Source organism: Nocardioides marmoriginsengisoli (genome assembly GCF_003725695.1).
Classification (GTDB): domain Bacteria; phylum Actinomycetota; class Actinomycetes; order Propionibacteriales; family Nocardioidaceae; genus Marmoricola; species Marmoricola marmoriginsengisoli.
This window is the reverse complement of sequence record NZ_RJSE01000009.1, coordinates 341035-398705: the sequence shown is the minus strand read 5'-3', so window position 1 is coordinate 398705 and position 57671 is coordinate 341035. Positions and strand designations below refer to the sequence as shown.

Annotated in this window: 50 protein-coding genes (2 of these 50 only partly in view); 32 read left to right on the top strand and 18 right to left on the bottom strand. The window is 70.0% G+C overall.

What is annotated here, in order from left to right; all coding sequences use genetic code 11:
* From EFK50_RS20475 to EFK50_RS20390, 18 genes are all read left to right on the top strand, one after another.
* A protein-coding gene (locus tag EFK50_RS20475) for a DUF4345 family protein (protein ID WP_123229436.1) crosses the window boundary here: on the top strand, positions 1-138 show its final stretch. The gene continues 231 nt to the left of window position 1, outside the view; the window shows 138 of its 369 coding nt (coding positions 232-369); its start codon lies off the left edge, out of view; it ends in the stop codon at positions 136-138.
* Positions 139-224: 86 nt separating this feature from the next.
* A complete protein-coding gene (locus EFK50_RS20470; RefSeq protein ID WP_123229610.1) occupies positions 225-1211 on the top strand; it encodes an RNA polymerase subunit sigma-70 in 987 nt (328 codons plus the stop codon).
* A 52-nt stretch (positions 1212-1263) separates the two neighbouring features.
* Complete coding sequence (locus EFK50_RS20465; protein WP_123229435.1) at positions 1264-1665, top strand: DUF6069 family protein; 402 nt, start codon at positions 1264-1266, stop codon at positions 1663-1665.
* 69 nt (positions 1666-1734) lie between these two features.
* Positions 1735-3378 carry an FAD-dependent oxidoreductase gene (locus EFK50_RS20460; protein WP_123229434.1) on the top strand — a complete coding sequence of 548 codons (1644 nt, stop codon included), beginning with the start codon at positions 1735-1737 and terminating at the stop codon, positions 3376-3378.
* A 45-nt stretch (positions 3379-3423) separates the two neighbouring features.
* Positions 3424-5361 (top strand): acetoacetate--CoA ligase, encoded by a 1938-nt coding sequence (locus EFK50_RS20455; protein WP_123229433.1) that lies wholly within the window; start codon positions 3424-3426, stop codon positions 5359-5361.
* A 133-nt stretch (positions 5362-5494) separates the two neighbouring features.
* Entirely contained in the window at positions 5495-6466 is a 972-nt protein-coding gene (locus EFK50_RS20450) for a transporter substrate-binding domain-containing protein (RefSeq protein ID WP_183407941.1), read from the top strand.
* A gap of 80 nt (positions 6467-6546) precedes the next feature.
* Positions 6547-7482, top strand: coding sequence for an amino acid ABC transporter permease (locus EFK50_RS20445; RefSeq protein ID WP_123229431.1), 936 nt, complete (start codon positions 6547-6549; stop codon positions 7480-7482).
* On the top strand, positions 7479-8297 hold the full coding sequence (locus tag EFK50_RS20440; RefSeq protein ID WP_281274066.1) for an amino acid ABC transporter ATP-binding protein: 819 nt from the start codon (positions 7479-7481) through the stop codon (positions 8295-8297). The genes EFK50_RS20445 and EFK50_RS20440 overlap by 4 nt, the downstream gene beginning before the upstream one ends.
* Positions 8298-8325: 28 nt before the next feature.
* A complete protein-coding gene (locus EFK50_RS20435; RefSeq protein ID WP_123229430.1) occupies positions 8326-8628 on the top strand; it encodes an NIPSNAP family protein in 303 nt (100 codons plus the stop codon).
* Positions 8629-8692: 64 nt separating this feature from the next.
* On the top strand, positions 8693-9472 hold the full coding sequence (locus EFK50_RS20430) for an IclR family transcriptional regulator (RefSeq protein ID WP_123229429.1): 780 nt from the start codon (positions 8693-8695) through the stop codon (positions 9470-9472).
* A 143-nt stretch (positions 9473-9615) separates the two neighbouring features.
* Positions 9616-11634 (top strand): oxidoreductase, encoded by a 2019-nt coding sequence (locus tag EFK50_RS20425; RefSeq protein ID WP_123229428.1) that lies wholly within the window; start codon positions 9616-9618, stop codon positions 11632-11634.
* Positions 11631-12680: an LLM class flavin-dependent oxidoreductase gene (locus EFK50_RS20420; protein WP_123229427.1), complete on the top strand. Its 1050-nt coding sequence runs from the start codon at positions 11631-11633 to the stop codon at positions 12678-12680. The genes EFK50_RS20425 and EFK50_RS20420 overlap by 4 nt, the downstream gene beginning before the upstream one ends.
* Before the next feature lie 2 nt (positions 12681-12682).
* Positions 12683-13864 carry a MalY/PatB family protein gene (locus EFK50_RS20415; protein WP_221177494.1) on the top strand — a complete coding sequence of 394 codons (1182 nt, stop codon included), beginning with the start codon at positions 12683-12685 and terminating at the stop codon, positions 13862-13864.
* Positions 13857-15146, top strand: a complete 1290-nt coding sequence (locus EFK50_RS20410) for an NAD(P)/FAD-dependent oxidoreductase (RefSeq protein ID WP_183407940.1) — start codon at positions 13857-13859, stop codon at positions 15144-15146. Before EFK50_RS20415 ends, EFK50_RS20410 begins: the two co-directional genes overlap by 8 nt.
* Positions 15146-15931: a VOC family protein gene (locus EFK50_RS20405; RefSeq protein WP_148046248.1), complete on the top strand. Its 786-nt coding sequence runs from the start codon at positions 15146-15148 to the stop codon at positions 15929-15931. The genes EFK50_RS20410 and EFK50_RS20405 overlap by 1 nt, the downstream gene beginning before the upstream one ends.
* Positions 15932-15941: 10 nt before the next feature.
* Entirely contained in the window at positions 15942-16361 is a 420-nt protein-coding gene (locus EFK50_RS20400) for an OsmC family protein (protein ID WP_123229423.1), read from the top strand.
* Positions 16362-16391: 30 nt separating this feature from the next.
* The gene (locus EFK50_RS20395) at positions 16392-18719 is read left to right on the top strand and encodes a molybdopterin-dependent oxidoreductase (protein WP_123229422.1); all 2328 of its coding nucleotides are present in this window, start codon (positions 16392-16394) and stop codon (positions 18717-18719) included.
* 277 nt (positions 18720-18996) lie between these two features.
* On the top strand, positions 18997-21036 hold the full coding sequence (locus tag EFK50_RS20390; RefSeq protein WP_123229421.1) for an MBG domain-containing protein: 2040 nt from the start codon (positions 18997-18999) through the stop codon (positions 21034-21036).
* A 75-nt stretch (positions 21037-21111) separates the two neighbouring features.
* Here the strand turns inward: EFK50_RS20390 and EFK50_RS20385 are convergent, their stop codons facing one another.
* Positions 21112-22050, bottom strand: a complete 939-nt coding sequence (locus tag EFK50_RS20385; RefSeq protein ID WP_221177493.1) for a MerR family transcriptional regulator — start codon at positions 22048-22050, stop codon at positions 21112-21114.
* Positions 22051-22088: 38 nt separating this feature from the next.
* On the opposite strand from EFK50_RS20385, the gene EFK50_RS20380 reads away from it, so the two are divergent.
* Positions 22089-22397, top strand: a complete 309-nt coding sequence (locus EFK50_RS20380; RefSeq protein WP_123229420.1) for a hypothetical protein — start codon at positions 22089-22091, stop codon at positions 22395-22397.
* Between the two features lie 265 nt (positions 22398-22662).
* Here EFK50_RS20380 and EFK50_RS20375 read toward each other — a convergent pair whose 3' ends face one another.
* Entirely contained in the window at positions 22663-23508 is an 846-nt protein-coding gene (locus EFK50_RS20375) for a hypothetical protein (protein WP_123229419.1), read from the bottom strand.
* Positions 23509-23946: 438 nt separating this feature from the next.
* Between EFK50_RS20375 and EFK50_RS20370 the strand changes: the two genes are divergently transcribed.
* Both EFK50_RS20370 and EFK50_RS20365 read left to right on the top strand, forming a co-directional pair.
* On the top strand, positions 23947-25146 hold the full coding sequence (locus tag EFK50_RS20370; RefSeq protein WP_123229418.1) for a hypothetical protein: 1200 nt from the start codon (positions 23947-23949) through the stop codon (positions 25144-25146).
* Between the two features lie 156 nt (positions 25147-25302).
* Positions 25303-25746 (top strand): hypothetical protein, encoded by a 444-nt coding sequence (locus EFK50_RS20365; RefSeq protein ID WP_148046247.1) that lies wholly within the window; start codon positions 25303-25305, stop codon positions 25744-25746.
* A gap of 13 nt (positions 25747-25759) precedes the next feature.
* On the opposite strand, the gene EFK50_RS20360 is transcribed toward EFK50_RS20365, so the two are convergent.
* From EFK50_RS20360 to EFK50_RS20350, 3 genes are all read right to left on the bottom strand, one after another.
* Positions 25760-26281 (bottom strand): hypothetical protein, encoded by a 522-nt coding sequence (locus EFK50_RS20360; protein ID WP_123229416.1) that lies wholly within the window; start codon positions 26279-26281, stop codon positions 25760-25762.
* 545 nt (positions 26282-26826) lie between these two features.
* Positions 26827-27921 carry an XRE family transcriptional regulator gene (locus EFK50_RS20355; protein ID WP_123229415.1) on the bottom strand — a complete coding sequence of 365 codons (1095 nt, stop codon included), beginning with the start codon at positions 27919-27921 and terminating at the stop codon, positions 26827-26829.
* On the bottom strand, positions 27918-28229 hold the full coding sequence (locus EFK50_RS20350) for a hypothetical protein (RefSeq protein WP_148046246.1): 312 nt from the start codon (positions 28227-28229) through the stop codon (positions 27918-27920). Before EFK50_RS20350 ends, EFK50_RS20355 begins: the two co-directional genes overlap by 4 nt.
* 198 nt (positions 28230-28427) lie before the next feature.
* Between EFK50_RS20350 and EFK50_RS20345 the strand changes: the two genes are divergently transcribed.
* The 3 genes from EFK50_RS20345 to EFK50_RS20335 are packed head-to-tail and all read left to right on the top strand — an operon-like array spanning position 28428 to position 30428.
* Positions 28428-28709, top strand: coding sequence for a multiubiquitin domain-containing protein (locus EFK50_RS20345; protein WP_123229413.1), 282 nt, complete (start codon positions 28428-28430; stop codon positions 28707-28709).
* Positions 28684-30018 (top strand): ThiF family adenylyltransferase, encoded by a 1335-nt coding sequence (locus EFK50_RS20340; protein WP_123229412.1) that lies wholly within the window; start codon positions 28684-28686, stop codon positions 30016-30018. Before EFK50_RS20345 ends, EFK50_RS20340 begins: the two co-directional genes overlap by 26 nt.
* Before the next feature lie 5 nt (positions 30019-30023).
* Positions 30024-30428: a ubiquitination-like system serine protease family protein gene (locus EFK50_RS20335; RefSeq protein ID WP_246004269.1), complete on the top strand. Its 405-nt coding sequence runs from the start codon at positions 30024-30026 to the stop codon at positions 30426-30428.
* Positions 30429-30746: 318 nt separating this feature from the next.
* On the opposite strand, the gene EFK50_RS20330 is transcribed toward EFK50_RS20335, so the two are convergent.
* The 4 genes from EFK50_RS20330 to EFK50_RS20315 all read right to left on the bottom strand — a co-directional run bounded on the left by EFK50_RS20330 (position 30747) and on the right by EFK50_RS20315 (position 34724).
* Positions 30747-31823 carry an endonuclease/exonuclease/phosphatase family protein gene (locus tag EFK50_RS20330; RefSeq protein ID WP_148046245.1) on the bottom strand — a complete coding sequence of 359 codons (1077 nt, stop codon included), beginning with the start codon at positions 31821-31823 and terminating at the stop codon, positions 30747-30749.
* Between the two features lie 61 nt (positions 31824-31884).
* Positions 31885-32988, bottom strand: a complete 1104-nt coding sequence (gene nicT, locus EFK50_RS20325; RefSeq protein WP_246004253.1) for a Nickel transporter NicT — start codon at positions 32986-32988, stop codon at positions 31885-31887.
* A 64-nt stretch (positions 32989-33052) separates the two neighbouring features.
* Positions 33053-34390, bottom strand: coding sequence for a cytochrome P450 (locus EFK50_RS20320; protein ID WP_221177492.1), 1338 nt, complete (start codon positions 34388-34390; stop codon positions 33053-33055).
* Complete coding sequence (locus tag EFK50_RS20315) at positions 34377-34724, bottom strand: hypothetical protein (protein WP_123229409.1); 348 nt, start codon at positions 34722-34724, stop codon at positions 34377-34379. The genes EFK50_RS20320 and EFK50_RS20315 overlap by 14 nt, the downstream gene beginning before the upstream one ends.
* Positions 34725-34981: 257 nt before the next feature.
* On the opposite strand from EFK50_RS20315, the gene EFK50_RS20310 reads away from it, so the two are divergent.
* From EFK50_RS20310 to EFK50_RS20300, 3 genes are all read left to right on the top strand, one after another.
* Positions 34982-40786, top strand: coding sequence for a DUF7507 domain-containing protein (locus EFK50_RS20310; RefSeq protein WP_123229408.1), 5805 nt, complete (start codon positions 34982-34984; stop codon positions 40784-40786).
* 137 nt (positions 40787-40923) lie between these two features.
* Positions 40924-42210, top strand: coding sequence for a sensor histidine kinase (locus EFK50_RS20305; RefSeq protein ID WP_123229407.1), 1287 nt, complete (start codon positions 40924-40926; stop codon positions 42208-42210).
* Positions 42207-42908 carry a response regulator transcription factor gene (locus EFK50_RS20300; protein ID WP_123229605.1) on the top strand — a complete coding sequence of 234 codons (702 nt, stop codon included), beginning with the start codon at positions 42207-42209 and terminating at the stop codon, positions 42906-42908. The genes EFK50_RS20305 and EFK50_RS20300 overlap by 4 nt, the downstream gene beginning before the upstream one ends.
* A gap of 135 nt (positions 42909-43043) precedes the next feature.
* Here the strand turns inward: EFK50_RS20300 and EFK50_RS20295 are convergent, their stop codons facing one another.
* Both EFK50_RS20295 and EFK50_RS20290 read right to left on the bottom strand, forming a co-directional pair.
* Positions 43044-44570 carry a glycerol-3-phosphate dehydrogenase/oxidase gene (locus EFK50_RS20295; RefSeq protein ID WP_123229406.1) on the bottom strand — a complete coding sequence of 509 codons (1527 nt, stop codon included), beginning with the start codon at positions 44568-44570 and terminating at the stop codon, positions 43044-43046.
* The gene (locus EFK50_RS20290) at positions 44567-45145 is read right to left on the bottom strand and encodes a TetR/AcrR family transcriptional regulator (protein ID WP_123229405.1); all 579 of its coding nucleotides are present in this window, start codon (positions 45143-45145) and stop codon (positions 44567-44569) included. Before EFK50_RS20290 ends, EFK50_RS20295 begins: the two co-directional genes overlap by 4 nt.
* A gap of 52 nt (positions 45146-45197) precedes the next feature.
* Between EFK50_RS20290 and EFK50_RS20285 the strand changes: the two genes are divergently transcribed.
* A complete protein-coding gene (locus EFK50_RS20285) occupies positions 45198-46802 on the top strand; it encodes an FAD-binding oxidoreductase (RefSeq protein WP_246004252.1) in 1605 nt (534 codons plus the stop codon).
* Positions 46803-46975: 173 nt separating this feature from the next.
* Here EFK50_RS20285 and EFK50_RS20280 read toward each other — a convergent pair whose 3' ends face one another.
* The 5 genes from EFK50_RS20280 to EFK50_RS20260 all read right to left on the bottom strand — a co-directional run bounded on the left by EFK50_RS20280 (position 46976) and on the right by EFK50_RS20260 (position 51843).
* The gene (locus EFK50_RS20280) at positions 46976-47752 is read right to left on the bottom strand and encodes an FkbM family methyltransferase (RefSeq protein ID WP_123229404.1); all 777 of its coding nucleotides are present in this window, start codon (positions 47750-47752) and stop codon (positions 46976-46978) included.
* A 61-nt stretch (positions 47753-47813) separates the two neighbouring features.
* Positions 47814-48584, bottom strand: coding sequence for a pirin family protein (locus EFK50_RS20275; protein ID WP_123229403.1), 771 nt, complete (start codon positions 48582-48584; stop codon positions 47814-47816).
* A gap of 108 nt (positions 48585-48692) precedes the next feature.
* A complete protein-coding gene (locus tag EFK50_RS20270) occupies positions 48693-50588 on the bottom strand; it encodes a YhgE/Pip family protein (protein WP_123229402.1) in 1896 nt (631 codons plus the stop codon).
* On the bottom strand, positions 50585-51283 hold the full coding sequence (locus tag EFK50_RS20265; RefSeq protein ID WP_123229401.1) for an ABC transporter ATP-binding protein: 699 nt from the start codon (positions 51281-51283) through the stop codon (positions 50585-50587). Before EFK50_RS20265 ends, EFK50_RS20270 begins: the two co-directional genes overlap by 4 nt.
* A complete protein-coding gene (locus EFK50_RS20260; RefSeq protein WP_183407939.1) occupies positions 51280-51843 on the bottom strand; it encodes a 2'-5' RNA ligase family protein in 564 nt (187 codons plus the stop codon). The genes EFK50_RS20265 and EFK50_RS20260 overlap by 4 nt, the downstream gene beginning before the upstream one ends.
* Positions 51844-51882: 39 nt before the next feature.
* On the opposite strand from EFK50_RS20260, the gene EFK50_RS20255 reads away from it, so the two are divergent.
* Complete coding sequence (locus EFK50_RS20255) at positions 51883-52809, top strand: cation diffusion facilitator family transporter (RefSeq protein WP_123229399.1); 927 nt, start codon at positions 51883-51885, stop codon at positions 52807-52809.
* 75 nt (positions 52810-52884) lie between these two features.
* Complete coding sequence (locus tag EFK50_RS20250) at positions 52885-53859, top strand: DUF2157 domain-containing protein (protein WP_148046244.1); 975 nt, start codon at positions 52885-52887, stop codon at positions 53857-53859.
* 1 nt (position 53860) lies between these two features.
* On the opposite strand, the gene EFK50_RS20245 is transcribed toward EFK50_RS20250, so the two are convergent.
* Both EFK50_RS20245 and EFK50_RS20240 read right to left on the bottom strand, forming a co-directional pair.
* Positions 53861-55861, bottom strand: coding sequence for an NADPH-dependent 2,4-dienoyl-CoA reductase (locus tag EFK50_RS20245; protein WP_123229397.1), 2001 nt, complete (start codon positions 55859-55861; stop codon positions 53861-53863).
* A complete protein-coding gene (locus EFK50_RS20240) occupies positions 55858-56388 on the bottom strand; it encodes a PadR family transcriptional regulator (protein WP_123229396.1) in 531 nt (176 codons plus the stop codon). The genes EFK50_RS20245 and EFK50_RS20240 overlap by 4 nt, the downstream gene beginning before the upstream one ends.
* Before the next feature lie 105 nt (positions 56389-56493).
* Between EFK50_RS20240 and EFK50_RS20235 the strand changes: the two genes are divergently transcribed.
* Both EFK50_RS20235 and EFK50_RS20230 read left to right on the top strand, forming a co-directional pair.
* Positions 56494-56964: a DUF4396 domain-containing protein gene (locus EFK50_RS20235; RefSeq protein ID WP_123229395.1), complete on the top strand. Its 471-nt coding sequence runs from the start codon at positions 56494-56496 to the stop codon at positions 56962-56964.
* Between the two features lie 57 nt (positions 56965-57021).
* A protein-coding gene (locus tag EFK50_RS20230; RefSeq protein WP_123229394.1) for an ABC transporter substrate-binding protein crosses the window boundary here: on the top strand, positions 57022-57671 show its 5' portion. The gene runs 202 nt beyond the window's last position; 650 of the gene's 852 nt are visible here — the first part of the coding sequence; the start codon lies at positions 57022-57024; its stop codon lies beyond the right edge, outside the window.

Sequence of the window (57671 nt, the reverse complement as noted above, 5' to 3'; positions counted from 1 at the left end):
GTCGGGGTGGCGCTGCTCGGGATGGCGGCCGGTCGGCTGGTGTCCCGGCTCGTCGACACGTCGGTGCGGTTCTACCCGATCTGGTTCTACTTCGGCGTCGAGGCGATTGCGGGCGGGGTGCTCCTGCTCGTCGCCTGAGCGTCGTACGGGCTCCGGTGATGAGTTCTCGCGCCCGCAGCCGTCATACGTGTGACAGGACACGATGAGACGGAAGGATGACGGTGATGAGCGTGCAGACGCGGGTGGAGGAGCTGGGCATGAGCGAGGTGGACGAGGCGGAGTTCTCGGCGATGGCGGAGCGGCACCGGCGGGAGCTGCACGTGCACTGCTACCGGATGCTCGGATCGTTCGAGGACGCCGAGGACACCGTGCAGGAGACGTACCTCCGGGCGTGGCGGCGGCGGGAGACCTTCGAGGGTCGGTCGACGTTCCGGGCCTGGCTCTACCGGATCGCCACCAATGCCTGCCTGGACCTGCTCGACCAGCGCCGCCCGAAGGCCGCGACCGGAGGCGAGGTGCTGTGGTTGCAGCCCTACCCGGACCGGTTGCTCGACGAGCTGCCGGCCGGTGACGCCGACGAGCCCGAGGCGCTCGCGGTCGCGCAGGAGACGATCGAGCTGGCGTACCTGGTGGCCGTCCAGCACCTCGCCCCGCGTCCGCGCGCCGCCCTGATCCTGCGGGACGTCGTCGGCTGGCCGGCGAAGGACGTCGCCGAGCTGCTCGGTGATTCGGTGAACTCGGTGAACAGCGCGCTGCAGCGAGCCCGCGCCGGGATGCGCGAGCACCTGCCCGCCGAGCGTCAGGACTGGACCGACGGTGACCAGGACGTCGAGACCCGTGAGCTCGTACGCCGCTACACCGACGCCAGCGTGGCCACCGATATCGGTGAGCTGGCGGCGATGGTGCGCGACGACGTCCGCACCTCGATGCCGCCCACACCCGGCCTGTACGTCGGCCGCGAGGTGGTCGTCGACTACTGGGTCGAGAGCGGTTTCGAGGGGATGACCGGACTCCGCACCGTCGGTACGTCGGTGAACCGGCAGCCCGCGATCGGCTTCTACCAGTGGTCGGACCAGGAGGCTGCGTACCTGCCGCTGACGATCGACGTCCTGCGGATCGCGGGCGGGGCGATCGCCGAGATCACCACCTTCCACGCCGACCGGTTCTCGAGCCTCGGGCTGCCGGAGCGGCTGCCGGCGGGCGGCGAGTAGTCCGGTGCGGAGCAACGGTGCCCGCGGACTCCGTGGGCGGATCGGTCCCGCCATGCCCGAGCGTCACGAGACCCGACGTCTTGTCGGGACCGGCGTCGGTGCTGTGCTCGCTGCGGTAGCCGCGACCACGGTCGCGGCTGCACTGGCGCGTGCCGTCGGCGTCGACTTCGCGATCGCCGACGGCGACGAGACGATCCCGGTCTCCGGGATCGCGGTGGTGACCGGCGTCTTCTCGGTCATCGGCCTGCTCCTCGCCGCCGCGTTCCGACGGTGGAGCTCCCGCCCCGCTCGGCGATTCACCGTGTCGGCGGTATCGCTGACCGCGGTCTCGCTGGTGCCGCCGTTTCTGGTCGGGGCAGGTGCGGCCACCGCGATGTCCCTGGTCGGGCTGCACCTCCTGGCCGCGGCGGTGATGATCCCGAGCCTGGCGAGGAGCCTCGCCCGGGTTGGCTGACGCGTCGTCGAGTCAGGCGAACTCAAAGCATCTGTGGAAACCGTTTCCATATCGGTCTACGATGACGGGATGACGCAACCTCGACGGACCGTGATCGTGGGCGGAGTGGCAGGAGGGATGTCGGCGGCGACCAGGTTGCGCCGACTCAACGAGGGCGACGAGATCGTCGTGCTCGAGCGCGGGCCGCACGTCTCCTTCGCCAATTGCGGCCTGCCCTACCTGGTGGGCGGCGTGATCGAGGACGAGGGCGACGTCCTCCTGCAGACGCCGGGCTCGCTCGCCGCGCGCTTCGGACTCGACGTCCGGGTCGAGCACGAGGTCGTCGGTGTCGACGCCGGGCAGCGCACCGTCACCGTTCGCGACCTCGCCACCCGGACGGATTTCGACCTGGCCTACGACAACCTGGTGCTGAGCACCGGTGCCGCGCCGGTCCGACCCGACCTGCCGGGGATCGATCGGGCGCTCACCTGCCGCGACCTCGACGACGTCGCCCGGATCATCGCGTCGATCGACTCCGGGGCGAGGACGGCCGCCGTCATCGGGGCCGGGTTCATCGGGCTCGAGGTCACCGAGAACCTCGTCCGCCGCGGCCTCGCGGTCACCCTCCTCGAAGCGGCTCCGCAGGTGCTCGGGCCGGTCGACGTCGAGATGGCGGCGCCCGTCGAGGAGCGGCTCCGTGCCGCCGGGGTCACGGTCCTGACCGGGGTCCGAGTGGTGTCGGTCAGCGACGACGCCGTCGTGCTCGCCGACGGCACCCGCGTCGCTGCCGACCTGGTCCTGCTCAGTGCGGGCGTCCGCCCGGAGAGCTCGCTGGCCGTCTCGGCCGGGGTGGAGGTCTCCGCGACCGGCGCGATCTACGTCGACGACGGCCAGCGCACCAACGTCGCGAACATCTATGCCGTGGGGGATGCCGTCGCGAAGCGATCGCCGTACGGGCTGCGCGAGGTGCCGCTGGCCAACACCGCGAACCTCCAGGGCAGGCGGGTCGCCGACGTGCTGAGCGGGCACGAACCGCAGGGGCGGATGACCCGGGGCACCGCCATCGTCGAGGTGCTCGGGACCGTGGTCGCGATGACCGGGGACAGCGAGCGGGTCTGCCGGCTCCGCGGTGACGAGATCCGGGTACTGCACTCGCACCCGTTCGACCACGCCGGCTACTACCCGGGTGCCGAGCAGATGGCGCTGAAGCTGGTCGTCGACGCCGCCAGTGACGCCATCCTCGGAGCCCAGGCGGTCGGCGGCGCCGGGGTCGACAAGCGGATCGACGTGATCTCCACGGCGATGGCCGCCGGGATCCGGGCCAGCGACCTCGCCGGGCTCGAGCTCGCCTACGCGCCCCAGTTCGGCTCGGCCAAGGACCCGGTCAACATGCTCGGCTACATGGCCGAGAACCTCCGCGACGGCCGCAGCCGAACCGTCCAGTGGCACGGGCTCGACGACGAGGTCGCCGCGGGCGCGCAGCTCGTGGACGTCCGGACCGTCGCCGAGTTCGCCAGAGGGGCGCTCCCGGGAGCGGTCAACCTGCCGCTCGACGAGCTCCGCGACCGACTCGCGGAGGTCGGGCCGCGCGTCGTTGTCTACTGCGCGGTCGGCCAGCGCGGACACGTGGCCGCGCGCATCCTCGCGCAGCACGGCATCGAGGTCAGCAACCTGGACGGCGGCATCCGCACCCGGCTCGCCGCCTCCGGGCGGCTGCCTTCCTGGCGTTCCTGAACCACCCACTCGCGGCTGGCTCGGCCGGCCGAGCAAGGAGAAGCGATGCACCAGCCCGCATGGACCCCCCGCTCCGAGGCCGCCGCGGCCTCGCGGATCGTCGACTTCGGTCGCTGGGTCAGGCAGCACCGGGCCGCACCGGCCGCGGCCGACCACGACTACGAGGCGCTCCGACGGTGGAGCATCGAGCACCCCGAAGCGTTCTGGGGAGCGCTCGCCGACTACTTCGAGGTCCGGTTCGCCGTTCCGCCCGAGCAGGTTCTCCGCGACCCGACGATGCCTGGCGCCGACTGGTTCCCGGGGAGTGAACTCAACCTGGTCGACCACGTCGGCCGGGGCGTCGACCCGGCTCGCACGGCTGTCGTCGTCGAGCACGAGGACGGCGCCACCGACACCTGGACCTACGGACGGCTCCGGGCCGACACCGCCGCGATGGCCCGGTTCCTGCGCGACGCCGGCATCGGGCCGGGGGACCGGGTCGTCGGGTACCTGCCGAACGGCTACGAGGGCGTCGTCGCCTTCCTCGCCACCGCCACCCTCGGCGCGCTCTGGGCTCAGGTCGGGATGGACTACAGTCCGGGTGCCGCAGCCGACCGGCTGGCGCAGCTGGAGCCGGCCGTGCTGGTCACCGGGACGGGCTACGCCTTCCGCGGCCGTCGCCACGACCGTGCTGACGCGGCGTCCGAGCTCTGCGGACTGCTCCCGACCCTGACGGCGGTCGTCACCACCGGCGAGCCGGTCCGGGCGGCGGTCGCGGTCACCCGCTGGGCCGACGCGCTCGCGACCAGTGGCGAGCCGATCCCGCCGGTCGCCGTACCGTTCGCGCACCCGCTGTGGGCCCTCTTCACCAGCGGTACGACGGGCAAGCCCAAGGCGATCGTGCACGGCCACGGCGGCGTCCTGCTGGAGCAGCTGAAGTCGCTCGGGCTGCACACCGACCTCCGGCCCGAGGACACGTTCTTCTGGTACACCACCCCGAACTGGATGATGTGGAACGTGCAGGTGTGCGGCCTGCTCTTCGGTGCCACCGCCGTCCTGTACGCCGGCGACCCGCTCCATCCGGGCCCCGAGCGGCTCTGGGACCTGGTCGCCAAGCACGACGTCGCCGTCTTCGGGACCAGTCCGGGCTACCTGGGCGCCTCCGAGGCGGCCGGAGTGGTGCCGCGACCCGGGGCCTCGTTGCGCACGATCGCCTCCACCGGATCGACCCTGCCGGCGAGTGCGAACCGCTGGGTCCGCGAGGTCCTCGGGGACCAGGTGCAGCTCGCCTCGGTCAGCGGGGGCACCGACGTCGTCGGCTCCTTCGTCGGCGCGGCACCGACGACCCCGGTGTACGACGGCGAGATCAGCGCCCGTGCGCTCGGTGTCGCGCTGGAAGCCTGGGACGACGCCGGCAACGCGGTCACCGACCAGGTCGGCGAGCTGGTCGTGACCCATCCGATCCCGTCGATGCCGGTGATGTTCTGGGACGACCCGGACGGCTCGCGCTACCGCGACGCCTACTTTTCGACGTACCCGGGGGTGTGGCGGCAGGGCGACTGGATCACGGTGACCTCGCGCGGGACGGTGCTGATGCACGGCCGGTCGGACGCCACGCTGAACCGGCGCGGGATCCGGCTCGGCAGCGCGGAGATCTATGCCGCGGTCGAGTCCCTGGACGACGTCGTGGACTCGCTGGTGATCGGGGTCGAGCGCGCGGACGGGGAGTACTGGATGCCACTGTTCGTCGTGCCCTCGGCTACCTGGGACGAGGGCTCGGAGGCGCGGGTGCGCGAGGTGGTGGCGGCGCGCGCGTCCAAGCACCACGTCCCCGACTGCGTCGAGCTGGTCCGGGCGGTTCCGCGGACCCGGACCGGGAAGAAGATGGAGGTGCCGGTCAAGCGGATCGTGCAGGGCGCGGACCCGGCGGCGATCGGCGCTCTCGACGCCACCGACGACCCCGCTGCGCTGCTCGACTTCGTCCGGTTCCGGACGGCCGAATGAAAACTGTGTGTAACGAAGACCACGGAATTCCTTGCCAAGTCGAGGGATCGACCTTAGGTTGTGGAAACACTTTCCATTTCTGTCGTGGATGCATCGCTCGGGTGCAACCCCGCAGCCATCCGATTGGAGCAGCATGAACCTTCGATTCACGGGTCGGCGCCGAGGTGCCTCCGTTCTCCCGGCGGTCGCCGTCGCGGCGACCCTCGCCCTGTCCCTCGCCGCGTGCGGGTCGTCCTCGGACGACGACGGCAAGGACGGCGGCGACTCGTCCGGCGACCTGACCAGCCAGGCGCAGCTCAAGCCCGACTACAAGGTCGACGACACCATCCGCGCGATGCTGCCCCAGTCGATCCAGGACTCCGGCGTCCTCAAGGCCGCGCTCAGCGCCGGCAACCCGCCGCTGACGATCCCGGGCAAGGACACCGGCACGGTCGCCGGCATGGTCCCGGACCTGCAGGCCGCGATCGCTCAGATCCTGGGCGTCAAGATCGAGGGCTCGGTCTACCCGACCACGGCCTCGCAGCTGCTGGCGATCGACTCCAAGCGCGTCGACATCGCGTTCTCGACCAACTCCGACACCCGTGAGCGGCAGGCGACGTACCAGTTCGTCGACTACTTCAAGTCGAACTACGTGCTCGCGGTCCAGGGGACGAACGTCGGCAAGATCAAGTCGTGGGAGGACTTCTGCGGCGGGACCTACGGCTCGGTGAAGGGTTCGATCGACATCATCGAGGACATGACCAAGTCCTGCGCCGACGCAGGCAAGGACGCTCCGAAGGTGTCCTACTTCGAGGACGTGCCGGCGCTACTGCTGGCTGCGAAGTCCGGCCGGATCGACACGTTCTTCACGCCGGCCAGCTACGTCGTCTGGGGCTCGGCCAGCGGTGACAAGATCGACAAGGTCGCCCCGCCGACCCCGACCGACACGTACTACGGCTTCACCGTGGCGAAGGATGGCGACGAGGTCGCCAAGGCCGTCCTCGCCGCTCTCGACAAGCTCGTCGCGGACGGCTACTACAAGGACGCCCTGGAGCGCTGGAACCTCGGCGACGGCCAGATGACCCCGGGCATCAACGCAGGAGCACAGTCGGCGATGTTCGGCTGACAGGCAGGCCGTCGTGGCGGCGCCCCCGGGCGTCGCCACGACCGGCGGCACAGACGTATCCACCATCGAGGAGAGCAGCCATGTCAGTCAGCACCACCGAGGCAAACCCGCCGCCGTTGGAGGCGCTCCGCCACCCCGGCCGCTGGGTCGCCGGCGCGGCGGCGATCCTGCTCGCGTTCGTGGTCCTGGAGTCGATCCTCGGCAACAGCCGGCTCCAGTGGGACGTCGTCGGGGAGTACCTCTTCGACGAGGGCATCATGAAGGGCCTGCGGCTGACGATCATCCTGACCTTCGCGGTCACCGCGGTCGGGATGCTCCTGGGCACCTTGATCGCGACCGCACGGATGTCGAAGAACCCGGTGCTCGCCTGGCTCGCCTGGTTCTACGTCTGGGTGTTCCGCTCGGTGCCGCTGCTGGTGCAGCTGCTCCTCTGGTTCAACATCGCCTACCTCTACCCGAAGATCGAGATCGGGCTGCCGTTCCTGCCGCCGCTCATCGAGGGTGACGCCAACAAGCTGATCTCGGCGACCACGGCGGCGTTCCTCGGGCTCACCCTGCACGAGGCCGCGTACGCCGCCGAGATCGTCCGCGGCGGCATCCTCAGCGTCGACCCCGGTCAGACCGAGGCGGGTGACGCCCTCGGGATGTCCCGGGCCCGGATCCTGCGCCGGATCGTGCTGCCGCAGGCGATGCGCAGCATCGTGCCGGCGGCGGGCAACCTGCTGATCGGCACCTTGAAGGGAACAGCGATCGTCTCGGTGATCGCGGTCGACGAGCTTCTCTACGCGGCCCAGTTCATCTACAACCGGACGTTCGAGGTCGTGCCGCTGCTGGTCGTCGCGACGCTCTGGTACATGTTCATGACTGCGGTGCTCTCGGTGCTCCAGTACTTCGTCGAGCGGTACTACGGCCGCGGCGCGACCCGCTCGACCACCGCGAGCCCCTGGGCGCAGGCGAAGGCGGTCTTCCTCCGCGCCCGCGGCGTCTTCACCACTCCGACGGGAGGAAAGGCATGAGCACCACGACGATTCCCGCGGCCGGCACGGCCCGGGCCGACGGCCGGTCGATGGTCGAGATCCGCGAGCTCCACAAGAGCTACGGCGACCTGCACGTCCTGCAAGGTCTCTCGCTCGACGTCGCCGAGGGCGAGGTGGTCTGCCTGATCGGCGCCTCCGGCTCCGGCAAGAGCACCCTGCTGCGCTGCATCAACCGGCTGGAGACCTGGGACGCCGGCTCGATCGCGGTCAACGGCGACCTGATCGGCTACCGGTCGAGTGAACGGGGTGGCGTCCCGGTGCTCAAGGAGCTGAAGGCGCGCGAGGTCCGCAAGCAGCGCGCCGAGATCGGGATGGTCTTCCAGCACTTCAACCTGTTCCCGCACCTGACCGTGATGGAGAACCTGGTGGAGGCGCCGGTCAACGTCGCCGGCGTCCCGAGGCGTGAGGCCGTCGCGACTGCCGAGCAGCTGCTCGCGATGGTCGGGCTGGCCGAGAAGGCCAAGTCCTATCCCCGGCACCTCTCCGGCGGTCAGCAGCAGCGGGTGGCGATCGCCCGGGCGCTGGCGATGAAGCCACGGCTGATGCTCTTCGACGAGCCGACCAGCGCCTTGGACCCCGAGCTGGTCAAGGAGGTCCTCCACGCGATGAAGCAGCTCGCCGAGACCGGCATGACCATGGTCGTGGTCACCCACGAGATGACCTTCGCCCGCGAGGTCGCCGGCCGGGTCGCGTTCGTCGACGGCGGCCAGATCGTCGAGGTCGGCCCGCCGGAGCAGGTCCTCGACAATCCGACCCACCCCCGTGCTCAGGCCTTCCTGAGCCGGCTCGTCTGATCCCCCTCACCCGCTCGAAAGGACTGTCATGCAACTGCGTCTGCGCACCTACACCCTCCGCGAAGGTCGGGAGGCCGAGTTCGTCGAGCGGTGGAACGAGACCCTGGTCCCGCTCCGTCGCGAGGTCGGCTTCGAGGTGCTGGGGTCCTGGTTCTCGGCCGCGACCCGCGAGTTCGTGTGGATCGTCGGCTGGCCGGGTGAGGGCGACTACGACGCGGCCGAGCAGGCGTACTACGACAGCCCGTTGCGGGCCCAGGTGCCGTGGGACGCGGCGGAGTACGTCGAAGCGGTGGACATCCGCGCCGTCGACGACGTCTTCACCGCTCGTTGACCGCGGGTGGCCCGGTCCCACTCCCGTGCGCAACGCGGCGGCTGCTGTCAGTATGTGAGCCATCATGACCCAGAGCGCACCTGAGCCCCGGACCGGAAGCCGTGCCATCGACCGTGCCGTCGACCTGCTGAACGCCTTCCACGACTTCGATGCCGACGTCTCGGTCAGCGAGCTCTGCGAGCGGCTGGACCTGCCGCTCAGCACCGCGCACCGGATCGCCCAGGCGCTGGTCCGCGGCCGCTTCCTGGTCCAGGACTCGGAGACCGAGAAGTACTACCTCGGCCCGGCGCTGCTGACCCTCGGGCAGCTCGCCGGTCGGCGGATCGGCCTGCTGGCCGCCAACGAGATCCTCGCCGAGGTCGTCGAGCGGACCGGCGAGACCGCAGCGATCGCGGTCGTCCGCGGCTCGCGGGCCTCGATGGTCAGCTGGGTCGAGTCGCAGCAGGCGCTGCGGGTGCACCTCGGTGCCGGACCGGTGATCGCGATGCACGCGACCGCGGTCGGCAAGCTCTTCCTCAGCCTCGAGCCGGACCGCAAGGCCGCGGTGGAACGACTCGGGCCGCTGATGCGGTACACGCCGACGACGATCACCGACCCGCGCAATCTGATCAAGGAGCTGGCGAAGATCGCCGAGCAGGGCTACTCGGTGAACAGCGAGGAGATGAACGAGAGCGTGCGCTCGCTGGCGGTGCCGATCGAGGACGCCGGCGGTACGACGGTCGCGGCGCTCTGCGTCGAGGGCCCGGTCCAGCGGATCACCGACGACCGGCTGGACGACGTGGTCGCATGCATGCGCGAGGCCGCACCGCGGATCGGCCAGGCGGCTTCCTTCCTGCAGATCTGAGGCGCCTCGGACGGCTCAGCGGCTCCGGCGTACGGGTTCGTCGGGAGTCGGCGCCAGCATGCCCTTCGCCCTAGGTGACGAATGTGGAAATGGTTTCCACATATGCTTGTGGAAACTAGTTCCACGGTGATACACCTAGGGTCGTGACGACCATCGACCGCCTTGCCTACGACCCGTCCGGCATCGAGCCGGAGCCCTCCTCGGACCCGGCCCTCGCGCACGTCCTCTCGCCGTTGCAGGTGGGGAGGGTGACTCTCCGCAACCGGGTGTTCAGCAGCGCCCACGGGACCGGCTTCAGCAACGGCGGCGTCACAGACCAGCTCCTCGCCTACCACCTGGAGCGGGCCCGCGGCGGCGTCGGCCTGATCGTGCTGGAGGCGACCTCGATCGACCCGCTCGCCGCGGTCGGTGTCTCCGCCACCGCGCGCGGGATGCAGAACGTCGACGACTCGATCATCCCGGACTACCGCCGGATCGCCGACGCCGTGCACGCCGAGGGCGCCGCGATCATGGCGCTCCTCTCGCACTCGGGTCGCAACGTCGTGATGGGCGTCGACGGCGAGCCGCCGCTCGGCCCCTCGGCGATGCCGATGGACCGGACCCGGGACATCCCGCACGAGCTGGAGCACGACGAGATCGCCGCGATCGTGAAGGCCTTCGCCGCCGGCGCGCTGCGCTGCAAGCAGGGCGGCCTGGACGGCGTCGAGCTCTCCTTCGCCCACGGCAACCTGGTGCAGGAGTTTCTCTCGCCGTGGTCCAACCGCCGCACCGACGAGTACGGCGGCAGCGAGAAGAACCGGCTCCGGATGGCCCGGGAGGTCCTGGAGGCGACGCGCGCCGCGATCGGTGACGACTTCACCTTCGGGATCCGGTTCAGCGTCGACGAGGTCGTTACCAACGGCTACCGCGTCGAGGACGGGCTGCGCTGGCTCCACCAGATGATCGAGTGGGGAAAGCTCGACTTCGTCGACATCTCTGCCGGGTCCAACTCCAGCATGCTCAGCCGGTCGGTCCACTACCCGACGATCACGGTGCCGCAGGGCGCGCTCGTGCCGCTCGCCCGGATGGTCAAGGCGGCCGTCGACATCCCGGTCTTCACCGTCGGCAAGATCCACGACCTCGACGTCGCCGACCAGATCGTCGCGACCGGCGGCGCCGACATGGTCGCGATGACCCGGGCGCACATCGCCGAGCCCGAGCTGGTCAACAAGATCCGCGAGGGCCGGGGCGCCGAGGTCCGGGCCTGCATCTACTGCAACGAGGGCTGCTTCTCCCGCCAGCAGCGCGTCGGCCCGATCACCTGCGTCTACAACCCGCGGGTCGGGCGCGAAAACGTCTGGATCCCGCTCAGCGCGGTCGCTGCCGACCGGTCCCGGCGCGTGGTCGTGGTCGGCGGCGGCCCCGGCGGCCTGGAGGCCGCCCGCGCGGCGGCGAAGCAGGGTCACCGGGTCACCCTGCTCGAGCGCGACGACCGGCTCGGCGGTCAGCTCCGCTACATCGAGTCGAGCCCGCACCGCAGCGAGTACGGCAAGATCCTCGACTGGTACGAGCGGCAGCTCAAGCAGCACGACGTCGAGGTCCGGCTCGGCCAGGAGGCGACCGCGGCCGCCATCCGGGAGCTGCGGCCTGACGCGGTCATCGTCGCGACCGGTGCGGTCGACGCGCTTCAGGAGGTCGACGGGAACGACCGGCCGAACGTCTACTCCGGGCGCGCTGCCCTCCGCGGCGAGGTGCCGCCGGGCCGCGTCGTGGTCGGCGACTGGGACGGGCGCTGGGCCGGGCTCAGCGTCGCCGAGTCGCTGGTCGGCGCCGGCCACGCGGTCACCCTGGTGACGCCGGCGCCCTTCCCCGGCGTCGACGGAGACCTGATGACCTGGCGGCTCTTCTACGAACGGCTCCTCGCCGCGGGAGTCGTGATGCGCGCCCTCGAGGAGATCGTCGAGATCACCGACGCCGGCGCGGTCGCGCAACGCCTCGACGGCCACCTGGACACGATCGCGGCCGACAGCGTCGTCCTGGTCAGCAAGGGCCGTGCCGACCGCGACGTCTGGCGGGAGCTGCGCGAGGACCCGTTCGAGCTGCACGCCGTCGGCGACTGCTGGGCGCCCCGGCAGCTCGAGCAGGCGATCTTCGAGGGCGCCCGGGCGGCGCGCGGACTATGAGGATCGGCCTCGGGGTCCGGGCACGCAGCACCGACCTGCACGACGCGCTCGGCTTCGTCGAGCGCACCGCGGACCTGCCGGTCGAGGCGCTCTGGTCGGTGGCCACGCCCGGCCACGACCCGTTCGTGGTCGCCAGCCAGGCCTGGTCACGCCGGCAGGCGCTGGGTCGACCCGTGCTCACCGGCATCGGCGTGGTGCCGATCGGGGAGTGGCGGCTGGGCTCGCTGGCCAGTGCCGCGGCGACCGTCTCCGAGCTCCAGGGCGGCGGCTTCCGGCTCGGGCTCGGGGCGGGCCGGCTGGACAGCCTGGCCTGGCGCCGCGCCCACGGCATCCCGGCGAGCGCCCGCCCGGTCGCGGCGCTCCGGGAGGCGACCCTTGCCCTGCGCGAGCTGTTGGCCGGACGCCCGACGAGCACCCCGGGAGCACTGGAGACGCTCGTCGAGGTCGGCATCGGCGTCACGCCGCCAGCGGTCCCGCTCTTCCTCGGGGCCGCCGGTCCGGCGATGCTCGCGCTGGCGGGCGAGGTCGCCGACGGGGTGTACGGCGCCGCGCTCGCGCCGGCCGATCTGCCCGCCGTACGGGAGGCGCTGGCGGAGGCCCGTCGCGGCTCCGCGCTCACCGAGCCCGTGCAGGTCTGCGTCGCCCAGCCGCTCGTCGTCGCCGAGGACGGGAAGGTCGCTCGCGGCCGGCTGGTGGAGCAGGCAGCCGCGCTAGTGCTGCCGATCCCCGGCCTGGCCCGCGACCGCGGCTTCCACGGTCAGCTCCAACGCCTCGGGTTCGGCGCCGACCTGGAGATCCTCGAGCGCGGCCGCTCCGAGGGCACGGATCTCGGCTCGCTAGCGCCCCGGCTGTCGCCGGCTTTCGTCGCCCGGCTCGGCATCGCCGGCACGCCCGACGAGGTGGGCGATCAGCTCGCGGCGTACGGCGGGCTCGCTGACGAGCTCAGTCTCTCCGTGGCCACCGACACCGACGTCAACCTGCTCGCCCGCGCGCTCGACCACGCCCGTGCGCGGCTCAACGACACCAACCCCCGGGAGGAAGCATGACCATGGACAACCCGATCATGACGCGCGCCGAGCTCGAGGTGCGCCGCGGTGCCAAGTGGGCGTACCACGGTGCCGACTACCTGCCGTCGTGGGTCGCGGACATGGACTTCCGTGCTCCCGCGGCCGTCACCGAGGCGCTGACCCGGTTGGTCGCCGAGTCGGACTTCGGTTACGCGATCCGTGGCGGCACCCTGCTCGGCCCGGCGATGGGCCGTGCCTTCGCCGCCCGGATGCAGGACCGGTTCGGCTGGGAGGTCGACCCCGAGCGGGTGCTCGCCTGCACCGACCTGGTCCAGGGCGTGTTCGACACCGTGCAGGCGTTCAGCGCGCCCGGCGACAAGGTGGTCGTCCAGGGCCCGACGTACGACCCGTTCCGGGAGGGGATCGAGGACAGCGGCCGGGTGATGGTCGTCGACCACATGCGGTACGACGACCGGACCTGGTCGATCGACCTCGACGCCCTCCGGGCCGCGCTCGCGGAGTCGCCGCTGCTGCTCTTCTGCCACCCGCACAACCCGACCGGGCGCGCCTTCACCCGGGCCGAGCTCGAGGCCATCGGCCAGATCGCGATCGAGCAGGACGCGGTGATCGCGAGCGATGAGATCTGGGCGGACTTCATGCTCGACGCCGAGCAGCACGTGCCGTTCGCCTCGATCAGCCCGGAGATCGCCGAGCGGACGGTGACGATGTACTCGGCCGGCAAGTCGTTCGGTCTGGCCGGCCTGCGCTGCGCCGTGCTGCACTTCGGTTCGGCCGCCCTCCAGGAACGGTTCCACGCCACCTTCCCGCCGCGGATGCTCGGCGGCGCGAACATCATGGGTGTCGAGGCGACCACCGTCGCCTGGGAGTCCGGCAACGCGTGGTTCGAGCAGGTGCTGGACGCGGTCCGGTCCAACCGGGCCAGCATGGAGGCGTTCCTCGCCGAGCACGCCGAGCAGCTGGAGGCGGCGTACCCGACGTCCACCTACCTGTACTGGGTGGACTGCAGCCGGCTCGGGCTCGAGGAGAGCCCCTCGGACTTCTTCAAGCGCGAGGCGCAGGTCGTCTTCACCTCGGGCGCGGAGTTCGGTGCCGACTACGCCCAGTACGTCCGGGTCAACCTCGCCACCTCTCCGGAGATCTTCGACCAGATCCTGGCCCAGGCCGGGAAGGCCCTCGACAACCGGGGAGCCGGTCGTGGCTGAGGCCCGGACCACGGACGTCGCCATCGTCGGCGGCGGGATCGTCGGGCTCTCGATCGCGCTCTCGCTGGCGGAGGCCGGCGTGGCGGTGACCGTGCTCGACAAGGGCGTCCCCGGCAAGGCCGCGTCGTCGCGCAACGGCGGCGGCGTCCGGCAGCAGGGACGGGCCTTCCCCGAGCTCGCCCTCGCGCAGCAGGCGATCGAGGCCTGGCCGACGTGGGCGGAGCGGCTCGGCGGGCCGACCGGCTACCGCCGTACCGGTCACCTGGTGGTGGCTGCCGACGCCGGCGAGTTGGCCGCGCTTGAGGAGCGCAGCGCCGCCGAGGCCGAGCACGGGCTGAAGACCACGATCGTCGACGGTGCCGACGTCGCGGCGATGGCACCCGGGCTCGCTCCCGGGCACGTCGGCGGCAAGCTCTGCGAGACCGACGGGATGGCGCTGCCGGCCGTGGTGATGCAGACGATGCACGCGGCGGCCGTGCGCGCCGGCGTCGAGGTCCGTCCGTACGCCGAGGTCACCCGCCTGCGGGTCGACCGCGGCACGGTGACCGGGGTCGAGCTCGCCGACGGGACGAGCTTGTCGGCCGGCACGGTGGTCAACGCCGCCGGCCCCTGGTCCTCGGTGGTGGCCGCGTCGGCCGGGGTCTACCTGCCGGTGGCGCCGAGCCGGCTGCACATGTTCCGCACGGTTCCGCTCGACCGCACCTTCGCGCACGTCTGGGTCGCCCGGGCGTCGATGGACCTGAACGCCTGCCAGTGGGAGGACGGGTCGATCCTCTTCGGCGGCGCGACCCGGCCGGACCCGACGCAGTGGACCTTCAGCCACGAGCCGGGGCCGGCGTTCGTGGAGGACGCCCGCGCCAAGGCGGCCGAGGTGGCGCCGATGATCGCCGCCGCGACCCTGGCCCGGCGGTGGACCGGCGTCCGTGAGTTCACCCCGGACATGCTCCCGGTGATCGGCCGGCCGCGGGAGGTCGGCGGGTTGTTCACCTGCACCGGCTTCAGCGGGCACGGGTTCGCCCTGGGTCCGGTGATCGGCGACCTGGTCGCCGGCTGGATCCGAACCGGGGAGCGCCCGCCGGTCCTGGAGCCGTTCGCACCGGACCGGTTCGCGGTCACCGGCAGCCCGTTCAACCACCCGCCTGCCCCGTGGGGCGGCGCGACCACCGAGGTCGTCCCGAGCCGGAGCCCGCACGCAGCCCCCGCCGGCGTCGACGACGGGCCGTTCAAGCAGCACAGCGGAGTCCCCTCGGGCTTCGACCTACCGACCCCTTTGGAGGACTAGTGATCACCACGTTCGACCACGTCATCGTCCTGGCCCGCGACATCGAGGAGTGCGCGCGCTCGTTCGGGGCCGCCGGCTTCGCGGTCACCACCCGGGAGGACGAGGGCGGGCACATCGCGGAGCACCGCCTGGTGTGCTTCCCGGACGGCTCCTACCTGGAGCTGTACGCCTTCGACCGCGACAACCCGGACGCCCGCTCGCACCGCTGGTTCCGCTACGACGAGCTCGGCGAGGGCTTCTGCGACTACTCGGTCACGACGACCGACCTCCAGGGCGTCGTCGATGCGGCGGAGGCGGCGGGCATCCCGTCCTCCGGGTTCGCCGAGGGCGGCAAGAAGCGCCTGGACGGCGAGGAGTGGATCCTCCGGATGACCGCGCTCGGCGTCGGGGTGGCCGGCCCGGAGCTGCCGTTCGTGCTCGAGGACGTCACTCCTCGCGCGGTCCGGGTCTCCGGGACCGCGCCGCACGCCAACGGCGCCACCGGGATCAGCTCGGTCACCATCGCGACCGCGGATCCGGCCTCGGCGCACGTCGGGTTGGCGATGCTGACCGGCTGCTCCGACCCGGTGCGCTCCGAGCGCGCGGACGGTGCCGTGACGTCGTACCGGTTCGGGGCGCGGGAGATCCGGCTGCTCGTCCCCGCGGCCGGGACCGACGCCGCCCGTCGGCTCGCCGAGGCGGGCCCGGTCGTCTACGAGATCGAGGTGGCCGGCGCGGAGGCCGGGCTCCTGGACCCCGCGTCCGTGCACGCCGCCCGCATCGTCCTGTCCGGCACGACCCTCTGAGGAGAGACCCATGTCCGCAACTGCAACCGTCACCACCCGCACCACCGGCCAGCCGGGCCGGTACATCCTGTCGGCCGAGGGCCGGCACCTGGTGGTCGACGCCTCGGCGATGACCGGTGGCGTCGCCGAGGCGTTCGTCGCCCAGGAGCTCCTCGTCGGCGCGCTCGCCACCTGTGCCCAGGCTGTGGTCTTCGCCAAGGGCGAGGAGTTCGAGATCCGGCCGACGTTCGTCACGGTCGAGGTCGAGTCCGACCGCGACCCGGAGGCGAGCCCGCCGGTGTACTCCTCGATCACGATGGACTTCGTCCTCGGCGGGATCGCCCAGGAGGACGCCCAGCGGCTGGTCGACGAGTTCACCTCGCTCTGCCCGATCTACTACACGGTCTCCCAGGCGGCGCCGATGACGGTGACCGTGCGGGTCGAGCCCTAGGCTCGTCGGGTCGACGTCCGGGAGGAACGCGTGAGCAACGGCGAGGACTTCCAGGTGCACAGCTCCCACTGGGGGCCGTACGAGGCACGCCTGACCGGCGACGGCCTGGAGATCCGGCCGCAGGCCGGGGACCTCGACCCGGCGCCGTTGCTCGAGAACATCCCGGGCAGCATCCATCACGCGACCCGGGTGGACCGGCCGATGGTGCGTGCGTCCTGGCTGGAGGACGGACCCGGACCCGGACCCCGCTCGGGCCCGTTCGTGCCGGTGTCCTGGGACGAGGCCGCGGACCTGGTTGCCGGCGAGGTACGGCGGGTGATCGCCGAGCACGGCAACTCCGCGATCTTCGGCGGCTCCTACGGCTGGTCCTCGGCCGGTCGCTTCCACCACGCGCAGAGCCACGTCCACCGGTTCCTGAACATGGCCGGCGGGTACGTCGGATCGCGGGCCACCTACAGCGCCGGCGCGGCGGAGATCTTCTTCCCGCACGTCGTCGCGGGTGCCGAGGTCGTGGCCCGGTTGTGGCACGAGTGGGAGGACATCGTCGAGAACACCGAGCTGGTGCTGGCCTTCGGCGGGCTGCCGCGGAAGAACAACTTCGTCGCCAGTGGCGGCATCGCCGAGCACCGGGTCGACGGCTACCTGCGCCAGCTCGGCGAGCGCGGAGCGACGGTGGTGAACCTTAGTCCGTTGCGCGACGACTACCCGCCGCACCTGGAGTCGACTTGGGTGCCGGTGCGCCCGTTCGGCGACGTCCCGCTGATGCTGGCGATGTGCTGGGTGCTGGTCACCGAGGGGCGCCACGACCGGGAGTTCCTGGACCGGTACACGGTCGGCTTCGAGCAGGTGCGGCGGTACTTGCTGGGGGAGGGCGACGGCGTACCGAAGGATCCGGCGTGGGCGGCTCCGTTGTGCGGCGTCCCCGCCGACGAGATCATCGCGCTCGCCCGCCGGGCCGCCGAGTCGCGCACGCTGATCAACACCACGCACTCGCTGCAGCGCTCGCAGCACGGGGAGCAGCCGTTGTGGGCCGCCCTGACGCTGGCCTGCCTGCTCGGCCAGGTGGGGCTGCCCGGGCGCGGCTACGCCTACTCGCTGGGCTCGATGGGCAACAACGGGGCACCGCCGATGGCGTTCCCGATCCCGGCGATGCCGCAGGGCGCCAACCCGGTGCGCGACTTCATCCCGGTCGCCCGGATCTCCGACCTCCTGCTGGGGGGCGGTCAGACCTACGACTACAACGGCGACGTGCTGACGTACCCGGACATCCGGATGGTCTACTGGGCCGGCGGCAACCCGTTCCACCACCACCAGGACCTGTTCCGGTTGCGGGAGGCCTTCAGTCGTCCGGACACGGTCGTCGTCCACGAGCAGTACTGGACGTCGACCGCGCGCCTGGCCGACATCGTGCTGCCAGCGACGATCACCCTGGAGCGGCGGGACATCGGGGCCGGCCGGCACGACCGGCGGCTGATCGCGATGAACCGGGTGACGGAGCCGCACGGCGAGGCGAAGGACGACTACGAGATCTTCGCGATGATCTCCGAGCGGCTCGGGCTGGCCGAGGAGTACACCGAGGGACGGACCAGCGAGCAGTGGCTCGAGTCGTTGTACGAGACGTTGAGCGCGTCGATGTCCGAGGTCGGCGTCGAGCCGCCGACGTGGGCGGAGTTCTGGAGTGACGGTGGCCTGGCGATCCCGCCCGAGCCGCGAGAGGGCTCACCGATCGAGCTCTTCCGGAGGGACCCCGAGGCGCACCGGCTCCCGACGCCGAGCGGCCGGATCGAGCTGTACTCCGAGCGGATCGCCTCCTTCGAGTACGACGACTGCTGGGGTCACGCGGCCTGGTTCGAGTCCAGCGAGCGGGTCACCGACGAGGACCTCGCCGACGGCTGGCTGCAGCTGCTCGCCAACAACCCGGCCACCCGCCTGCACAGCCAGCTGGATCCCGGGTCGTTCAGCCAAGGTTCCAAGGTCGCCGGCCGCGAGCCGGTCCGGCTGCACCCGCAGGACGCCGCCGCGCGCGGGATCGGCGACGGAGATGTGGTGATGCTCAGCAACGCCCGCGGTGCCTGCCTGGCGGGGGCGGTACTGTCGGAGGCCGTGCGGCCCGGGGTGGTCCAGCTCTCGACGGGCGCCTGGTTCGAGCCGGTCGTGCTGGACGGGCGCGAGGTCTGCGTGCACGGCAATCCGAACGTGCTGGCCGTGGACGTCGGCACCTCGAAGCTGACCCAGGGGTGCAGCGGCCAGCTCTCGAAGGTGCGGGTCAGCCGGCACGAAGGTGCTGAGGTCCCCGAGGTGTCGGTGACGCGTGGGCCTCCGGAGGTGCTGCAACCTTCTCGCGACCGACGGGCGTAGATCCGGTCACCCGGCCCAGCCGATGACCTCTCCACCAAGTCCCGACCGGGACGTGGGCTGACCGACGAGGACTTGCTCCGGCACGCGTCGGAGGGCGGATTCCGACGCCTACGTACCTTTTGTCCCCACCGATTGCCCACCGACCTGTCACTAACGGCCCACGGCGCCGCGCGCGCTTCTAGGTTGGCCGGCGCATGGTCAGGTTTCGTCGTCTTGGGGCGTGGGGTGCTTTGTGATGAGTCGTTCAAGTTCTGTCGTTCGAGGATCTGCCGGAACCGTGGTTCGCGCGATCGTGCTCCTGGCGCTGGTCGCGGTGAGCCTGGTGGCAGCGCCGCAGACGTCCCAGGCCGCGCCGGTGGGCCCGTCCACAGGGTGCACCGTCATGAACTCTCCCCTGCGGGACGGCCACTACGCGGGTGGCCTGGCGGGGGGCGCGCTGTTCAATGCGGGCGAGGTCGTGACGGCGGCCGCCAGCACCTCGCCGCCGTCCCGGCAGTCGATCCTGCTCCAGTGGTCCGGTGCGGCCTCCGGCAGCATGGTGGTGGTGATGCCGGACAGTGCGTTCTACGTCGTCCCGTTCTACGGCTACTACCAGTTCCAGTGGTCGTCGACCCAGGGCGTCGACTGGAACCTCAGCTGCACTCCGGTCCCGGACGACGACGAGGACGGGATCCCGGACGCGTCCGACAACTGCCCGGACGACGCCAACCCCGATCAAGCGGATGCCGACGACGACGGGAAGGGCGACGTCTGCGACGTGACTCCGGAAGGCCCGACGGTCGTGACCGTGACGGCACCGTCGGGCTCCTCGGTCTACGGCGCGGCGCCGGCCCTGGGGGCAGCGACGTACACCGGCTTCCGCGCGGGTGACGACGCCGGCGACATCACCCCCGCCGACTGCGAGACCGTGGCGCTCGCGACCAGTGATGTCGGCGGGTACCCGACGAGCTGCTCCGGAGCATCCGGTGACGACTACACGTTCACCTACGTCCCCGGGGTGTGGTCGGTCACGCCGGCGCCGCTGACGGTGACCGCTTCGGACGGAACCCAGGTCTACGGAGCGGACAGCGGGCCCACGATCTCGCCGCTCGTCAGCGGCCTGGTCGCTGGCGATGTCGAGGGGGACCTCGGCACGATCGAGTGCGCCGCGGACGTGGCTCCCTCGACCCCGGTCGGCACCTACGAGGGCGCGGCCAGCTGCAGCGGTGCCTCCAACGACAACTACGACATCACCTACGTGGACGGTGACATCACCGTGACCCCGGCCGGGGTGGCGGTGACCGCATCGGTCGGGACGCAGGTGTACGGGTCGACGACCAAGCCGACCATCACGCCCAGCTTCACCGGACTGCCCGAGGGCACCGACCCGAGCGTGCTCGGGACGATCACCTGTGCCGCCGACGTCGACGAGAACACGGCGGTCGGAATCCACACCGACAAGGCGACGTGCACCGGCCCTTCGTCTTCGACGAACTTCGAGATCAGCTACGTCGCCGCCGACGTCACCGTCTCCAAGAAGTCCGTGGTCGTCACGCCTGCTGCCGCCTCGATGACGTACGGCGACGCGGTTCCGGCGATCCTGCCGACGTACGACGGACTCACCAGCGGCGACACCGCTGGTGACCTGACTACCGCACCGACCTGCTCGACCACCGCGACGCCGGCCGCGAACGTGGGTTCGTACCCTTCGAGCTGCCTCGGCGCGGAGGCGACGAACTACGCCTTCACCTACGTCCCCGGCGTCGTCAGCGTGACCAAGGCAGTGCTGCACGCGTCGGCGATCGAGGTCACCCGTACCGTCGAGCAGCCCAACCCGACGCTCGGCATCGGCGCCTTCACCGGGTTCCGGAACGGCGACCAGGCCGCCGTGGTCTCGGGCAAGGCGGCAGTCTCGACCACCGCCACCTCGGCCTCACCGGCGGGGACCTACCCGATCACCGCCAAGCAAGGCACCCTGGCCGCGCAGAACTACACGTTCACGTTCAGCCCGGCGACGCTGAAGGTCCTCAAGGCGATGGTGTCCCTGAGCAAGCACGACCGGAAGGCCTTCGTCAGCCGCGGGAAGCACAGGGTCAAGTTCAGGACCACCGCTCGCAGCGCCCTCACCCAACGCCCGGTGGCCGGCCTCAAGGTCACCTTCACCGCGCGCGACAGGGGAAAGATGATCTTCCGCTGCGCCGCGACCACCAACCGGTACGGCGTTGCCCAGTGCACCGCCACGCAGCGGACCAAGAAGCGTCCGCGGTATCCGATGCCGTACACAGTCACGTCGGCAGCGACCAGCCGCTACACCGCGGGGGCGCGTGCTCTGAGGTAGATCGTCTGAGCGCCCCCGAAGCGCTTGAACCCCCACCGTCGGGTGAAGGTTCAAGCGTCTCAGGGGCGAGGGTGCTCAGGTGCTGGCGCGATCCGCGTTCGCGTGGATCGCGTCGCGGCAGTAGGCGGCGAGCCCGGGCAGGCCGAACGACTCGTCGTACCGGGCGACGTACGCGGGATCGCTCACGTACAGGTCGCCCAGGCGGCGGTGCATCTCCGGAGGGCAGTCGTAGAACCATCGATTCACCTGGAGGCGGTGCTGCTCGGCGGCATCCATCGCGCGGTCGGAGCTAGCGGGTACGCCCTCTCGGAAAGCGTCGGAAAGAGCCTTCTCGACCGCCTCGCCTTCGGCCTTGATCTGGACCCACTCGTCCTTGCCGTAGGACTTGGTCCTCTTCTGCGACTCCTGCCACTCGTCGCTGCTGCCCCACTTCTGCTCTGCCTCGGCCTGGTAGTCGTCGAAGCCTTCGCCGAAGAGCTCGCGCATGTCGTCGTCGGTCATGGGGGTGTTCGTCATCGCCTTCTCCAATGCTTGATCAATCGCGTCGACGAGGTCCTGCATCTCGTCGAGCCTGGACATGACACGTTCGCGCTGGCGGAGGAGGTGAGTGACCTCGCTGCCCTCGTCGAGCAGGCTCGCGATCTCGTCCAGCGACATCTCGAGCCGGCGATACACGATGATCTGGGCCAGCCGGGTCAGGTCGGCCTCGGTGTAGACGCGGTAGCTCGAGCGTGTCCGGCTCGGCGTGAGCAACCCGATCTCGTCGTAGTGGTGAAGCGTTCTGATCGTGATGCCGAACCGTTCCGCAACGGCGCCAACACTCAGCTCTTCCACCGGCGTCTCCTGTGTCATGTCACTCAGGTTCGGGCCTGACGTGGCGTGAGGGTCAAGTCCTGTCCCAGTCGTTCGGGGGTTTGAGTGTCGCCCGCCGTTTGAGCTGGCGCCAGAAGGCGGCGAAATGACGCATGTGCCGCGGCATTTGTCCGGCCGCTTAGCCCCGCGACGGATTGCCATGTCGAGAAGGTGTCGGCCGTAGGAGTCATCCTGATGGCATGAGGCTGTTGCAGGTGTTCGTAACTCTCACGGCTGCCGTGGGCACGGCGATTCAGTTGCGACTGTCTTTGATCGACTTCGGAAGAAGTCGCAAGGAGGCCGTCGAGTGGTGGACTGCTGAAGACGACTTGGTTGCTGAAGCGCCGCGGCTGAGGCGGCGAAGGATGCGCCGCGAACTGCGTTCCTGGCGAGACCCAGAGATTCACCGCACGATCCGCGACCTCCACCTAGCGGTCGGCAGTTGGACCTTGCTCGTCGTGGCGGCAGTGTTGGCCACCTATGCGTCCGTCATCGAATTGCTGAACTGACCTTCATTGTGCGATCGAGCGGCAAGGAGCTTAAGGTCCCAGACGCGGCGGAATGACGCACAGGGCCTCGAGGACGCGATTGTGGTCCTGAAGTTCATTTGGTCGTTCGGGTTTGCCAGGCCAGAGGCCTCGAAGAGGTTGGCATGGGTCAGGCCGGCGCGCTTGCACAACGACGATGGCAGCGTCGTCGCGAGAGCTGACTTCAGGGCCGTTGGCGCGTGCCACGCTCGCACCAGCGCAGGGTTCGGCACTGGGCTAAGCCCCGCTAGTACTGCTCGCCGCGGTAGTTCTCAGTGTGGCGCAACCGCTCGAGCAGGGTCTCACCTGTGATCTGCGCACGGAGAGCTCGGACCTCGCGACCGGCAGACTCCCGCATCATCTCTGCCCAGACCAGGACGTTGCCCAGATCAAGTTCCACGGGGACGGATCCATCAGGATCCGACAGCGGCGGCAGCTGGCGAAAGCTCTGCAAGGCAGAGGCTGACGAGACGAAGGCGGCAGTTTCGTGGGCAATGTTCACCAGCCGCGCCAAGGCTGCCTCCACCGCAGCAATCGAGAGAGTCTTGTCGGCCCCTGCCCAGGCATCGAATCGACGATCCAGAGACGGGTGCCCTGCCCACTTGTTGCGTAGGTGGCGGACGTACTTCAACGGCGTGAAGAGATCTACGTCGATGGCCGCTTGCAGGTTGTGCAGGTTATCCAGCTCGACGGCTGGCGCGTTGGCGGCGATCAGATGCCGCTTCATGCGCTGATGGGCTGCGGGCAAGGACGCGGTCCGACTGTTCTCAGGGTCGTTGCTCGCCAGGCCGCCGTCGTTGAGTGCGGCGATGTCGAGCACCGCCATCCGCATCAATCGGCTGTTGATGTTCCCGATCGCGTGACCAACCCGATCGTCGTTCTCCGGCAGATCATTGAAGTACTGCCTGGACCGCTTTGCCAGGTAGAAGCTCTGGACAGCTTGGATCACCGTCGTCCCCAACAGAACTGACATCTGTGTCCAGGGGATCTCCGCATCCGCGCTCACCCTCACCGCGGCGTGCGTCGCCGGTGCACCCTCGAATACCGGCAGGACGGAGTCGGCATACTCGGATTCGAATGGTGGTTGCTTCATGGCCCAATCCAACCATTGACGCAGTCGCCACCATGCGCGCATCGGCTGAGCCACGACTCGACCGGTTCTGTGTCTCCTTTGCGGCTGCAGCTTCCACGCCGCTTGCCGGACGTCAGCGGCGGAATGACGCGCCCCAGTGAGGCGTCTGGAGTCTCGGGGCCCTACCGATTAGATGCGTGCAGTAGATCCGCCTTCGCTTCCCGTCGCAGACCAGTCGCCGATAGGTTCGGCGTGCGCCACGCTCGGCGAACCCAAGAGCGGTTGCATTCTGCTCAACGGCCACTCGTGAACGCCGAGCGCCTCGAAAGGAGTACGTGGTTGACAAGCAAGCGGCCTAGGCAACTATGGGCCTGGTCTGTTGACGACTTGATCCGCGCGCAGGCCGGTGAGCCCCGGGTCGAAGACTTTCGTTGGGACCGCTGGGAGTCACGAACCTACGTGACTGACATCTTCAACATCGATCAGATCCCCAGTGCTAACGACCTCCTCATCGGGGTGGTTCACGAGGGGGAGCAGCAGGTGGTCGCTGTTGCTCGCCTGGATTCGGCGGCCGGAATATCCACGTCGAGGATGCGTGCGAGCATCAATCCGATTCTTCACATCCAGCCGGTCCCGCTCGACGCTCTTGGAAAAACGCCCGCGGATTCTCGTCGGTTGGCGACAGCGCTGGATACCCAGCCTCTACGGCCTCGACCGCTCGACAACGCAACCGGGCGGGAGATACTGGCTGCGCTCGAGCGGGGCGCGCCAGAACTAAGCAACTGGCTTGAGGCCTTGGATGCCAGCGAGACCGAAGTCGTCGGTGACGAAGGTCAGCGTCTGCGTGAGGAGAGGGACGCAGTCCAGCTCGGTCTGGAGCTCGCCGACCCGCGACTACCGGAGAGCGAGCCCGCTGTACAGGTACCGACGTTTGCTGTGAACACAGCCACGTCGTTCCTCAACCCCGAACTGTTTGAGGACAACGAAGACGACCTCCTGTTCGCTGATCTTCGACGCTTCGACACGAACGGTGTGCTAACAGCGACCAGCGGTTCTACCTCCAGATACAGCGATGGCGAGTTCACCGTCCTGATTGCAAACGTGAACCGCAAGCCGGTCGAGCACCTGATGGGGGTCGATCTCTTGTATTGGGATCAGACCGCCGAGAGTTTCACGCTCCTGCAGTACAAGAGGCTGATGCGGGTCGCGAAGGCCGAGGCCGACGACGCGCCGCAGCGCTGGCGGTACACGCGGCGCAATGACCTAGTCGAACAGCTCGAAAAGATGAGCAAGCTCAAGGTGGCGCCGCCCGTAGACTCCACCGACTGGCGCTTCGTCACCAGTCCGTTCTGGTTCAAGTTTGTGCGTGGAGACGCCTTCAAGCCGAACGATCGGGAGGTCCTGAAGGGCCTCTATGTGCCAGCCGAGTATCTGCGGATAGGGATAGAGGAGAACGCCTTCACCGGCCCGAATGGCGGATTCGCGCTTCACGGTGGGAATGCGAGGTACATCAATCGGGGACCGTTCATCCACTTGGTCAGCCGCCAGTTCACGGGAAGCACACGCGCGACTAGTGAGCAGATCGCAGACCTGATTAGGCAAAACTCGGACCACGAGCTCGTTGTTGTCGCAAAGATGAACGACACCGCAACCGCATGACTGCGTATCGGTTGTGGGACGCGGCCTGGTCGCCAGACCGCTGTCCCGGCTCAGGATGATGCCAGCATGGTCTTCACTCGCAGACTGCAGATCGTCCTACTTCCGGGCGGGACAGTCCTGAAACGCGCGACGCTCTGGTGCCACTACGTTGGCAGCATGTCCGAGCCAACGTTTGAGGTAGCCGTATGGGCTCATTCGCGCAGGTTTCGTCTGGCCTTCGACCGATTGCTGCCAGAACTTCCATTCCTCCAACGGCGCTTCCCGCTCGGATGGTGTACGACGACGTCGATGCTTCTGGGTGAATACCTGCGTGAGTCGGGCCTCGGCGACTTTCACACCCGGAGCGGCGTTCGCGAGTGCGATGGTGAACGCAGGACCCATGCCTGGATGGTTCAGGATGGGCTGATTGTCGACATCACTGCGGATCAGTTTCCTGACGCATGCGCTGCTGTGATCGTCACTCGGGATAGCTCTTGGCACCAGAGTTGGTTGCCAGCGGGGGGTTACTGCCTTGCATCCCTGGCGCATTTCGAGGGCCACGACCACGAGGGGCGAATCCGCGATGTCTACGAAAGCCTGGTTGCCGTCGCGGCGGAATGACGCAAGGAATCCTCTAAGCCGATTGATGCGAGACGGCGGTGTCTTCGTTCAACATCTCGCGTGCCGCCGACTGCAACGAAAGCAAGGCTTCGTTGTACGACTGCCACCCATCAGCCTTCCCTGCGAAGCGATCGTAGACGGCAGACCGCAAGTAGTCGGCCTTCTCGACTACCGGTGACGGAACCAGGATCGCCAGCCGCGCGTAAGCCTGACTGAACTCGCTGAACTCGCTGAACTCGTAGTCCTCGTGAAGGTCAAAGGGGACCAGACCCTCGTGATGATGTTCGCGCTCGAATCGAACGACCGCATCAACTTCATCGTTGGCTGCTGCGAGACACTCGGCGACCGTTGCACGACGATCCGCGTAGCGAGCCTCCCGCGCCTGGAACAGGCGATCCTGGCGCGCCGTCTCCAATGAATTGCTTCGGTCCGCCTCAGCGATACGTCGCGAGTAACGCTGGCTGATGGCCAAGGTTCCCAATGAAGCGATGACCGGCAAGGATGCCAACGCCACGTCCGATTCCATCCAGGGCATTTCCGGATGTTATCTGCGCCAAGTTCAAGTGGTCGCCAGTTGGCTTGGAAATGCGTCAGCGATCCCTGTCGTGGCGGTTTGACCCGGGCCTGGCCACCGGTGGCCCGCCGCTGCAGAGTCGAGCTATGGAAGACGACGACGTTCCCCTGCCAACACTGATCGATCCTGTCTCAGAACTGACCGACGTCACATACGGCGACCTCGCACTAATTGGTGCCGCATTGATGTCAACCGTGACCTCCGTTGTTCTTCACGGTTGGGCATCTCCCGGAAGCAGCCTCGACTACACCAAAGGTGATGCTGGCCCACACGCGGCCATCGTCCGCGATTTCGTGGCATGGACGGCACACAGGAAGCAACTTGCAGACGGTTGTGAGGAGCGCCTGCGGTTGTACGTCGCGGCGAGCGGTTGGACTCATCATCTTCAGGAGCGGTTGGGCGAGATGCTGATGCCCGGGTGGCGGTCAGAACAATGTCCTGTTCGATGCTGGTCGCGAAGATCCATAGCGATCGCGACGGAAAGGCGCAGGCGCATCGCCCCGGAGTCAACTCCAGGTTGGTAGGACGTCCGCGACCGAAGGTGCTCCCTTGACCAGGGTGGTGCGCCAGTCGAGACGGCCCTTCTTCTGCAGTTGGCCGATGAGGACGATGTGCGCGATGCCGAGCTCGGCGGCCTTCTCCTCGACCCATGGCCCACTTATGCGTGCCGGGATGGCCGGGAACCCGTCGGGGAAGATCCAGTTGCGCCCGGACTCGTTCGCCTCTTCCTCCTGAGCCGACTCGTGCTTGTCGTCGAGGTCCTCGACGATGACCTGGTCCTTCTCCACGTGCCCGTGCATGATGTGCGCGATCTCGTGGAGCAGGGCGAACAGAACCTTGTCGAGGCGCTTGCCGCGCCCGGAGAGGCCGATGACAGGGTGCTTGCCTACCCACATCGCGCATCCGTCGATCTTGGCGCCCGGGAGCGCTTCGACGTAGACCAGGCGGACGCCCACGTCAGCCAATTGCTGGGGGAGCTTCGCGAAGTCTTCGGGTGTCCGGACGGTGCGAGGGAGGGACGCGGCGAGCTCGGCGAGCCTTGCGGGGGAGTACTTGTCGACCGGCTGCTGTCGGCGCGCTTCGCGACGCACGCAGAACACCCATGCTCGCTGCAGGAGCGTGATGTCCTCGCCTTGGTTGGCGCGCTTCGCGGCGATCTCGCAGCCGGGTTCGTCGTCCAGCGACTTCAGCTCGTAAAGGTCCTGCACTTGGGGTTCGAGGTCGTCCAGGGACGTGCCCTTCAGGAACCCACGCTTCTGCAGAAGTTGGATGGGGCCGAGCCGGTTGAGTCGCGCGCGCCGGCGGACATCATCGAGCTTGGCCTGCGTCTTGACGTTCCTCTCCTGCTTCGCCAGCAGGTACTGGTCCTGAAGTTTGAGCCAGTACTCCGGCGACTGGGAGAGGGCCGCGCCAATCTGAGCGGCGGACTCCCGGGTGATCTCCTTCTTGCCGGTCACGATCTCCGACACGAACTGTGCCGGGCGGCCGAGGACCGCGGCGAAGTCCACCTGGGACCAGCCACGCGCAGTGAGTTCGAGGTCGAGTAGTTCCCCAACGGGTGTTTGGTCGATGGGGAGCGGGTCGTGGGTTGTGTTGCTCATCTCGGGGTTTCCGTCTCTGGAATCAAGAGCCCGACTACCACAACGCCGTGGCTGTCGGTGTTCTTGAATGTGAGGTCGATCGTGCGGCCCGAGCTCAACGTCGCCCGGGCCCTTGCGGGGTCACCGGAGTCGTCAGGCTCGATCCGAAGCTGGCGCATGTTCCGCATGTCGTCTTCGACGTGTGCGGCGCGAGCGCACTGAACAAGCCGGTGGAACTCCCGAAGCTCCTGACCGCTCCAACCCGCTGGCCGGAACTCGGGATCGGTGGCGAGGCGACGCAACTCCTCATCCAGGTACTCCCGTTCCACGCGACTGTTCTCCATCACCTATCGGCTGATGACTGCACTTTCTTCGTCGCCCGGACGCTACCGGCACCACCTGTGAAGCCACCTTCGACACGCCGACGATCACTCGCCTTGTCATCATCACCCCTAGGGTGATGACGTCCATGCTACTCTCTTCTCACTGGCTCCCACCTCGGGGGCCTCGTCGAAAGGAGAACTGCCATGACGGCAGCGACCCAGGAGCAGAGCAAACAGAAGGACAAGCAGTTCGAGGTGGCCATCAACGGCACCGAGATGTCGCTCGACCACGACGTGCTGACCTACGAAGAGCTCGGTCAGCTCGCTCACCCCGGCCACGACCCCGAGGCCAGGTTCACCGTCACCTACCGCAATGCCGACCCGTCCCGCGGCGGCCAGCTCAACGGCACCCTGATCGCCGGCGAGAAGGTCACCGTCAAGAAGAAGGGCACCACGTTCGATGTCCGGCTCACGACTCGTTCGTAACAGTCCCGATCTGGCCCGCCTGGTCCAGGATGGCTTCGCCGTACGCATCGTCAACGGGTTCCTTGTCGTCGACGACATCCCGTACGTAGACGACGCCGGTCAGATTCAGTGGGGTCACTTCCTCTGCCCACTGGACCTGGCCGGCACCACTACGGCGCCCCCGGCGACGCACGTCATGTGCTTCGCCGGGGGTATCCCCCGTGACCACAACGGCAAGTCGATCAGGGACCTGGTCAACGACGGTGTCGAGAAGTGGTCGGCCACGCCCGACCTCACCGCGACCTGCGGTTTCTCCCAGAGGCCCGAAGGTGGCTACAAGGACTTCTACGAGAAGGTCACCTATTACACGGCCATGGTCATCAGCTCCGCCCAGGCGGTCAACCCTGACGTGCATCCGTACACATTCAAGCCGATCCAGACCGACGAGGACGACGGCGCCTTCACCTACGTCGACACGTTCTCCAGCCGCGCCGGCATCACCGAGCTCAACGACCTCCTCGCTGTGAAGAAGGTCGTCATTGTCGGACTTGGCGGCACCGGGGCGCACCTCCTGGACGGGCTGGCCAAGACACCGGCTCTCACGCTCCATCTCTACGACGCCGACTTCTTCCGCAGTCACAACGCCTTCCGTGCCCCCGGCGCAGCCAGCCTCGCGGACCTGGATGCCGGCCTGACGAAGGTCGAGTACTACACCCAGATGTACTCGGTGATGCGGCGCCACATCGTCCCGCACCCGGTCAACGTCACCGCCGAAAACGTCGCCGAGCTCCTCGACGCCGACTTCGTGTTCCTCGCCCTTGACACCGGGCCCGACAAGGAAGTGATCGTCAAGACGCTCGTCGAAAACGGCATCCCGTTCATCGACACCGGCGTCGGCCTGAGCAAGGACGCGAACGGCATCGCCGGCCAGATCCGGATCACCACGTCGACCCCCGGCCGCAGCGACCACATCGCCCGGGACGGCCTGATCTCGTACCTCCCGGGCGAGGACGCCGAGTACGACACCAACCTGCAAGTCGACGAGATCAACGCGATCACGGCCAAGCTCGCCATCATCCGATACAAGAAGTGGTTGCGCTTCTACGCCGACGTCGAGGACGAGCGTCACACCGTGTTCGTAGTCAACTCCGGCGACCTCCACCACCGTTACGGCACCAGCGACAACGCCCATCCCGGCCGCAGTAACGGTGCTGCCGGCGGCGACCCGGAGGAGGACGACGACCTTGACGGCCTGGTCGAGCACGTCCGGAAGGTCGAGATGGCGCAAGTCGAGACCGAGGACGAGGAATCAGGAGGAGAGGTGGCGTGAAGGCGATGAACCTGACCACGATGTTCACCACGTCCATCCCGGCTACGCCGGAGCCGGAGACCCTTTACGTCTCGCTGCAATACCGTACGGCGGTTCACCTCTGCGCCTGCGGATGTGGCGTCAAGGTCGTCACGCCGCTTGGTCCGAACGACTGGGTGCTCTCGTTCGATGGCTCCGTCAGCCTCCGCCCGTCGATTGGCAACGGCCAACAGCCATGTCGGTCGCACTACTACATCCGTCACGACCACATTGACTGGTTGCCCCGCATCTCTGCGCGTGCAACCGAGGCGGCGCTCGCACGTGACCGAGCTGCCCACGTTCCTGTCGTCGTCGCGCCGATCGCGGCGAAGGCCCGGTGGTGGCGCCGCCTGTGGGACCAAGCACGAGGTACGAGCGCCGGAAGGGGGTGAGCAACATGGGCAAGCCGAGCAAGTCTGCGCTGTCGAAGGCCGGGAAGACGCTGTCGTCATCGTCGTCGTCAAAGGGAGCGAAGTCCAAGGCCGGAAGCACCTTGGGCAAGGGCTGAGCGCCGCCCGGGCGTCCGACCGAGCCATGAACACGGGCGGACGTCCGGGCTCAGCGATGGGGCCCGCACCCTTCTCCGCATCCTGCTGGTCGGCGGATCAGAAGGTGGAACTGACTCCGATCGTGATTGTCGGGCTGCCGTGGCCCGCGTCATTCTGGGCGAACCGACGCGAGCAAGAACCGGCGTACAGGCGCCCAAACCCTCACTGAACAGCGCGCGGAAAGTCCCGGCTGTCGATCTTCACGTCCACCCCGATGATCGGGTGGTCCGTCAGGTAGTCCACGACCGGGCCGCGGTCCTCGTAGTAGTTGCTGAACTCCACGTCGTACGAGCCGGCGATCCAGTCGACCACGCGGTTCGTCTGGACGCTGCACCCGTTGCGTCCGTCGCCGCCGGCGGCGGCCTTCATGTCGGAGCCGGTGACGATGTCGCAGGCCCAGCTGCGGCGCTCGTTCATGTCGCCGGTGACGAAGATCGGGCGGCCGGTCTTGGCGAGGTCGTTGAAGAGCGCGACCTGGCGCTGCTTGGCAATGTTGCGCCACTTCTGGGCGTTGCCGAACTTGTCGGCGGGGTTGTGGAAGTTGGTGAACCAGGCCTCGATGCCGGTCTGCTTGTGGCGGAGCAGCAGCACCGGGATGTTGCGGGGCTTCCCGCTGAAGTACGGGATCGAGACGCTGTCGGCCTTGACCAGCTGCCAGGTGTCCTTGCGCCAGGCGATCGAGTTGTCGCCGTCGCCGCTGCGCTGGGACCCGCCGGGCAGGAGGCCCCAGGTGTTGTTGACCTTGTTGAGGAAGGTCGAGCGCTGGTTGGACTGCATCTCCTGGAAGCCGACGACGGAGAAGCCGTGGTCGAGCACGTACTGGGTGCCGCGGCTGGCGCGGGCCGGCCCGGACTTGGCGCCGCCGCCGGTGTGCGAGCTGCCCAGGATGTTGTACGTCGCCAGCCGGAAGGACAGCGTCGGCGGGGCCGAGCGCCGGGCCATCGGGCGGGCCTCCAGGGTCGGGCCGCCGACGGGGACGCTGCTGGCCAGTGCCTCGGCGGAGAGTGCCACCTTGCTGGGCTTGCTCGGCGGGGCGCTCGTCGTCGCGGTCGCGGTCGGGCTGGGGGTGCTGGACGGGGTGGTGGTCGACGGGTTGGTCTCGGCGACCAGCGCCTTGCCGGCGCCGTTCGGCTGCGAGCTGGGGCCGGAGAGCGCAGGCAGGACGTCGCCGCCCATCAGGACGAACGTCAGCAGCCATGCAACGCCGACACCGCCGACGAGCCCCAGTTTCCCTACCACCGCGCCACGATATCCCGACAAACCAACTCAGATGACCCGCTTGTGGAAAGCCGGCATCCGCTCAGGAGAGGTCCGCCGACCATCGTTCCTCGATCCGGCCGACCTTCCAGATCGTCACCGAGACGATCCAGGCAACGACGAACAGCGCGACGATTCCGTAGCCGACGTACTCCAGGTCGATGTTCGCCAACCAGGCGAACGGGCCCGAGGTGAGCTCCAGGTTCTCGGCCAGCATGCTGCCGATCGTGGTCACGCCGATGATCAGCGCGACCGCGACCGAGAGCGCGGTGACGGTGATGTTGTAGTAGATCTTGCGGATCGGCTGTGCGAAGGCCCAGCCGTAGGCGACGTTCATGAACGCTCCGTCGATGGTGTCCATCAGCGACATCCCGGCGGCGAACAGGATCGGCAGCGTGATCACCGCCCACCACGGCAGGCTGGCCGCGACCGCGCCACCGGCGATCACCAGCAGGCCGATCTCGGTCACCGTGTCGAAGCCGAGTCCGAAGAGGAAGCCGACCGGGTACATGTGCCACGGCTTGCGGACGGTCTTGTTGACCTTGCCGAGGATCCGGTTGAGGAAGCCGCGGTTGTCGAGCTGCCGCTCGAGCTCGGTCTCGTCGTACTGGCCGCGGCGCATGTTCGCGAAGACCCGGAGGATGCCGCGCAGCGCCATCAGGTTCAGCACCGCGATCGCGAGCAGGAACAGGCCGCTGACCGTGGGCCCCCAGACGCCGGCGAACTGGTGGAGCGTCGAGTTCTCGTTCTCCACGCCGTTGGAGAGCGCCCGGACCCCGAAGGCGATGCCCATCACCATCACGAAGACCACCGAGCTGTGCCCGAGGCTGAACCAGAAGCCGACGCTCATCGGGCGCTGCCCGTCGGTCATCAGCTTGCGGGTGGTGTTGTCGATCGCGGCGATGTGGTCCGCGTCGAACGCGTGCCGCAGACCCAGCGTGTACGCCGTGACGCCGAGACCGACGCCGAGGATCTTGCCGCTGACCTCGAAGTGCTCGGGCGCGACCACGCCGATCAGCAGTCCCCAGCCGACGATGTGCAGGAGCGCCACGAACGCGAGGCAGCGGGCCAGCGCGATCTTCTGCTCGCGGTCGAAGCCGCGCTTGGGTGCGGGCGCGGGAGACGTCGGTTCGAGCAGCTGGGTCACCCGACGACCCTAGAACTGCCCTGGCGCTACTTGCAAACGGTTCGCAAGAACGTTCGGCATCCGGTCAGGCAGGAACCGGGGAACCCGTCATGACGCGCACCTGCTCGTACCCGTGCAGCACCCGGGTCCCGCGTCGTACGGGCGCCTCGGCGAGCTCCAGGTCCGGGTACCGCGCGTACAACGTGCGCAGCGCGGTCACCGCCTCCAACCGGGCCAGGCTCGCCCCCAGGCAGAAGTGCACGCCGGCCGAGAACGAGAGGTGCTGGTCCGGGTTGGCGCGGGTCACGTCGAACGCCTGCGGATCGGTGAAGACCTTCGGGTCGCGGTTCACCCCGCCGAGCAGCACCAGGATGCCGAGCCCCTCGGGCACCGGGGTGCCGGCGACCACGGTGTCGCGCAGCGCGGAACGCACCGTGAGCTGCACGGGGGAGTCGTAGCGCAGCACCTCCTCGACCGCGTTCGGCCAGCGCTCCGGCTCGGCGACCAGCAGGTCGCGCTGCTCGGGGTGCGCGGCCAGGTTGACCACCGCGTTGCCGATCAGGTTCACCGTCGTCTCGAAGCCGGCGCCGAGGACCAGCAGCCCGATCGCGCGGAGCTCCAGATCGGTCAGCGCGTCCTCACCGTCGATCAGTGCGAGCTGGCTGAGCAGGTCGTCGCCGGGATTGCGGCGCAGCTGCGCGACGTGCTCGTCGAACCAGTGGTGCATCCGGCGCAGCGCGGTCTCGGCGTCCCGGAACTCGCGGAACGTCAGACCGGGGTCCAGCGTGATCGCGGCCCGGTTGCCCCAGTCGAGCAACCAGTCGTGCTGCTCCTCCGGTACGCCGAGCAGGTCGGCGATCACCGCGACCGGCAACCGGGCGGCGTACCGCTCGACCAGGTCGAACGACCCGCCGTCGAGCTCGTCGAGGAGCTTCTCCGCCACCGACGTGACCCGGTCCTCCAGCGCGGTGATCCGACGAGCGGTGAACGCCCGGGCGACCAGCTTGCGGTGCCGGGTGTGGTCGGGCGGGTCCAGCGCCAGCAGCGACGGCTTGTCGACCGGGCTCAGCGAGTACGGGTCGGCGACCCGCTCCAGCACGCGCCGCAGGAACGGAGGCAGCTCGGCATGGCCGGCAGCGGTGCCGAAGTCGTCGCTGCGCAGGATCTCGTTGGCTGCCTGGTGGTCGACCGTCGAGGAGACCACCGGTCCGCGGACGATCGGGTCCGCTCCGCGCAGCAACTCGTACGTCGGGAACGGATCGGCCGCGATCTTCGGGTCGATCGCCAGCATCGCGGTCAGGACGCCGCGCTTCGCCTCCACCTGGAGGCCCCGCCGCTGCAGCCCGTGCGAGAGCAGCCAGGTCGCGTACGACCGGACGACGGACGCCTTCTTGATCGGGGGCACAGCCCTACGCGGAGACACGGTCCGAGGGTACCGACGGGCCGATCCGGGGAAGCGAGTCCTGACGCGGGGCCGGGATCCTGCTCGAGCCTGCGCGCAGCAACCGGATCACGCCGGCGTTGCGCTCCTCCAGCCGCGCGCGCTGCTCCTCCAGGACGGACTCGGGGAGGTGGGTGTCGAGCTGGGCCTCCCGGGTCAGGTTCCAGCGGTAGTGCAGGGCGGCCGCGAGCTCCTCGCGGTCGCCGAAGATCTCGGCGTACTCGGGGTTCCACGGCAGCTCGGTCGCGCCGGCGTTCGCCAGCGTCTCGACCTCCTGCAGTGCCTGCCAACGACGGTGCGTCTCGGACCAGGTCATGGCCGATCACCTTCTTCTCTCGCTCGGGATGGGGTCCTTCGAGTGTGCTGTGCCGCGGCCCCGGATCCATCGGTCCGCGGTACCCATCCGGGCTACGACCCTGGTAGGAGCCGAGGTCCGGCGCGAGGGATGAGATCAGGGATGAGACTCCGGCGGATCGGACCTTTCGACACGGACCCGCACCTAGGTTGCAAAGCGCTCCGACCCGCCGTCCGGGGCGCTCGACTCGTCTTGGTACCCGTCTTGGAAGGCCCCTCATGCGCACCCGCACCTCCCGTCCCCGTCGCCGCGGAGCAGCGCTCCTCGCGTCCGCCGGCCTGCTCGCCGGCGCCTTCACCGGGCTCGTCGCGAGCCCGGCGTCCGCCGCCGGCGGAGTCCTCGACCTCGTGATCACCCCGGTCAACCAGGGCGACGGCACCGAGATCACCGACCTGAGCGCCGTGGTGAACGGGAGCCCGTCGCCGATCAGCACCCCGGTGACCTACAAGGTGCAGTACTCCTGCACGACCGACGTGTGCGACGGGACCCAGGTGCAGTTCACGCCGCCGCCGGCCGACCCGTGGGGCCTGAACCCGGCCGGCCGGTCGATCCTGCGGTACGCGAGCTGGGTCGCCCCCGCGGGCATCCCCGGTGCCACCATCGGCGGGGACGACCTCACCGGCAAGACGATCAACCTCGGCAACCTGGCCGCGGGCACCTCGGGCACCTTCTCGGTGACCTACAACTCCCCGGGCATCTCGGGCAACGACACCGCGGGCGGCCAGTTCTTCCCGGACGGCTCCGACATCGAGATGTCGGCGACCGCGTCGTCGACCACGGCCTCCTCGGCGACCTCGGACTCGAGCATCACCTGGCACATCGGTACGCCGGCCGGTCCCGCCGGTGCGGTGGTTCCGAGCAGCACCGTCAAGCCGGACGTCACCACCAGGGTCCAGCTCGCCGCCAACTCGGGCTCGATGCAGATCTTCTCCGGCGCCAGCATCCAGGGCGACGGCCGGTTCGTGGCCGCGGGCGACTACAAGATCGTCTTCCACGCACCCGCCCAGGCCGTCATCGGCCCGGTCCGGATCAGTACGGCGCCCGGCGCCCCCATCGACACCGACGCGGTCGTCGACAACGTCGCGCACACGGTCACCTGGACCAAGGGCTCGCTCAACAACCCGGTCTACGGCGCCCGTGGTGCCTGGGGCGGCGGCGGGCCGTCGGCGTACAACAGCGGCGGCGCGGCGACCAACAACCCGCTGGTCGGCACCGACGACAAGGCCTTCTGGCAGAAGCGGGTCGTCGAGCTGACCTTCCCGGTGAGCAACTTCCCGGAGGCCGACGGGACCGGCTGCAACTTCCGGACCGCGGTCACCAACTCCCTCGACGTGACGGTGCACTACCTCGACGACGCACGCACCCTGGGCACGAAGACGATCAACGCCACCAACTACGTCGCCTGCGGCGCGCCGTTCGGCGGACTCAACTCCAGCAAGCAGGTCGTCGCCAGCGGCAACACCACCGCGTCGGGCGACGGTGACCTCGGCGGCACCCCTTCGGTGTACGCCGTCAACGTCCCCGCAACAGGAAACACCGACCTGCAGAACCGCGCCTGGCGGGTCAACGCGTTCAACCTCGGCAACGTGGACGGAACCGTCGTCATCGACGAGCCCAACCTCGACAAGGACCACATCAAGGTCAACCGGATCACGGTCCCGACCCCGACCAGCACCCTCGCGGGATACGTGGCGCCCGAGGACTTCACCGCGACGGTCGAGTGGGAGGACAACACCGGCGACACCGGCACCGCGACCCTCGCCGGCGGTGAGTTCATCGACGTCGCGCCGGGTCGCTGGTTCACCAGCGCCACGACGACCGCCGTGGTCCCGGCGGGCCGGATCCTGCGGACCGACAGCACCCAGACCCAGTTCTTCGTCGACTACCGGTTCAAGGTCGACGACGGCGCGGTCCCGCTGATCGGTCAGCAGCGCACCAACTCCGCCGACGTCACGATCAGCTACCCCTCCGACGCGGACGGCGACGGGATCGACGACGACTACGTTACCGCCGCCAACGGCACCCCGCTGCCGAGCCGGCAGGTCTCCACGCCCGCCTCCCGCACGGTGCAGTACACCCAGCCGCTGACGACGCTGAACGCCACCTTCAACGGCCAGCCGGTCGTCCAGGGCGGCGGCGCCGTCCAGGTCGGCACCCACGTCACGTTCGGGGTGCGGGGCCAGGTCAACGCGGCCTGGCCGGGGACGAGCATCACCCCGCAGACCGTGTTCATCGCACCGGTCGGCTGGAAGATCCTCCCCGGCTCGGCGTCGTTCACCGCTGCCGGAACAGGCGCGTTCGCCTCGATCCCGGCCGGTGTCACCTACACCTACGGCACCGGCACCTTCGGCTCGGAGACCCGTGACTACGTGGTGGCGACGTACCCGTCGACGGTGGCGCTCGCCACCGCACCGGGCGTCCTGAACAACTGGCCGACCCTCTCGACCACGGCGTACCCCACGAACCTCGCGGTGCCCGGAGTCAACCCGATCCCCGCCACCTGGGCCGGTGACGCCAGCGGCACCTGGTACGACGCGACCACCAACGCGTACCTGTCGGGAGCAGGTCAGTTCCGGGTCAGCGGCGGCAACAACTTCGCGGCCGACGGCCCGGACGTCGACGGCGACGGCAACACCACCGAGGAGCTCGCGAACCTGGCCACGGCCTTCCCGATCCCGGTGACCGCCTCCGACGCCCTCAGCGTCGTCAAGGAGATCTGCGTCCCCGACGCCGGGGCTCCGGGTGGCTGCGACTGGGCAGCCGACCCTACGGTCAACCACGAGATCACCACGGCGTCCGACGTGAAGTACCGGATCCGGGTGAGCAACGCCGGCAACACCACGCTGCACGGCGTGACGGCGTACGACGTGCTCCCGTACGTCGGCGACACCGGCCTGCTCGCCGGGGCCGCCAGCCGCGGCTCGCAGTTCGCGATGACGTTCAGCTCGGTGGACTCCTCGTCCGCCGGACTCGACCTGGCGTTCTCGGGCTCGACGAACCCGGCCCGGCCCGAGGTCTACCCCGGCGCCGCCGGCACGACCAACGACTGGGGAGCCGGCGCGGCCGGCAAGAAGGCGATCCGGATCACCGTCACCGGCGACCTGGCCGCCGGTGAGGAGAAGCAGGTCACCTTCCTCGCCGCTCCGGCAGCCGGTGCCGACGCACCGCAGAAGGCCTGCAACACGGTCGCGATCGACTCGACCGAGACCCTGCCGGCGGAGCCGCTCCCGGTCTGCGTGCAGCTGAACGAGGCCGACCTCTCCGTGACGACGGGCTCGCTCACGCCGTGGAAGGAGGGCGAGGCGACCACGATCCCGTTCACGATCGAGAACAAGGGCGGGGGCGACGACGCCGACGCCTCGGTCGCGATCGACGTCCCGGCCGGGATGCAGGTCGACGACCTCACCCCGACCGGCTGGAGCTGCACGGTCCCCGGCGGCGGTGCGGCACCGGTCGACGGCGCGGTCACCCTGACCTGTACGCCGGTCGACGGCTCCGGTGACCCGAGGACCCTCGACGCCGACGAGCCGGAGACGCTCTCGCTCGCGGTCACCCCGACCGCACCGAGCGCGACGCCGATCTGCGTGGGCGCCGAGATCAGCGGGTCGCTCTTCGACCCGGTCGACGCCAACAACACCGACGAGGCCTGCGCCACCGTCGCGGACGCGTTCGTGGCCGCACCGGCGCTCACCCTCGACAAGTCCTCGGAGTTCGTCACCGACGCCAACGGCAACGGCAAGGCCGACAAGGGCGACGTCCTGAAGTACACCTTCAGCGTCGAGAACACCGGCAACGTCGACGTCGACGACGTGGCGATCACCGACGCCAAGATCGGTGCCACCACCCCGGCGTCGGTCGACGTCGCGGCCGGGGACACCGAGGAGCTCACCGCGAACTACACGGTCACCCAGGCCGACGTGGACGCCGGTGCGACCCGCAACAGCGCCTCGGCCACCGGGACCCCGACCTCGGGTGGTTCGGTCACGTCGAACACCGACACCGACGTCGTCCCCGGCCCGGACCCGGTCCCGACGATCACGGTGCAGAAGGAAGCCGAGCTGACCACCGACGCCGGGACCACCGGCAAGGCCGACGTGGACGACGTGATCACCTACACGATCACCGTCCACAACGCCGGACCGGCGACCGCGCACGACGTGTCGGTCACCGACCCGCTGGCGGGCCTGTCGACGATCACGCCCGCGTCGGTCGCGACGCTGGCGCCGGGCGACGACGCCGAGTTCACCGCGACGTACACGGTGAAGCAGAGCGACGTCGACAACGGCTCGGTCGTGAACACCGCGACCGCGTCGTTCCGGAAGCCGACCCCGCCGGGCGGCCCGGTGCCGGCCCTGGAGGACGAGGACAGCAACGAGGTCACGGTCGAGGCCATCGACCCGGACCCGTCGCTGAGCATCGAGAAGACCTCGACCTTCAAGACCGATGCCCACGACGACGACCTCGCCGACAAGGGCGACGTGCTCACCTACTCGTTCGAGGTGGAGAACACCGGCAACGTGACCCTCACCGGGGTCACCGTCGACGACGCGCTCGCCGGCCTGGGCGCGATCAGCCCGGCCCCGGCGACACTCGCTCCGGGTGCGTCGCAGACCTTCACCGCGGACTACACCGTCACCCAGGGTGACGTGGACGCCGGCGGCACCTTCAACGAGGCGACCGCTGTCGGCACCCCGCCGGCCGGTGGCAAGACCGAGTCCGACCCGGACGACGACGCTGTCGACGGCCCGGACCCGGAGCCGGTCGTCACGGTGACCAAGGAGGGTGAGCTCACCACCGACCACGGCACCGCCGGCAAGGCCGACCCGGGTGACGTGATCACCTACACCTTCACGGTGCACAACGCCGGTCCGGCGACCGCGAAGGACGTCTCGGTCACCGACCCGCTGGCGGGCCTGTCGGCGATCACGCCGGCCTCGGTCGCGACGCTGGCGCCGGGCGACGACGCCGAGTTCACCGCGACGTACACGGTGACGACAAAGGACGTCGACCGCGGCGAGGTGCGCAACCAGGCGTCGGCCGGCTACACCCCGCCGACGCCGCGCGGCGGACCCGCTCCGGCGCCGAAGGTCACCGCACCGAGCAACGTCGTCATCACCCCGGCGATCGTCAAGGTGCAGCCGACCGTGACCACCAAGAGCACGGTCAGCACGGTGAAGCTCGCGGTGCGCGCCAACGGCACCACGGTGAGCAAGCCGGTGGCCGACGTCGTGACCATCGCGGGCATCGCGGCCGGCGGAGCGCCGATCCAGGGCACCGCCACGCTGTACGGCCCGAGCACCAAGCGGAGCGCGTCGATGTGCACGCCGGGCAAGGTCGCCCGCAAGCTCACCTTCACCGCGCAGAACGGCACCACCAGGCTGCCGGCGGTCCAGGTCGGCCTCCCGGGTCACTACACCTGGGTGGTCAAGCTCGCGGGCAACGACCTGAACAAGCCCGCGCAGCACGCCTGCGGCATCGCGGCGGAGTCGTTCGTGGTCTCCCGTGCGGCGTACGCGGCACCGGTGATCAGCACCGGGTTCGCGCAGGCCGGCAGCAGCAGCGCCCGCGTGGCCGGAGCCCCGACCAACCTGCAGTTCGGCGGGCTCGGGATCACGGCGCCGGTGCAGACCGTCGGCGTCAAGCGCGGCACGATGACCGTGCCCGGCAACGTCCGCCGGCTCGGGTGGCTGCGCAGCTCGGCGGCGATCGGCGAGGCGATCGGCACCACCGTGATCGCCGGCCACATCTCCGACCAGCGCGACCGTCCCGGTGCGTTCTGGCGGCTGAGCAAGGCCAAGGTCGGCCAGGTCGTGAAGATCAAGGACGGCGCCGGCAAGGTGCACCGCTACAAGGTCACCGGCAAGCGCACCTACCCGCGGTCGAAGAAGCTGCCGGCGTCGCTGTTCAGCACGACCGGGTCCGCCCGGATGCTGCTCGTCAGCTGCACCGGCAAGGTGACCCGTCCGGGTGGTGGGTTCCACTACACCAAGAACCTGGTGGTGACCGCCGTACCGATCGGCTGATCGGCTCGTCAGGAGCCCCGTCCCGCGCACCACGAGCGCAGGGCGGGGCTCCGGCGCGCCCGCCTACGACCCTGGTAGGAGGTCCGGGACCACCCAGGACGGATGCCGAGGACGCCCGGGCTGCCTACGCTGGGTCCGTGCGCCCTCATGACCCCTACGCCGACCCGCCTGCCGCGGAACCCGTTCCCGGGCCGGGCGGCTGGCTGCGTACCCGGATCGAGGAGCACATCGCGGCCCACGGCCTGGCCTACCCGTGGTGGATCCCGGTCGTCGCGATCCTCGGTCAGGTCGGTGCCGTCGGCATCGCGCTGAGCTTGCGCGACGCCCTCTGGCCGGTGCAGCCGGTCACCGCCGCCCTGGTGCTGGTGATCCTGCCGGGCATCTGGATGATCGGCTTCAACCGGCACCTCGCGCACACCGCCGAGACGGTCGCCGGCCTCGGCGCCGCCGCGCTGCTGCTGTGGAACCCGGTCGGACCCGGTACGGCGCTCGACGTCGCCCCGGCGCTGCTCGCGCTCATCACCGCCGAGGTGGTGGCGCGGGACGGCATCCGCAACGGCCTGGTCGTCAGCGGGATCTCGCTCGCGATGATCGGCGCGGCCGCCGCCGGACCCGGCCTGGACGGTACGCCGGTGCACCTGGTCGACGTACCGCTCGGCTTCGTCGTCGGCTACATGCTGCTCTGGCAGATGCGCGCGCTGACCGCCGAGCGCGCCGCCCGCGAGGGCGAGTACGCGCGCGCCACGCTGGCCGAGCGCGAGCGGATCGCGCGCGAGATCCACGACCTGGTCGCGCACTCGCTGTCGGTCACGCTGCTCCAGATCACCGGCGCACGGCACGCCCTCGGCGACATCGAGGGCGAGGACGCCGCGGTCGCCGACATCGACGGAGCCCTCGCCGACGCCGAGCGCGTCGGGCGGCAGGCGATGGTGGACATCCGGCAGACGGTGAGCACGCTCGCGGACGGACCGTCGGAGACGCGCGCGCTGCCGAGCGGGTCGAACATTGCCGACCTCGTCGCCCAGCTGGAGCGCGCCGGCCTGCACGTCGAGTACGACGAGGCAGGCGACCCCGGCAGGCTCGCCCAGGCGACCGGGCTCGGCCTCTACCGGATCGCGCAGGAGTCGCTGGCGAACATCGCCAAGCACGCCCCCGGCAGCACCGCGCGGGTGCGGTTCTCGGTGACCTCGCGGGAGGCGCGCCTCGTCGTCCGGAACGCGCTGCCGGCGAAGGTGGTCAGCGACGGCGCCGGGTCCGGCCTCGCCGGGATGAGCGCCCGGGCCGAGCAGCTCGGCGCGCGGCTGACCACGACGGCCGTCGACGGCGACTGGCTGGTCGACCTGGTGGTGCCGCTGCGCGAGCGCAACGGTCTGCTCTCCTGCCCGCTCCGCTCCGCGCACCGGTCCGGGAGGCTGGCGTGGTGAACGCTCGTGACGGGCGCGGAGGGGCTTCGGCCCCTGGCGCCGAGGTCCGCGTCGTCCTCGTCGACGACCAGGAGCTGGTCCGTTCCGGACTGCGCCGGATCCTGCGCAAGCGCGACGGGTTCGACATCGTCGCCGAGTGCGGCGACGGCGCCGAGGTGCCCGACGCGCTCGCGAGCGCCGGGGACGTCGACGTCGTGGTGATGGACCTGCGGATGCGCGAGATCGACGGGATCACCGCGACCCGCGCCCTGGCCGCCGAGCCGGACGCACCGCCCGTGCTGGTGCTGACCACTTTCGACGACGACGAGATGCTCTCCGGCGCGCTACGGGCCGGGGCCGCCGGCTTCCTGCTCAAGGACTCCTCGGCCGAGGACCTGATCCGTGCGGTCCGCGCGGTCGCCGCCGGAGACTCCTGGTTGGATCCGGCCGTCACCGGCCGGGTGCTCAACAGCTACCGGCAGAGCGCGCCGGTCTCGCACGCGTCCGGCGACGTCCGCGAGATCCTGACCGCGCGCGAGCTCGAGGTGCTCTGCGCGATGGCGGGCGGACGCTCCAACGCCGAGATCGCCGAGGACCTGTTCATCTCCGAGCTGACCGTGAAGAGCCACATCGGCCGGATCTTCACGAAGCTCGACCTGCGGGACCGGCCCGCGGCGATCGTCTACGCCTACGACAACGGGCTGGTGCACCCGGCCTGAGGGTGCGCGGGCCGGACGTCGAGCCTGTCGAGACGCGGTGAGGGTCGCGCCCGGCCCAGCCGACCTCACGGTCGCCCGGACCGGGGGGAGCCCGGACGTCGAGCCTGTCGAGACGCGGTGAGGGTCGCGCCCGGCCTACGTCCGCGCTCGCGCGACGACGTCGAACGCGCGCTGCGCCAGCGGCAGCGCGGCTTCCCGATCCACCGGCACCAACCCGATCTTGGTACGACGGTCCAGCAGGTCGTCGACGTCGGCGGCGCCCTCGTGGGTGATCCCGAAGACGAGCTCGGCGAGCGTCGCCGGCACGGTCGCGCTGACCGGGGTCAGCGCCTCCTCCTCGGAGAGCCCGTGCGCGAGCGCGTTCGCCAGCACGTCCGGCGCCTCGGTGCCGAACCGGCGTACCAGGCGGGGCGGTGCGGCGACGTGCGCCAGGGTGTCGGCGTCCGCGGCGCCGAGAATCGGCAGTGCCTTGGTGCGGCACGGTCCGGCCGCCAGCGACCGCTGAGCCACCGCGGCATCGACGGCGTCCTCAGCCATCCGCCGGTAGGTGGTCAGCTTGCCGCCGACGATCGTGATCACGCCGGTGTCCGAGGTCAGCACGGCGTGCTTGCGGGACAGGTCGGCCGTGGATCCGTCGCTCTTCAGCAGCGGCCGGAGACCGGCGTACGCCCCGACGACGTCGTCGCGGGTGAGCGGCGTCTCCAGCACCCGGGAGATCACGTCGAGCAGGAACGTGACGTCCTCCTCCGGCACCTCGGGGACGTCCGGGATCTCGCCGTCGACCTCCTCGTCGGTGAGCCCGAGGTAGATGTTCCCGTCGGGCTGCGGCAGCGCGAACACGAACCGGTTCGACGAGCCGGGGACGGGCGCCATGATCGCGCAGCGGACGCTGGGCAGGCTGCTTGCGCGGAGCACCACGTGGGTGCCGCGGCTCGGCTTCAGGACGATGCCGGGGATCAGCGTGCCGGCCCAGACGCCGGTGGCGTTGATGACGGCCTTCGCGGTGATCCGGCGTTCTTCACCGGTCAGCTCGTCGCGGAGCAGCGCGCCGTCCCCGGTCACCTCGAGCACGCGGGTGCGGGTGTGCACCTGGGCGCCCTCGGCGGCAGCGGTACGCGCGAGACCGACGACCAGGCGGGCGTCGTCCTCGAGCTGCCCGTCCCAGGAAAGGACCCCGCCGCGGGTGTCGCGGCGGATCACGCCGGCCAGCGCCTTGGTCTCGGTCGCACTGATCCGGCGGGGCTTGGGCAGCGTCTCGCGGCCGGTGCGCGCGACCTTGCGCAGCAGGTCCCCGGCACCGACGCCGCGCCGGGCCAGGAACGCCTGGAACGCAGTGACGTCGGAGGTCAGCGGGATCACCATCGGCAGGGCGCGGATCAGGTGCGGCGCCGTCGACTCCATCAGGATGCCGCGCTCGACCGCGCTCTCGTGGGCGATCGCGACCTGGCCCTTGGCGAGGTAGCGCAGCCCCCCGTGCACGAGCTTGGAGGAGAACCGCGAGGTCCCCCAGGCGACGTCGAATGCGTCGACGGCGACGACGTCCAGGCCTCGTGCGGCCGCGTCGAGGGCGACGCCGGCGCCGGTGACCCCGAGGCCGATGACGAGGACGTCGGTGGACTCCGGGATGCCGGCGGACCCGGCGGTGATGCGTCCGGTGCTCATGGCGTCAGGTACCTCTCGACGAGGAGCGCGAGCTCGCGATCGAAGTCGGCGTCGGCGAGGCCGTCACCGGTCATGGTCTGCGCCGACAGCGTGAAGCCGTGGGCGGTGAGGAGGAGCGTCCGGGCGAGCAGTCGCGGATCGCCGTCCCGGATCTCGCCGGCCTGCTGGCCCGCAGTGATCTCGGCCGTGGTCAGCGTCAGCACCAGCTCCTGGGAACGACCGGGGCGCTCCAGCAGGTAGGGGAGCAGCATCTGGGGGTCGAGCTCGATGATCCGGGTGAACAGCTCGTTGGCGCGCAGCGCGCGGACGGTGCTGACGATGCCGTCGACGAGGCGCTCGCGGTGGTTCGCGGACCGTCCGCCGAGGTCGACCAGGCCGGCCCACTCGCGGGTCATCAGGTCGCCGAGGAGCGCGCTCATCTCCGGCCAGCGGCGGTAGAGCGTCATCCGGCTGAGGCCGGCGCGGCGGGCGATGTCGGTGAGCGTCGTACGGCTCCAGCCCACGGCGAGGATCGCCTCGCGGGCGGCGTCGAGGGCCAGGTCCTCCGAGGTGCGCGACTCCGGTACGGCGCTCATCCGGCAAACCCAGGGTTGTGACAGTGGGACATCATATGTAACACTGTAACACATGACGACGCACCCGAGCCCCATCTCCGACCCGACCGCCGCCGAGATGCACTGGTCCCGCTGGGGTGACCCGGCCGAGGCCGGCCCGCTCGCCGAGTCCGCCTTCGCCCTGGTCGACACCTTCATCGGCACCCGCGAGACCCCGGCGGTCGCCCCCGCCGACGTCCGGCTCACCGAGCCGCTGGCCGCCGACCTGGTGGCCGAGCTCGCCGAGATCGTCGGCGCCGCCCACGTCCTCACCGACCACGAGACCCGGCTGCACCGCACCCGCGGCAAGTCGACGCCGGACATGCTGAAGATCCGCAGCGGCGACGGCTCGGACTCCCCGGACGCCGTCGTCCGCCCGGCGAACCACGACGAGGTCGTCGCGCTCATCGACTGGGCCGTACGCCGCCACGTCGCGCTGGTGCCCTTCGGTGGCGGTACGTCGGTCGTCGGCGGCTTGGCCGCTCGTCGCGACGGCTTCGCCGGGGTGGTCAGCCTGGACCTGCTCCGCTTCGACAAGCTCGTCGAGGTCGACCGCGACTCGATGACCGTCGTCCTCGAACCGGGCCTGCGCGGTCCGGCCGCCGAGGCGCTGCTCGCGGCCGAGGGGCTGACCCTGGGCCACTTCCCGCAGTCGTTCCAGTACGCCTCGATCGGCGGCTTCGCGGTGACCCGGTCCTCCGGTCAGTCCTCCGCCGGCTACGGCCGCTTCGACTCGCTCGTCGTCGGCCTCAAGGTCGCGACCCCGCAGGGGACGCTGGAGCTCGGGAACTCGCCGGCCAACGCCGCCGGACCCGACCTGCGCGAGCTCGTGATGGGTTCGGAGGGCGCGTTCGGTGTCGTCACCGCCGTCCGGGTCCGGGTCCGCCCGCTGCCCGAGGTCCGCACCTACGAGGGCTGGCGCTGGCCGTCGTTCGCCGAGGGCGCGGCCGCGATGCGCACGCTCGCCCAGGCCGGCATGCTGCCGACCGTGCTCCGGCTCTCCGACGAGAACGAGACCGCGATCAACCTGGCGAAGCCGAGCGAGGTCGGCGGGGAGTCGGCCGGCGGCTGCCTGATGATCACCGGCTACGAGGGCACCCCGGCTGCGGTCGAGGCGAAGAAGGCCGCGGTCACCGCGCTGCTCGCCGGACTCGGCGGCGAGAACCAGGGCCCCGACAGCGGTCAGGCCTGGGCCGACGGTCGCTTCCACGGCCCGTACCTGCGGGACTCGCTCCTCGATGTCGGCGTGCTCGTCGAGACGATGGAGACGGTTACCTTCTGGTCGAACCTCGACCACGTCTACACCGCGGTCAAGGATGCCCTGGTCGCCTCGCTCGGTGCCGAGACCCTGGTGCTCTGCCACATCTCGCACGTCTACGAGACGGGTGCGTCGCTCTACTTCACCGTCGCGACGAAGGCGTCGGAGGAGCCGCTCCCGCAGTGGCTCGCGGCCAAGGCTGCCGCGTCGGACGCGATGGTGCACAACGGCGCGTCGATCACCCACCATCACGCCGTCGGCCAGGACCACAAGCCGTGGTTGGCCGAGGAGATCGGCCCGGTCGGTGTCGAGATGCTGCGCGCGGTCAAGGAGCGGATCGACCCGACGGGGGTCCTGAACCCCGGGGTGCTGATCCCCTAGCTGGGTCCGGACATCGAGCCTGTAGAGATGCGGTGCGAGTCTGCGCGGACGTCACCACGTCTCGACAAGCTCGACGTCCGGTTGGCGCGCGCGTCCGGGTTGGCGTGCGCGTCTGCGTGTGCGCGCCCGCGTCCGGGTCGGAGCAAGTCCGGGTGCGAGCGAGTCCGGGAACGCTAGAACGTGCCGGAGGGGTCCGGCATCAGCTCGTTGCGGACGAAGAACCCGTCGCACTGGAGCATCCGGCCGGTGCGCGGGTCGCCGAACCCGCCCTCGAGCGCGAAGATCCCGAACCCTGCCTCCGTCATCCGCTGGACGAGGTCCTCGAAGAGCGGGGCGCCGTCGTACAGGGGCACCATGGAGAGCTCGAGCTGAACGGCCGCGAACTGCGCCAGCGCGTCGCCGGCACCGTCCAGGACGGCGCCCTCGTACCCCTGGGTGTCGATCTTGAGAAGGGTCTTCGCCGGGTCGACGCCCTGGGACCCGAGGATCTCGGCGATGGTCGTCATCGCGACCTTCTCGGACCGGACGTACTCCGACCCGGGCGCGGCCAGGCTGTGCGCGTCGGTCATCGGCAGGATCGAGCTGGAGTAGGAGTTCGCGGAGACGTTGATCTCGATCTCCCCGGGCGCCGAGCCGACGGCGGTGTTCAGCGTCGTCCAGCCGGAGTCGTTCGCGGCCCGGCGGGCGAGGTGCGGGAAGGCGTCGCTGAGCGGCTCGGCGGAAATGATCCGGCCCTGGTAGCCGCTGGCGCGCAGGGCGGCGCCGTACTGGCCGATGTTGCCGCCGATGTCGAGCACGGTGCCGAGCTCAAGCCACTTCATCGCGGTCGCGACCTGCACCGGGAACGGGTTCCGGACCAGGTCCAGGTTCCGCTTCTGGAGCGCGGAGTGCAGGGCCACCTTGGCCTGGTCGACCAGCCGGCCACCACGGCCTTCGGCACGGTTCGTCACAGTCGTTCTCCTCGGTACTTCCCTGGGCGGTGCCGCGAACGATACCGGCGATCGGTGTCCTTCACGTGCCGAAGGCCCAGACCGCTACCGGCCCCGCCTCGAGGACCCGCAGGGTGCTCTCGCCGTGGTCGGCCAGCCGGGCGGCGTCGCCCGCGCGGAGCGTGGTGCCGGGGCGCTCGTCCTGTCGACGGGCGGCGTCGTTCGCGTCGAGCACGCCGGCGCCGTGCTCGCCCCGCCGAGCGTCACCGGCGGTGAGCCGGACCGCGCCGACCTCGACCTGCCCGTCCGCGACGAACACGTGCAGCAGCGGGGCGTCCGGGAGCCGGATCTCGCCGGCGGCCGCCGTGGCGACGTACAGCCGGGCCCCGGCTACCCCGAGGCCGAGCCCGCCCGGCCCGACCACCTCGGTGAGGTCGCTCCCGGTCCCGCCCCGGGAGACCGCGTACGACGCCGCTCCGCCGGACTCGTCGGGGCGCAACCAGGTCTGCAGGAAGCGGGTGCGCACGCCGGGCTCGGTGACCTCGGCGTGCACGATCCCGGCTCCGGCGCTGATCCGCTGGACGTCACCGGGGAGCAGCAGCCCGGTGTTGCCGGCCGCGTCGGTGTGCCGGAGCGCACCGTCCAGCACCCAGGTGACGATCTCGGTGTCCGCGTGTGCGTGGTCGGGGTAGCCGGTCCCGTCGGGGAGCTCCTCGTCGTTGAGCGCGGTCATCGCCGCGAAGCCGAGGTTCGCCGGGTCGTAGTGGGACCCGAAGGAGAACGAGTGCCGGGTCGTGCGCCCCTCGGCCCGGGTCACGAACCGCTCGTCCCCCCGCCGTACCTCGATGCTCACGTCCCCATTCTCGTCGAAGAGGCCCTTTCGGTACGTCGAGTGGGCCCGATCTGCGCAGCTCGCCGACGAAACCGGCCCACTCGAAGGTCCAATCCGGCCTATTCGACGTTAGAGGACGAGGTCGGGTTTGACGCGCTGGACGGTCCAGATGCGCTGGCGGCGGGCGGCCCAGGTCGAGGCGGCGATCGCGAGGCAGAGCCAGGCGAGCAGGACCAGCGCGTCGCGGACCACGAGCGTGGAGAGCCCGCCGTACATCAGCTGCCGGAGACCGTCGACCGCGTAGCTCATCGGCAGCAGGTGGTGCAGGCCGTGCAGCGGCTGCGGGATCGTCTGCCACGGGAACGTCCCGCCGGCGGTGACCAGCTGCAGCACCATCAGCACCAACCCGAGGAACTGCCCGGCCGACCCGAACCACGCGTTCAGCGCGTGCACGATCGCGACGAAGGTGGCCGACATCAGGATCAGGAACAGCCAGGTCCCGAGCAGGTTCTCCGGGACGATCTTCACCGCGAGCGCGACCACGCCCAGCAGTGCCGTCACCTGGACCACGCCGACCAGCGCCGGGGTCAGCCAGCCGCCGAACGCGACCCGGAACGGTGCCTGGTTCGCCGCCATCGCCCGCTTCGAGAGCGGCCGCACCAGCAGGAACAGCACGTAGGCGCCGATCCAGGCCGCCAGCCCCATGAAGAACGGCGCCAGCCCCGCCCCGTACGACGCGGCCTTGGTCTCCGCGACGTTGCTGATCGCCACCGGGTCACCGATCGTGGCGGCGATCCGCTCGCGCTGGTCCGCGTCCACGTCGGGGATGTCGGCCAGACCCGCGGTGAGCTTCTCGGAGAGCGTGCGTGCACCGGTCGTGAGGTCGCCGAGGCCGGTGTCGAGCGTCTTCGCTCCGCTCGCGAGCTGGTTCGTCCCGGTGCGCAACCGAGCCGCCCCGGCCCCGGCATCGCTGATCCCGGTGACCAGCGCCGGCATCGCGTTGGCCAGCGAGCGGGCACCGGTGGACACCTGGTTGGCCCCGCGGGAGAGCCGGCGCAGGTCGGCGGCACCGTCCTGGACCGCCCCGTCGGCGGCGACGACCGGACGTTCGAGCTCGTTGTAGATCGCCAGGATCTGGTTCTGCTGCGCCTGGGTCAGGCCGATCGCCGCCATCCGGTTCATCAGCTCGGCCCGGTGGTCGTAGTAGGAGTTGCGCGCCGCCTCCGAGAACGCCGCGAGGTTGTCGCCGACCTGGGCGATCCGGGCGTTGCCGGCAGCCACCTGGGCGGCGCCGTCGGCGAGGGCGTCGGTCTGGCGCGGCAGTGCCGCCGTCCGGGACCGCAAGGTGCCGAGACCGGTGGCCAGCTCGGCCGCTCCCGACCGCAGCCGGGTCGTTCCCTTCGCGAGCTGGGCGCTGCCCGTCCGAGCCTTCCCGGCGCCCGCGGCGATCTTCCCGGCGCCGTCGGCGGCTTCGGTCAGCGAGCCGCGGACCTCGCCGAAGCCGAGCAGGAACTGGCTGGCCGCCTCGCTGCTGACCCGCTCGCTCAGCGCTTCACGCACGTTGCTGGTGACCTTGTCGGCGATCGTGGTGGACAGGTAGGAGTTCGCGTCGTTGGTGGTCATCGTCAGCCGGGCCTGCTCGGGATCGAACCGGGCCGACGAGGTGAGCGCCGCGGAGAAGTCCGCCGGGATGGTGAGCGCGAACGAGTAGCGCCCTTCGCTGACGCCGTCCTCCGCCGCCGTCGCACCGACCTCGTGCCAGGCGAAGGACTCGCTGTCGAGGAGCTGATCGGCTACCTCGCGCCCGGCGTTCAGCGGGTTCCCGGACGGGTCGGTGGCGCCGTCGTCGAGCACGACCAGGGCGGCCGGGACCTGGTCCAGGTTCTTGTAGGGGTCGTGGTTCGCGTAGAGGTACAGGCCGCCGTACAGGGTCGGCACGAGGACCAGGGCGAGGACCGAGAGTCGTCGCAGCCGCCCGGAGGTGATCCGCTGCAGCTCGGTGAATGCCATCCGGAGCGCGGTCATGGCCGGACCTCCTCAGGGGTGAACGGGTCGCCGGGTTCGTCGGGTTGCTCGGGTTCGCGGAACTCGGTGTTGCCGAAGCGCACCGTCCGCACCTGCGGGGCCAGCGCCTCGATCTGCCGGGCCACGCCGACCGAGGTGGTGGCGACGACGGCGAAGCCCTCACCCGCCAGCCAGGTCGCCGTCTCCAGCCAGCCGTCGGCGTCGATCCCGTGCCGCTCGGGGAGCGCCAGCACCAGGCAGGCCAGTCCGGAGCGCTGCGTCGCCAGGCGGGCCAGCGCAAGGCTCCGCGTCCCCGGTGGCAGGTCCTCCATCCGATCCTTGCGCCGCGCCCAGAGCCCGTTCGCGGTCAGCCAGGTCTCGACGTGCGCGGCACGGGCCGGGCGCCCGGCCATCGCCAGCTCCTCGCCGACGATGGTGCCGAGCCGGCTGATGTCGTCCGGCTCGCTCACCCCCGGTACGTCGACCAGCGCGACCGAGCGCTGCAAAGCGGCAAGGGTGTCGTCGCCGTCGAGCAGCACCTCGCCGCCGGCCGGCACCAACCGGCCGCCGAGCGCCAGGGCGAGCAGCGTGTGCTGGTGGCCGGGGTCGCCGTACACGACCACGATCTCGCCGGCGGAGACCGCGAACGTGGTCGGCGGCATCAGGGTGCGCCGGCTGTCGGCGACCCAGACGCCGACCGCCTCCAGGCCGGTCATGCCGCGGTCGTTCCGAACGGGAATGTGGCGATCACGTGGGTGGCCCCTTCTTCAGCGTGGACGAGGAGTGCCTCGCGGGCGAATGCATGGATCGGCAGCATCGACCCGAGGGCCGTGCGCAGGTCGTCGGTGGTCTCGCCCGGCGTGAGCGGCACCGTCAGGTGCGGGACGATGTCGTCGAACTCGCCCCCGTACGGCGGGAACTCGGGGAACTGCCGGTGCAGCTCGGCGGTGAGCCGGCGAAACGTGCTGGCCGGCTCGGGTGCGAGGTAGGTGATGCCACGGGGGAACTCGCAGAGCTCGGTGAGCTCGAACCCGAACGGGGTCACCTCGGCGAAGAACCCGGCCAGGTGCTCGACGATCGCGTCGTCGACGTCGCTCTCGGGGTGGAACGGCGCCAGCAGGGTGATGTGCGCGACCAGGCTCCGGTCCTGCGGCAGCAGCTCCGGGGTGACCTGGAGCATCCGGGCGCGCACCAGGGTCTCCGCCTCACGAACCGGCACGATGATGCCGGTCATGGGCAGGTTGCTCGCGGCCGCGGGGACCGGTGCGGAGTCCACCTGAGGAACGGTAGTACTCCCGGTCACTATCCTGGGCGCATGGGAGCCGGACATTCGCACGATCACTCGCACGCCGGCGGGCGTGCCGAGGACCGTCGACGCCTGGTCCTGGTCCTCGCGGTCACCTCGACCGTGGTCGTGGTCGAGGCGCTCGGCGCCTGGTGGAGCGGCTCGCTGGCGCTGCTGGCCGACGCCGGCCACATGCTCACCGATGCCGCCGGGATCCTGATCGCCCTGTCGGCCTCGTTGATCGCCACCCGGCCGGCCAGCCCGCGCCGCACCTTCGGCTACCACCGGGTCGAGATCCTCGCGGCGGTGATCAACGCGCTGGTCCTGCTCGGTGTCTGCAGCTACCTCGCGGTGGCCGGCACCCGTCGCCTGCTCGACCCGGCCGACGTCGACGCCGGGCAGATGCTGGTCTTCGCCGCGATCGGCCTGGCGGCGAACGTGGTCTCGGTGGTGATCCTGACCCGCCGCAAGGACTCCTCGCTGAACATGAAGGGCGCCTACCTCGAGGTGCTCAGCGACACCTTCGGATCGGTCGCCGCGATCGTCGCCGGTGTCCTCGTCGCCACCACCGGTTTCCTCCGGGCCGACTCGATCGCGTCCCTGGTGATCGCCGCGCTGGTGCTGCCCCGCGCCTGGGCGCTGCTGCGCGAGGCCGGCGGGATCCTGCTGGAGTCGGCGCCGCGCGACCTCGACGTCGAGGAGGTCCGCCGGCACCTGTGCGCGATGGACGGGGTCGTCGACGTCCACGACCTGCACGCCTGGACGATCACCAGCGGGATGCCGGCGCTGTCGGCGCACATCACCGTGACCGACGAGGCGCTCGCCGAGCGCGGGGTCGGCCAGGTGCTCGACGACCTGACCGGCTGCGTCGAGGCGCACTTCGGGATCGACCACGCGACCTTCCAGGTGGAGCCTGCCTCGCACCGGGATCACGAGCACGACACCGAGCACGCGTAGAGCGTCGAGGCGCCCGGGACGCCGATTGCGGTGAAGTGCTGGCCGTCCTGCCCCGATCCTGGGACGGTAGGCGCCATGAACTCTGCTGTGGATCGGGTCACGGAGGCCCTCGTCGCTCAGGGACTGGTCCGTCCCGAGGACGCCGAACGCGCTCGCGGTGTCGTCGCCGGCGGCCTCGAGGCCCCGAAGGTCGAGGCCCAGGCGGGGCTGCCGAAGCTGGTCGAGGTGGTCGCCTACCTCGGCGCCGCCCTGGTGCTCGCGGCCGGGCTGCTCTTCATGGCGCAGACCTGGGACGACCTCGGCGAGGTCGGGCAGGTCGTCGCGATGGTGCTGGTGACCGCGATCCTCGGCGGCGCCGGGCTGGTCGCCCGGGGTTCGCTGGCCGTGCTGGCGGGCAACGAGGTACGGCGCAGGCTGGCCGGCACGCTGCTCGCCGGTGCCGCGGTGACCGCTGGGTTCGCGGTGGCGATCGCGGTCGACGCGATCCACGACGGCTCCTTCGACACCTACTGGCCCGGGTTCGCCGGTGGCCTGGTCACCATGCTGGTGGGCTTCGTCGGCTACCGGCTCGCCTCCTCGGCGGCCGGTCTGCTCGCCGTCCTCGGCGGTGCCCTGGTGGCGGCACCGACCTGGGCCGCGTCCCTGGACGAGGAGGCGCTCGGCGTCGGCGGCGCGTTCTTCTTCGTGGGCGTGATCTGGCTGGTGGTCACCGAGTCCGGACTGTTCGCGCAGCGCACGATCGCCCGGTCGCTGGGGTGCTCGACGGCTGTCTTCGGCGCCCAGTTCATCGCGCTGGCCAGCGACCGGCACGCCCTCGGCTACGTGCTCACCGCCGGCATCGTGGTCGGCTCGGTGCTGATGTACCTGGCCCAGCTGGCCTGGCCGTACCTGACCGCGGCCGTCGTCGGGATCACCTTCGTGGTCCCCGAGGCGGTCAGCGACTGGACCTCGGGCGACCTCGGCGTGATCGGCGGCGTGATGGTGACCGGCCTGACCCTGCTGGCCGCCTCGTTCGCCGGGTACTGGTTGCGTCGCGAGGCGTCGGAGTAGGTCAGCCCGCCGACGCCAGCTCGACGCCCTGGGCGATCGCCCGCTTGGCGTCCAGCTCGGCGGCCACGTCGGCGCCGCCGATGATCCGCACCGGGCGGCCGGCGGCGACCAGGTCGTCGTACAGGCTGCGGACGGATTCCTGGCCGGCGCAGATCACGACGTGGTCGACGTCGAGCACCTGCGGCTTGCCGTCGACGGTGAGGTGCAGGCCCGCGTCGTCGATGAGGTCGTACGTCGCTCCGCTGATCTGCTTGACCGCGGACTGCTTGAGCACGGCACGGTGCGCCCAGCCGGAGGTCTTGGCCAGGCCGGCCCCGATCATGCCGGTCTTCCGCTGGATCAGGGTGACCTCGCGGGCCGGCTCGCGGTCCTTCTGCGCGGTCAGGCCGCCGGCGTGCAGGGCCGGGTCGCCGACGCCCCAGTGCGCCAGCCAGTCCTCGACCGTCTCGGCGGTGTGCGTCAGGAAGACCGAGACGTCCACGCCGATGCCGCCGGCGCCGACGACCGCGACCTTCTTGCCGACGACGACGTCACCGTTGAGCACGTCGGAGTAGAGCACCGCCTTGGGGTGGTCGATCCCGGGGATGCCGGGGACGCGCGGGGTGACGCCGGTCGCGATCACGACCTCGTCGAAACCGCTCAGCGCGTCCGCGTCCGCCGTCGTCGAGAGCCGTACGTCGACCCCGAGGACCTCGAGCCGCCGGGTGTAGAAGCGCAGCGTCTCGGCGAACTCCTCCTTGCCGGGGATCTGCATTGCCAGCCGGAACTGGCCGCCCAGCTGCGGGCTCGCCTCGAACAGCGTCACCTTGTTGCCGGTCTCGGCGAGCGCGACCGCGGCGCTCAGCCCGGCGGGCCCGGCGCCGACGACGGCGACCTCGCGCGGCCGGACCGTCGGGGTGAGCACCAGCTCGGTCTCCCGGCAGGCGCGCGGGTTCACCAGGCAGGAGGCCTTCTTGTTCTTGAAGACGTGGTCCAGGCAGGCCTGGTTGCAGGCGATGCAGGTGTTGATCTCGTCGGCGCGCTCGGCGGCCGCCTTGTTGACGAACTCCGGGTCGGCCAGCAGCGGCCGGGCCATCGAGACCAGGTCGGCGGTGCCGTCCGCGATCAGCGTGTCGGCGAGCTCGGGGGTGTTGATCCGGTTCGAGGCGCAGACCGGGATCGAGACCTCCTCCTTGAGCCGCGCGGTCGTCCAGGTCCAGGCGCCGCGGGGGACCTGGGTGATGATCGTGGGCACCCGGGCCTCGTGCCAGCCGATGCCGGTGTTGATCACGGTCGCGCCGGCCTCCTCGACCAGGTGCGCGAGCTGGATCACCTCGTCCCAGGTCTGGCCGCCCTCGACGAGGTCGAGCAGCGAGAGCCGGTAGATGATCGGGAACCCCTCGCCGAGGGTCTCCCGGGTCCGGCGGACGATCTCGACCGGGAACCGCATCCGGTTCTCCGCCGACCCGCCCCACTTGTCGGTGCGCTGGTTGGTGCGCTCGGCGAGGAACTGGTTGATCAGGTAGCCCTCGGAGCCCATGATCTCGACGCCGTCGTAGCCGGCCTTCTTCGCGAGACCGGCCGACCGGGCGAAGTCGGTCGCGGTCTGGTCGACGCCCTTGGTCGACAGCGCGCTCGGCTTGAACGGGTTGATCGGGGCCTTCTTCGCCGACGCCGAGACCGAGAACGGGGTGTAGCCGTACCGGCCGGCGTGCAGGATCTGCATCGCGATCGCGCCGCCGGCCTCGTGGACGGCGTCGGTGACCTGGCGGTGCCGCTGCGCCTGCAGCCGGGTCGTCATCTCGCTGGCGAACGGCTTCAGCCAGCCGCGCTTGTTGGGCGCGTACCCGCCGGTGATGATCAGGCCGACCCCGCCGGCCGCGCGCTCGGCGAAGTAGGTCGCGAGCTTCGGCAGGTCCCAGAAGTAGTCCTCGAGGCCGGTGTGCATGGAGCCCATCACGGCCCGGTTGCGCAGCGTCAGGTCACCGAGCGTGATCGGGCTCAGCAGGTGGTCGTAGCTCATGCGTGTGCCTCCAGATATTCGTTGAGCCAGGCGATCCAGAAGGTCTCCTGGAGGATGCCGCCGCGCAGCACCAGGTAGGTGTCGAGGTCCTGGCCGCTCAGCACGCCGGGGTCCGGGTAGTCCCTCGCGGCCATCGCCTCGTAGTGCTCCTGCCGCACCTGGTGGTCGGCGATCAGCTCGGCGATGTTGGCGAGCAGGGCCTTCCGGTCGCCGTACGACGCGGCCCGCATCTTCACCGCGATCTCGCTGCGGAAGCCGGCGCGCGGGGTGGTGGTCGAGATCCACTCGGCGAGCACCTTGTGGCCGAGATCGGTGACCGTGTACTCGCGCTTCTCCGGTCGCCCGGTCTGCTCGATCGTCTCGGCGGTGACCCAGCCGTCGGTTTCCATCCGGCGGAGCACCTTGTAGATCTGCTGGTGGGTAGCGCTCCAGAAGAAGCCGATCGAGCGGTCGAACCGGCGCGCCAGCTCCAGCCCGGCGGCCGGGCGTTCACTGAGCGCGACGAGGAGCGCGTGTTCGAGGGCCACGAGAGAACTGTGCCCCGGATCTGCGGAGTGTGCAACTAGTTGCATAGTGGTTCGAGTCACGCCAGTTGCGAAATAGATACCCCCATAGGGTATCTTGGTCCGACCATGGAATCCCACGAGCAGCACCACGAGCACCACGCCGACACCGGCTGGCGCACCGCGATCTCGGCGACCCTGCACTGCCTCACCGGCTGTGCGATCGGCGAGGTCCTCGGCCTGGTCCTCGCGACCTGGTGGGGATGGTCGACCGTGCCGAGCATCGCGCTCGCGGTCGCGCTGGCGTTCTTCTTCGGCTACCTGCTGACCTTCTCGGCCGCTCGCCGCGCCGGCCTGGACGTCGGTGCGGCAGTCAGGGTCGCGCTCGCGGCCGACACCGTCTCCATCGTGGTGATGGAGGTGATCGACAACGGCTTCATGGTGGCGATCCCGGGCGCGATGGACTCCGGGCTCGGCTCGTTCGTGTTCTGGGGCAGCCTCGCCGCCGCGCTGGCGATCGCCTTCGTGCTCACGGTGCCGGTGAACCGCTGGCTGATCCTGCGGGGCAAGGGGCACGCGGTCGTGCACGCGATGCACTAGTCCACTGCTTCGGTGCACATTGTTCAGCGGCGGGGTCGAAGGCCTACCATTCGATCCATGCGCCTGCACCCTGCCGCCCTTGTCGCCGTACCCCTGATGCTCGCCGTTGCCACTGGCTGCGGCTCGGTCAAGGAGGAGCCGTCCGCCGGGAAGCCGAGCACCTGCGACGTCTCCGAGCTGCCGCTGACCACGGCTGGCAAGCTGACGATCGGCACCGACTCCCCGGCGTACGACCCGTGGTTCGCGAAGAACGACCCGACCAACGGCGAGGGCTTCGAGTCCGCCGTCGCGTACGCGGTCGCCGAGGAGATGGGCTTCGACAAGGCCGACGTGGTCTGGACGAAGATCCCGTTCAACAACTCCTACGCACCGGGCCCGAAGAAGTTCGACTTCGACATCAACCAGATCTCGATCACCCCGGCCCGCCAGAAGGCCGTCGACTTCTCCGAGGGCTACTACTCCGCCGCCCAGGCCGTGATCGTGCTGGACAAGGACAAGGTCGCCGCCACCTCGCTGGCCGACCTGAAGAACCTGAAGCTCGGCGCCCAGACCGGTACGACGAGCCTCACCGCGGTCCGCGACGAGATCAAGCCGACCTCGGACCCGGTCGTCTTCAAGGACACCAACGTCGCCAAGCAGGCGCTGCTCAACGGTCAGGTCGACGCGATCGTGGCCGACCTGCCGACGGCGTTCTACATCACCGCCGC

What these genes read in the sequence shown, in the direction of transcription:
- EFK50_RS20470 (WP_123229610.1), top strand. Translation starts at nt 225, where the DNA reads ATGAGCGTGCAGACGCGGGTGGAGGAGCTGGGCATGAGCGAGGTGGAC.
- EFK50_RS20465 (WP_123229435.1), top strand. Translation starts at nt 1,264, where the DNA reads ATGCCCGAGCGTCACGAGACCCGACGTCTTGTCGGGACCGGCGTCGGT.
- EFK50_RS20460 (WP_123229434.1), top strand. Translation starts at nt 1,735, where the DNA reads ATGACGCAACCTCGACGGACCGTGATCGTGGGCGGAGTGGCAGGAGGG.
- EFK50_RS20455 (WP_123229433.1), top strand. Translation starts at nt 3,424, where the DNA reads ATGCACCAGCCCGCATGGACCCCCCGCTCCGAGGCCGCCGCGGCCTCG.
- EFK50_RS20450 (WP_183407941.1), top strand. Translation starts at nt 5,495, where the DNA reads ATGAACCTTCGATTCACGGGTCGGCGCCGAGGTGCCTCCGTTCTCCCG.
- EFK50_RS20445 (WP_123229431.1), top strand. Translation starts at nt 6,547, where the DNA reads ATGTCAGTCAGCACCACCGAGGCAAACCCGCCGCCGTTGGAGGCGCTC.
- EFK50_RS20440 (WP_281274066.1), top strand. Translation starts at nt 7,479, where the DNA reads ATGAGCACCACGACGATTCCCGCGGCCGGCACGGCCCGGGCCGACGGC.
- EFK50_RS20435 (WP_123229430.1), top strand. Translation starts at nt 8,326, where the DNA reads ATGCAACTGCGTCTGCGCACCTACACCCTCCGCGAAGGTCGGGAGGCC.
- EFK50_RS20430 (WP_123229429.1), top strand. Translation starts at nt 8,693, where the DNA reads ATGACCCAGAGCGCACCTGAGCCCCGGACCGGAAGCCGTGCCATCGAC.
- EFK50_RS20420 (WP_123229427.1), top strand. Translation starts at nt 11,631, where the DNA reads ATGAGGATCGGCCTCGGGGTCCGGGCACGCAGCACCGACCTGCACGAC.
- EFK50_RS20415 (WP_221177494.1), top strand. Translation starts at nt 12,683, where the DNA reads ATGGACAACCCGATCATGACGCGCGCCGAGCTCGAGGTGCGCCGCGGT.
- EFK50_RS20400 (WP_123229423.1), top strand. Translation starts at nt 15,942, where the DNA reads ATGTCCGCAACTGCAACCGTCACCACCCGCACCACCGGCCAGCCGGGC.
- EFK50_RS20385 (WP_221177493.1), bottom strand. Translation starts at nt 22,050, where the DNA reads ATGGCAATCCGTCGCGGGGCTAAGCGGCCGGACAAATGCCGCGGCACA.
- EFK50_RS20380 (WP_123229420.1), top strand. Translation starts at nt 22,089, where the DNA reads ATGAGGCTGTTGCAGGTGTTCGTAACTCTCACGGCTGCCGTGGGCACG.
- EFK50_RS20375 (WP_123229419.1), bottom strand. Translation starts at nt 23,508, where the DNA reads ATGAAGCAACCACCATTCGAATCCGAGTATGCCGACTCCGTCCTGCCG.
- EFK50_RS20365 (WP_148046247.1), top strand. Translation starts at nt 25,303, where the DNA reads ATGTCCGAGCCAACGTTTGAGGTAGCCGTATGGGCTCATTCGCGCAGG.
- EFK50_RS20360 (WP_123229416.1), bottom strand. Translation starts at nt 26,281, where the DNA reads ATGCCCTGGATGGAATCGGACGTGGCGTTGGCATCCTTGCCGGTCATC.
- EFK50_RS20355 (WP_123229415.1), bottom strand. Translation starts at nt 27,921, where the DNA reads ATGAGCAACACAACCCACGACCCGCTCCCCATCGACCAAACACCCGTT.
- EFK50_RS20345 (WP_123229413.1), top strand. Translation starts at nt 28,428, where the DNA reads ATGACGGCAGCGACCCAGGAGCAGAGCAAACAGAAGGACAAGCAGTTC.
- EFK50_RS20340 (WP_123229412.1), top strand. Translation starts at nt 28,684, where the DNA reads ATGTCCGGCTCACGACTCGTTCGTAACAGTCCCGATCTGGCCCGCCTG.
- EFK50_RS20335 (WP_246004269.1), top strand. Translation starts at nt 30,024, where the DNA reads ATGAACCTGACCACGATGTTCACCACGTCCATCCCGGCTACGCCGGAG.
- EFK50_RS20315 (WP_123229409.1), bottom strand. Translation starts at nt 34,724, where the DNA reads ATGACCTGGTCCGAGACGCACCGTCGTTGGCAGGCACTGCAGGAGGTC.
- EFK50_RS20310 (WP_123229408.1), top strand. Translation starts at nt 34,982, where the DNA reads ATGCGCACCCGCACCTCCCGTCCCCGTCGCCGCGGAGCAGCGCTCCTC.
- EFK50_RS20295 (WP_123229406.1), bottom strand. Translation starts at nt 44,570, where the DNA reads ATGAGCACCGGACGCATCACCGCCGGGTCCGCCGGCATCCCGGAGTCC.
- EFK50_RS20290 (WP_123229405.1), bottom strand. Translation starts at nt 45,145, where the DNA reads ATGAGCGCCGTACCGGAGTCGCGCACCTCGGAGGACCTGGCCCTCGAC.
- EFK50_RS20285 (WP_246004252.1), top strand. Translation starts at nt 45,198, where the DNA reads ATGACGACGCACCCGAGCCCCATCTCCGACCCGACCGCCGCCGAGATG.
- EFK50_RS20270 (WP_123229402.1), bottom strand. Translation starts at nt 50,588, where the DNA reads ATGACCGCGCTCCGGATGGCATTCACCGAGCTGCAGCGGATCACCTCC.
- EFK50_RS20265 (WP_123229401.1), bottom strand. Translation starts at nt 51,283, where the DNA reads ATGACCGGCCTGGAGGCGGTCGGCGTCTGGGTCGCCGACAGCCGGCGC.
- EFK50_RS20255 (WP_123229399.1), top strand. Translation starts at nt 51,883, where the DNA reads ATGGGAGCCGGACATTCGCACGATCACTCGCACGCCGGCGGGCGTGCC.
- EFK50_RS20250 (WP_148046244.1), top strand. Translation starts at nt 52,885, where the DNA reads ATGAACTCTGCTGTGGATCGGGTCACGGAGGCCCTCGTCGCTCAGGGA.
- EFK50_RS20245 (WP_123229397.1), bottom strand. Translation starts at nt 55,861, where the DNA reads ATGAGCTACGACCACCTGCTGAGCCCGATCACGCTCGGTGACCTGACG.
- EFK50_RS20235 (WP_123229395.1), top strand. Translation starts at nt 56,494, where the DNA reads ATGGAATCCCACGAGCAGCACCACGAGCACCACGCCGACACCGGCTGG.